This window comes from Acinetobacter puyangensis (assembly GCF_900096995.1).
In the GTDB taxonomy this organism is placed as follows: Bacteria; Pseudomonadota; Gammaproteobacteria; order Pseudomonadales; family Moraxellaceae; genus Acinetobacter; species Acinetobacter puyangensis.
Genome location: NZ_OANT01000001.1, coordinates 1 through 57,671, shown reverse-complemented (window position 1 = coordinate 57,671; position 57,671 = coordinate 1). Strand labels below are relative to the sequence as shown.

50 protein-coding genes, 3 tRNA genes and 1 pseudogene (1 of these 54 running past the window's edge) are annotated in these 57,671 nt (G+C 41.7%); 25 read left to right on the top strand and 29 right to left on the bottom strand.

Translation table 11 applies throughout. The features are described 5' to 3' along the window. From urtD to urtA, 4 genes are all read right to left on the bottom strand, one after another. A protein-coding gene (urtD, locus tag CRO21_RS00270) for an urea ABC transporter ATP-binding protein UrtD (RefSeq protein WP_228150325.1) crosses the window boundary here: on the bottom strand, positions 1-285 show its beginning. Its footprint begins 597 nt before the window's first position; 285 of the gene's 882 nt are visible here — the first part of the coding sequence; its start codon is at positions 283-285; the stop codon falls past the left edge of the window. A gap of 3 nt (positions 286-288) precedes the next feature. Further along, a complete protein-coding gene (gene urtC / locus CRO21_RS00265) occupies positions 289-1,356 on the bottom strand; it encodes an urea ABC transporter permease subunit UrtC (RefSeq protein ID WP_097077364.1) in 1,068 nt (355 codons plus the stop codon). Positions 1,357-1,361: 5 nt separating this feature from the next. Beyond that, entirely contained in the window at positions 1,362-3,059 is a 1,698-nt protein-coding gene (gene urtB, locus CRO21_RS00260) for an urea ABC transporter permease subunit UrtB (protein ID WP_378234914.1), read from the bottom strand. Positions 3,060-3,188: 129 nt separating this feature from the next. Next, complete coding sequence (gene urtA, locus CRO21_RS00255) at positions 3,189-4,475, bottom strand: urea ABC transporter substrate-binding protein (RefSeq protein WP_097077363.1); 1,287 nt, start codon at positions 4,473-4,475, stop codon at positions 3,189-3,191. A gap of 227 nt (positions 4,476-4,702) precedes the next feature. Here urtA and CRO21_RS00250 point away from each other — a divergent pair, with 227 nt between their 5' ends. Both CRO21_RS00250 and CRO21_RS00245 read left to right on the top strand, forming a co-directional pair. Then, positions 4,703-5,440, top strand: coding sequence for a hypothetical protein (locus CRO21_RS00250; RefSeq protein WP_097077362.1), 738 nt, complete (start codon positions 4,703-4,705; stop codon positions 5,438-5,440). A gap of 51 nt (positions 5,441-5,491) precedes the next feature. Next, the gene (locus CRO21_RS00245; protein WP_097077361.1) at positions 5,492-5,704 is read left to right on the top strand and encodes a hypothetical protein; all 213 of its coding nucleotides are present in this window, start codon (positions 5,492-5,494) and stop codon (positions 5,702-5,704) included. 77 nt (positions 5,705-5,781) lie between these two features. Here CRO21_RS00245 and parE read toward each other — a convergent pair whose 3' ends face one another. Further along, complete coding sequence (parE, locus tag CRO21_RS00240) at positions 5,782-7,665, bottom strand: DNA topoisomerase IV subunit B (RefSeq protein ID WP_097077360.1); 1,884 nt, start codon at positions 7,663-7,665, stop codon at positions 5,782-5,784. 465 nt (positions 7,666-8,130) lie between these two features. On the opposite strand from parE, the gene CRO21_RS00235 reads away from it, so the two are divergent. From CRO21_RS00235 to CRO21_RS00200, 8 genes are all read left to right on the top strand, one after another. Next, complete coding sequence (locus CRO21_RS00235) at positions 8,131-9,486, top strand: alpha/beta fold hydrolase (RefSeq protein WP_097077359.1); 1,356 nt, start codon at positions 8,131-8,133, stop codon at positions 9,484-9,486. A gap of 138 nt (positions 9,487-9,624) precedes the next feature. Beyond that, entirely contained in the window at positions 9,625-10,653 is a 1,029-nt protein-coding gene (gene mutY / locus CRO21_RS00230) for an A/G-specific adenine glycosylase (RefSeq protein ID WP_097077358.1), read from the top strand. A gap of 72 nt (positions 10,654-10,725) precedes the next feature. Next, entirely contained in the window at positions 10,726-11,235 is a 510-nt protein-coding gene (locus CRO21_RS00225; protein WP_378234915.1) for a M23 family metallopeptidase, read from the top strand. A 12-nt stretch (positions 11,236-11,247) separates the two neighbouring features. Beyond that, entirely contained in the window at positions 11,248-11,490 is a 243-nt protein-coding gene (locus CRO21_RS00220) for a hypothetical protein (protein ID WP_097077356.1), read from the top strand. Between the two features lie 30 nt (positions 11,491-11,520). Further along, a complete protein-coding gene (locus tag CRO21_RS00215; RefSeq protein ID WP_097077355.1) occupies positions 11,521-12,192 on the top strand; it encodes a DUF1345 domain-containing protein in 672 nt (223 codons plus the stop codon). A 119-nt stretch (positions 12,193-12,311) separates the two neighbouring features. Beyond that, positions 12,312-12,959 (top strand): leucine efflux protein LeuE, encoded by a 648-nt coding sequence (gene leuE / locus CRO21_RS00210; RefSeq protein ID WP_097077354.1) that lies wholly within the window; start codon positions 12,312-12,314, stop codon positions 12,957-12,959. 283 nt (positions 12,960-13,242) lie between these two features. Next, on the top strand, positions 13,243-13,872 hold the full coding sequence (pncA, locus tag CRO21_RS00205; RefSeq protein ID WP_097077353.1) for a bifunctional nicotinamidase/pyrazinamidase: 630 nt from the start codon (positions 13,243-13,245) through the stop codon (positions 13,870-13,872). 5 nt (positions 13,873-13,877) lie between these two features. Continuing rightward, positions 13,878-14,813: a bile acid:sodium symporter family protein gene (locus CRO21_RS00200; protein WP_097077352.1), complete on the top strand. Its 936-nt coding sequence runs from the start codon at positions 13,878-13,880 to the stop codon at positions 14,811-14,813. Positions 14,814-15,214: 401 nt separating this feature from the next. On the opposite strand, the gene CRO21_RS00195 is transcribed toward CRO21_RS00200, so the two are convergent. The 6 genes from CRO21_RS00195 to CRO21_RS00170 all read right to left on the bottom strand — a co-directional run bounded on the left by CRO21_RS00195 (position 15,215) and on the right by CRO21_RS00170 (position 22,331). Then, positions 15,215-16,573: an MFS transporter gene (locus CRO21_RS00195; RefSeq protein WP_097077351.1), complete on the bottom strand. Its 1,359-nt coding sequence runs from the start codon at positions 16,571-16,573 to the stop codon at positions 15,215-15,217. A 199-nt stretch (positions 16,574-16,772) separates the two neighbouring features. After that, positions 16,773-18,032 (bottom strand): DcaP family trimeric outer membrane transporter, encoded by a 1,260-nt coding sequence (locus CRO21_RS00190; RefSeq protein WP_097078085.1) that lies wholly within the window; start codon positions 18,030-18,032, stop codon positions 16,773-16,775. Positions 18,033-18,171: 139 nt separating this feature from the next. After that, positions 18,172-18,849: a class I SAM-dependent methyltransferase gene (locus CRO21_RS00185; RefSeq protein ID WP_097077350.1), complete on the bottom strand. Its 678-nt coding sequence runs from the start codon at positions 18,847-18,849 to the stop codon at positions 18,172-18,174. A gap of 37 nt (positions 18,850-18,886) precedes the next feature. After that, positions 18,887-19,873, bottom strand: a complete 987-nt coding sequence (bioB, locus tag CRO21_RS00180; protein ID WP_378234916.1) for a biotin synthase BioB — start codon at positions 19,871-19,873, stop codon at positions 18,887-18,889. A gap of 54 nt (positions 19,874-19,927) precedes the next feature. Continuing rightward, complete coding sequence (locus tag CRO21_RS00175) at positions 19,928-21,619, bottom strand: AMP-binding protein (protein WP_097077348.1); 1,692 nt, start codon at positions 21,617-21,619, stop codon at positions 19,928-19,930. Positions 21,620-21,683: 64 nt separating this feature from the next. Then, a complete protein-coding gene (locus CRO21_RS00170) occupies positions 21,684-22,331 on the bottom strand; it encodes a TetR/AcrR family transcriptional regulator (protein ID WP_097077347.1) in 648 nt (215 codons plus the stop codon). Between the two features lie 145 nt (positions 22,332-22,476). On the opposite strand from CRO21_RS00170, the gene CRO21_RS00165 reads away from it, so the two are divergent. The 7 genes from CRO21_RS00165 to CRO21_RS00135 are packed head-to-tail and all read left to right on the top strand — an operon-like array spanning position 22,477 to position 30,399. Beyond that, a complete protein-coding gene (locus CRO21_RS00165; RefSeq protein ID WP_097077346.1) occupies positions 22,477-23,649 on the top strand; it encodes an isovaleryl-CoA dehydrogenase in 1,173 nt (390 codons plus the stop codon). Positions 23,650-23,681: 32 nt separating this feature from the next. After that, positions 23,682-25,283, top strand: coding sequence for a carboxyl transferase domain-containing protein (locus CRO21_RS00160; protein WP_097077345.1), 1,602 nt, complete (start codon positions 23,682-23,684; stop codon positions 25,281-25,283). Positions 25,284-25,295: 12 nt separating this feature from the next. Next, the gene (locus tag CRO21_RS00155; protein WP_097077344.1) at positions 25,296-26,093 is read left to right on the top strand and encodes an enoyl-CoA hydratase/isomerase family protein; all 798 of its coding nucleotides are present in this window, start codon (positions 25,296-25,298) and stop codon (positions 26,091-26,093) included. A 15-nt stretch (positions 26,094-26,108) separates the two neighbouring features. Beyond that, complete coding sequence (locus tag CRO21_RS00150) at positions 26,109-28,097, top strand: acetyl/propionyl/methylcrotonyl-CoA carboxylase subunit alpha (protein WP_097077343.1); 1,989 nt, start codon at positions 26,109-26,111, stop codon at positions 28,095-28,097. Between the two features lie 2 nt (positions 28,098-28,099). Next, complete coding sequence (locus CRO21_RS00145) at positions 28,100-28,999, top strand: hydroxymethylglutaryl-CoA lyase (RefSeq protein WP_097077342.1); 900 nt, start codon at positions 28,100-28,102, stop codon at positions 28,997-28,999. Between the two features lie 54 nt (positions 29,000-29,053). Next, positions 29,054-29,767: a CoA transferase subunit A gene (locus CRO21_RS00140; protein WP_097077341.1), complete on the top strand. Its 714-nt coding sequence runs from the start codon at positions 29,054-29,056 to the stop codon at positions 29,765-29,767. Next, positions 29,764-30,399 (top strand): CoA transferase subunit B, encoded by a 636-nt coding sequence (locus CRO21_RS00135; protein ID WP_097077340.1) that lies wholly within the window; start codon positions 29,764-29,766, stop codon positions 30,397-30,399. Before CRO21_RS00140 ends, CRO21_RS00135 begins: the two co-directional genes overlap by 4 nt. A gap of 74 nt (positions 30,400-30,473) precedes the next feature. Here the strand turns inward: CRO21_RS00135 and CRO21_RS00130 are convergent, their stop codons facing one another. Together CRO21_RS00130 and parC are read right to left on the bottom strand one after the other, a co-directional pair. Beyond that, positions 30,474-32,147 (bottom strand): AMP-binding protein, encoded by a 1,674-nt coding sequence (locus tag CRO21_RS00130; protein WP_097077339.1) that lies wholly within the window; start codon positions 32,145-32,147, stop codon positions 30,474-30,476. Positions 32,148-32,336: 189 nt separating this feature from the next. Continuing rightward, positions 32,337-34,556, bottom strand: a complete 2,220-nt coding sequence (gene parC, locus CRO21_RS00125) for a DNA topoisomerase IV subunit A (protein ID WP_097077338.1) — start codon at positions 34,554-34,556, stop codon at positions 32,337-32,339. A gap of 297 nt (positions 34,557-34,853) precedes the next feature. Between parC and CRO21_RS00120 the strand changes: the two genes are divergently transcribed. The 4 genes from CRO21_RS00120 (at position 34,854) to CRO21_RS00105 (ending at position 36,242) form a co-directional block, all read left to right on the top strand. Beyond that, entirely contained in the window at positions 34,854-35,363 is a 510-nt protein-coding gene (locus CRO21_RS00120; RefSeq protein WP_097077337.1) for an acyl-CoA thioesterase, read from the top strand. A 178-nt stretch (positions 35,364-35,541) separates the two neighbouring features. Next, a tRNA-Glu gene (locus CRO21_RS00115) sits at positions 35,542-35,617 on the top strand. A gap of 73 nt (positions 35,618-35,690) precedes the next feature. Further along, a tRNA-Glu gene (locus CRO21_RS00110) sits at positions 35,691-35,766 on the top strand. A 137-nt stretch (positions 35,767-35,903) separates the two neighbouring features. Then, positions 35,904-36,242 carry a zinc-ribbon domain-containing protein gene (locus tag CRO21_RS00105; protein WP_097077336.1) on the top strand — a complete coding sequence of 113 codons (339 nt, stop codon included), beginning with the start codon at positions 35,904-35,906 and terminating at the stop codon, positions 36,240-36,242. 103 nt (positions 36,243-36,345) lie between these two features. Here CRO21_RS00105 and CRO21_RS00100 read toward each other — a convergent pair whose 3' ends face one another. The 4 genes from CRO21_RS00100 to CRO21_RS00085 form a co-directional block, all read right to left on the bottom strand. After that, the gene (locus CRO21_RS00100; RefSeq protein WP_097077335.1) at positions 36,346-37,734 is read right to left on the bottom strand and encodes a sensor histidine kinase; all 1,389 of its coding nucleotides are present in this window, start codon (positions 37,732-37,734) and stop codon (positions 36,346-36,348) included. 78 nt (positions 37,735-37,812) lie between these two features. Continuing rightward, positions 37,813-38,475, bottom strand: coding sequence for a response regulator transcription factor (locus CRO21_RS00095; protein ID WP_097077334.1), 663 nt, complete (start codon positions 38,473-38,475; stop codon positions 37,813-37,815). A gap of 82 nt (positions 38,476-38,557) precedes the next feature. After that, positions 38,558-38,920 (bottom strand): NirD/YgiW/YdeI family stress tolerance protein, encoded by a 363-nt coding sequence (locus CRO21_RS00090; RefSeq protein WP_097077333.1) that lies wholly within the window; start codon positions 38,918-38,920, stop codon positions 38,558-38,560. Positions 38,921-39,071: 151 nt separating this feature from the next. After that, a complete protein-coding gene (locus CRO21_RS00085) occupies positions 39,072-39,722 on the bottom strand; it encodes a hypothetical protein (RefSeq protein WP_097077332.1) in 651 nt (216 codons plus the stop codon). Between the two features lie 110 nt (positions 39,723-39,832). Between CRO21_RS00085 and CRO21_RS00080 the strand changes: the two genes are divergently transcribed. Together CRO21_RS00080 and CRO21_RS00075 are read left to right on the top strand one after the other, a co-directional pair. Then, entirely contained in the window at positions 39,833-40,831 is a 999-nt protein-coding gene (locus CRO21_RS00080) for an AraC family transcriptional regulator (protein ID WP_097077331.1), read from the top strand. Between the two features lie 465 nt (positions 40,832-41,296). Next, positions 41,297-42,538, top strand: a pseudogene (locus tag CRO21_RS00075) (flavin monoamine oxidase family protein). Between the two features lie 74 nt (positions 42,539-42,612). Here the strand turns inward: CRO21_RS00075 and CRO21_RS00070 are convergent. Then, positions 42,613-42,873, bottom strand: coding sequence for a metal/formaldehyde-sensitive transcriptional repressor (locus tag CRO21_RS00070; RefSeq protein WP_097077330.1), 261 nt, complete (start codon positions 42,871-42,873; stop codon positions 42,613-42,615). 54 nt (positions 42,874-42,927) lie between these two features. Here CRO21_RS00070 and dmeF point away from each other — a divergent pair, with 54 nt between their 5' ends. Further along, positions 42,928-43,872, top strand: a complete 945-nt coding sequence (gene dmeF, locus CRO21_RS00065) for a CDF family Co(II)/Ni(II) efflux transporter DmeF (protein ID WP_097077329.1) — start codon at positions 42,928-42,930, stop codon at positions 43,870-43,872. Between the two features lie 222 nt (positions 43,873-44,094). Here dmeF and CRO21_RS00060 read toward each other — a convergent pair whose 3' ends face one another. After that, positions 44,095-44,454, bottom strand: coding sequence for a winged helix-turn-helix transcriptional regulator (locus CRO21_RS00060; protein WP_097077328.1), 360 nt, complete (start codon positions 44,452-44,454; stop codon positions 44,095-44,097). A 124-nt stretch (positions 44,455-44,578) separates the two neighbouring features. On the opposite strand from CRO21_RS00060, the gene CRO21_RS00055 reads away from it, so the two are divergent. Continuing rightward, entirely contained in the window at positions 44,579-45,133 is a 555-nt protein-coding gene (locus tag CRO21_RS00055; RefSeq protein WP_097077327.1) for an NAD(P)H-dependent oxidoreductase, read from the top strand. A 62-nt stretch (positions 45,134-45,195) separates the two neighbouring features. Here the strand turns inward: CRO21_RS00055 and rpoC are convergent, their stop codons facing one another. From rpoC to CRO21_RS00005, 10 genes are all read right to left on the bottom strand, one after another. Further along, positions 45,196-49,389 (bottom strand): DNA-directed RNA polymerase subunit beta', encoded by a 4,194-nt coding sequence (gene rpoC / locus CRO21_RS00050; RefSeq protein ID WP_097077326.1) that lies wholly within the window; start codon positions 49,387-49,389, stop codon positions 45,196-45,198. A 90-nt stretch (positions 49,390-49,479) separates the two neighbouring features. After that, a complete protein-coding gene (rpoB, locus tag CRO21_RS00045; RefSeq protein ID WP_097077325.1) occupies positions 49,480-53,568 on the bottom strand; it encodes a DNA-directed RNA polymerase subunit beta in 4,089 nt (1,362 codons plus the stop codon). Positions 53,569-53,891: 323 nt separating this feature from the next. Beyond that, positions 53,892-54,260, bottom strand: coding sequence for a 50S ribosomal protein L7/L12 (gene rplL, locus CRO21_RS00040; RefSeq protein WP_097077324.1), 369 nt, complete (start codon positions 54,258-54,260; stop codon positions 53,892-53,894). A gap of 51 nt (positions 54,261-54,311) precedes the next feature. After that, the gene (gene rplJ / locus CRO21_RS00035; protein WP_097077323.1) at positions 54,312-54,818 is read right to left on the bottom strand and encodes a 50S ribosomal protein L10; all 507 of its coding nucleotides are present in this window, start codon (positions 54,816-54,818) and stop codon (positions 54,312-54,314) included. 285 nt (positions 54,819-55,103) lie between these two features. After that, positions 55,104-55,799 carry a 50S ribosomal protein L1 gene (gene rplA, locus CRO21_RS00030; protein ID WP_097077322.1) on the bottom strand — a complete coding sequence of 232 codons (696 nt, stop codon included), beginning with the start codon at positions 55,797-55,799 and terminating at the stop codon, positions 55,104-55,106. Between the two features lie 3 nt (positions 55,800-55,802). Then, positions 55,803-56,231, bottom strand: a complete 429-nt coding sequence (rplK, locus tag CRO21_RS00025) for a 50S ribosomal protein L11 (protein WP_097077321.1) — start codon at positions 56,229-56,231, stop codon at positions 55,803-55,805. 136 nt (positions 56,232-56,367) lie between these two features. Then, a complete protein-coding gene (nusG, locus tag CRO21_RS00020; protein ID WP_097077320.1) occupies positions 56,368-56,901 on the bottom strand; it encodes a transcription termination/antitermination protein NusG in 534 nt (177 codons plus the stop codon). Positions 56,902-56,923: 22 nt separating this feature from the next. Further along, positions 56,924-57,364, bottom strand: coding sequence for a preprotein translocase subunit SecE (secE, locus tag CRO21_RS00015; RefSeq protein ID WP_097077319.1), 441 nt, complete (start codon positions 57,362-57,364; stop codon positions 56,924-56,926). A 72-nt stretch (positions 57,365-57,436) separates the two neighbouring features. Then, positions 57,437-57,512: transfer RNA gene (locus CRO21_RS00010), tRNA-Trp, on the bottom strand. A gap of 67 nt (positions 57,513-57,579) precedes the next feature. Then, positions 57,580-57,671: EF-Tu C-terminal domain-related protein (locus CRO21_RS00005; protein WP_019509660.1), on the bottom strand; the 92-nt coding region annotated here is incomplete at its 5' end.

The following is a 57,671-nucleotide window of genomic DNA, read 5'->3' as shown; positions in this document are numbered from 1 at the left end:
CATCAAGGTGGTTTTACCTGCACCATTGGGACCAATAATACAGCGTAATTCGCCTTCATCAATATAGAGTGATAAATCATTCAGGGCACGGAAAGAGTCAAACCAAACACTAACTTTTTCCAGATAAAGGGCGATACCGTGAGTAAAATCTGCACCCTCTTCTTTAGGGCGACCATAACCATCTGCGGCATGACCACCATGTTCTTGCGATGCGTCTTGTTGTGCCAAATGTGCGATAGAATTTTGTTCAGGGCGTGCGGTATGGCTGTGTATAATACTTGTCATTGCTTAGCCCTCCTTTTTAAAACGGTCAAAGATGCCAATAATGCCTTTCGGTAAAAATAAGGTCACCACCACAAATAATGCACCTAAAATCAATAGCCATGCTTCTGGATAAGCCACAGTAAAGTAGGTTTTCACGCCATTAATGACACCTGCGCCAAGGATCGCACCAATCAATGTGCCACGTCCACCCGCTGCAACCCAGACCGCCATTTCAATCGAATTGACAGGGTTCATTTCACTTGGGTTAATAATCCCCACTTGCGGTACATATAATGCACCGGCAATCCCGGCAATCACCGCAGACAATGTCCATGCAGAAAGTTTGTACCACAAGGTACGATAGCCCAAATATTGCAAGCGGTTTTCACTGTCACGAATCGCGCCCAATACCCGTCCATAGGGTTGATTCATCAAATGACGTAACCCCATATAACACAGCAGTAAAATTAAAGCTGTCGCAAAACACAGCACGGCACGAGTCGATGCAGAGGTAATATCAAAACCTAAAATTGTTTTAAAGCCGGTAAAACCATTATTACCACCAAAGCCTGTTTCATTACGGAAGAACAATAATGCTGCGGCAAAAACCATTGCTTGCGTGATAATGGAAAAATACACACCTTTAATTTTGGAACGAAAGGCGAAGAAACCAAAGATAAATGCCACCAGTCCCGGCACCAATACCACCAGAATGATCGCCCACCAAAAATGTTGTGTCCCAGCCCAATACCACGGCATTTCCGTCCAGCTTAAAAAACGCATAAAGTCAGGCAAGCTATCACCTGCACTTTGACGCATCAAATACATGCCGAAGGCGTAGCCACCAAGTGCAAAGTACAAGCCATGGCCCAGACTTAAAATTCCGGCATAGCCCCAGACCAAATCCAGTGCCAAAGCCACCATCGCCAGACACATGATTTTGCCAATCAATGTAACCCAGTAAGCAGACAGATGCATGGCTGAATCGGGTGGTAAAAGATGAAACCACGGTAAGATCAGAAGAATGGCAAAACAAACACCAATTAAAATCGCACTACGTGGCTTATCTGCTAAAAGTTGTATCATACTCATGCTGTCTACTCCACAAAACGACCTTTAATGGCGAATAAACCTTGTGGACGTTTCTGAATAAACAGAATCACAAGAACCAACAGGATAATTTTGGCAAGTACAGCACCCATGCCGATTTCCAGCACAGTACCACTGATGCCCAGACCTAACGCTGCCAATACCGCGCCCCAGACCTGACCGACACCACCGACTACAACCACTAGGAACGCATCAATAATATAACGTTGTCCCAGATCTGGCCCGACATTACCGATTTGTGCCAACGCACAGCCTGCAAGACCTGCAAGGCCAGACCCCAAACCAAAAGCCAGCATATCAATCCGTGCTGAACGAATCCCGACGGCGCGTGCCATTTGACGGTTTTGTGTTACAGTGCGTACAAATAGACCGAAACGGGTTTTATTCAACAAGAAGACCAGAAGTAATAACACCACCACGGTAAAACCAATAATGGCAATACGGTTATAAGGCAGCATCAGACTTGGGGTAATTTCAATTGCCCCACTCAACCAAGAAATATTCGAGACTTCGACATTTTGTGCGCCAAAAATCATTCGCACCAGTTGCATTAGAATCAAACTTACACCGAAAGTGGCAAGTAGAGTTTCAAGCTGACGACCATATAAAGGACGAATCACCAATCGCTCAATGATCATGCCAATAATTGCACTGACCAGAAATGCCGCAGGAATGGCAATCACCAAATACCAGTTGACCATATCACCCAGATAGGTTTTAAACAGGCTTTGCACCACATAGGTGGTATAGGCACCGATCATGATCAACTCACCATGTGCCATATTAATCACACCGAGCAAACCATAGGTAATCGCCAGACCTAAAGCGGCAAGCAATAACACACTGGCCGTACTTAAACCTGAAAAGACATGCCCTGTCCACTCACTGGCTTGAATCCGAGTTTTAATGCTACTTTGTGCATCCTGTAAGGCCGCTTTTAGATCGGGATTAAGATTTTTCTGTTGTGCAGCACTTTGCAGCATTGCCAGTACATCTGGACTATTACTGTCTTTGAGTACCTTCACTGCATTAATCTTGGTTAAGACATCGTCAGACTGAAAATCAATCCGTGCCTTCAACTGCGCCAAAGCAGCCTTCACCTTATTATTTTGTTCTTTTAGATATAAATCATCGATGGTTTTACTGTCCAATTCTGCAATATTAGATTCCAGAATTTTGACCGCTTGCAGGCGTTGTTTTGCATCATCGGACTGTAATTTTGCTTTTGCTTGTCCAAAACCCAACGCCTGACGCAAGGTATTGGCAAGAATCACTTGTGATAAATCATTCGGCCAACGACTTAATTCCTGTTTTGCAGGATAAGAAAATAGTTTTTCATCATTTTCCAGAATGTAGGTATTGCCTGCACCATCCTGATACAGTTCATTTTTATCGATTAATTCAACCAGTTGATCAAACTGCTCAATACTGCCTGGCCATTGATTCAACATGACACGACGAGTATTAAAATCACCTTTAACAAATTGCTGGATTGCATCGCCCTGCGTTGCAGGTAACACGACTTCGGAATTATTTTCTGTGCTTGTAGACAAAACAGCATTCGTACTGATTGAGCTATTGTCTGCCCATGCTGGTTGCATAGAAAATTGCATCAATAAACATAGACTTGCGATACTGTGTAGCAAAGTAGAGAGCTGCATAATAAGCCACTCCTCATAGAGCATATTGGAGTTTTGACATCTTGATCATTCAGGGAAAGAATTTATTTATATCAGGAATGACCAAGATGCTTGAGTTGCAAGGAGAATAAAAAAATCACCTGCCGCAAGAGGGGCAGCAGGTGGGCTACAAAACTATTTAGGAATATATGGACTCCAGTTTTCTGCACGAATCACTTCTGGTGTTTTGTACACAACGTCAAACTGACCGTCAGCACGAATCTGACCAATCATCACAGGTTTCCATAAATGATGATTTTCTTCATCCATTTTCAGGGTATAGCCTGATGGCGCAGCATAAGTCTGACCTTTCATGGCTTCACGTACCTTATCAACCTCAGTAGAACCAGCTTTTTCAACTGCTTGTTTCCACATATGGATACCGACATAAGTCGCTTCCATTGGATCGTTAGTCACCACTTTATCGGCATTTGGAAGTTTATAATCGACAGCAAACTGTTTGTAATCTTTAATAAATTTGGCATTGGTTGGATTTTTTACCGACATGAAGTAGTTCCATGCGGCCAGATGACCCACCAGTGGTTTGGTATCAATACCACGTAACTCTTCTTCACCCACCGAGAATGCCATCACCGGAATATCAGAAGCCTTGATGCCCTGATTACCCAGTTCACGATAGAACGGCACATTAGAGTCACCATTGATGGTGGAAATCACTGCGGTCTTTTTACCCGCAGCAAATTTTTTCACATTGCCAACAATGGTTTGATAGTTACTATGACCAAACGGCGTGTATTCTTCCATGATGTCTTTTTCAGCTACACCTTTGGATTTCAGGAATGCACGTAAAATCTGATTGGTGGTACGTGGGTAAACATAATCTGTGCCAAGCAATACAAAGCGCTCTGCCTTGCCACCTTCATCACTCATTAGATATTCAACCGCAGGAATTGCCTGTTGGTTTGGCGCAGCACCGGTATAGAAAATATTTTTAGACTGTTCCTGTCCTTCGTACTGTACAGGATAGAACAACAAACCGTTTAACTCTTCAACCACGGGTAAAACCGATTTACGCGAAACGGATGTCCAGCAACCAAAAATCACATCGACTTTATTCTGTGTCAATAATTGGCGGGTACGCTCGGCAAATAATGGCCAGTCTGATGCCGGATCCACCACCACAGGTTCTAGTTTTTTACCTAATACACCACCAGCAGCATTGATTTCATTAATAGTCATCAATGCTGTATCTTTCAGTGAGGTTTCTGAAATTGCCATGGTGCCAGATAAGGAATGTAAGATACCCACTTTGATGGTATCGCCACTGGCCGCCGGTGCCGTTGTTTCTGTTGCCGCTTTTTCTTCTGTGGTTGAAGCAGGCTTTGAACACCCAACTAATGTTAAACTTCCCATCATTGCTGCGACTAAAAAAGACAGTGGCATTATACGTTGCTTAATCATGTTTGACTCCGTCAAGGATTTTTGTAGCGATCTAAAACTGTCTGTATAAATTCAATTTCTATGCCAACTTTATTTTTTATATATAATTCATTCTGTTAGTTATAAAATTATCATTTTTTACAAATCCCCATCATTGCATATACAAATATTGATCAATAAAAGTAAAATTTGCGCACAATAATATGAGCTAAAATAGTGCACAATATTTAAGACTTGGGGAGAGAATAATGTTAAGAAAAAAAATACTATGCCTCAGTATTCTTTTATTCAGTTTAGGACTGACTTCTTTAAGCCACGCCAACAGTGAACAGGAAATCATTACAGGCTGTCAAAAGTTATCGCAATATGCCCAGCGAGGTGCAAAATTTTATCAGCAAAAGCATTATCAAAAAGCACGTGACGCATTTTTGGATCAGGCAGCATGGACACATTTCTGCCTCTATCAAACCGATATTATCGGGAAAAAAATTAGTGATGAGCAACTTGCCACGGCCTATAATAATGTAGGTTTAAGCTATGTAAAACTTGGACAACCGCGCTGGGCACGTGCTTGGTTTGAATTAACACCAGACTCGGCAAAAAGTCAGTTTAATTTAAAGAAATTACCGTCAGTGCAAGCCAGTAAATCCAAACAAGGTACTTATGTGCGTTATGCCGGACAGGGACAATGGAACACCGTTGAAATCACCAACAAAGGGAATCTTTACCAACTTGATTTCAATGGTCTAAGAATGGGCATTAATGGTTTAATTTATGGTCCAAATCTGGGCGAATTTAGTATCACCATGCACAAAAATGCGTCTTTAGCTGAATATCGCCATGAAAATTGCATCATTCAGTTAAAATTTCTACCAGCAAATGCACAAGGAGAACGCATTGACGTTATACAAAATAAGGCTGATGCTGAATGTGGTTTTGGTTTTGGGGTTTATGCGGACGGTAGCTATCTAAAAGTCGAAAATTAAACATAGAAAACTGAGCAGAATCCAGAGATTAAAAGCAGAACACTGGAAATTATGGAACAGTTTTATTGCCGGCCCAAACATCTTTATGTGTCGGTACGCTTATTCCCTGAATTAAAATCTGGTTTAATTATCAGCTGGTGTACAGCACATGACTTTTTGCAAATCAATCGCATTGAAAATCATGGCTATCTCGATAACTATGTCTTATATGATCATGAATTACAGCATATTGACAGTTTAGCAAATTTTCTTAGCCAGACATGAATCTGGCAAGTCGAAGATGAATCAATATATTTTTCTGTAGATTAAGAATTGATTAGGCATATAACAGGCGTTTTCGATCAAATCCCAATATCCGCCAGATTACCTTTTTGTTCCAACCATTGCTTACGGTCTGGTGCACGTTTCTTGGCTAGCAATTTATCCAGCAAAATTGCGGTAAACTGCATATCATCCAGATCAAGCTGGACTAGACGACGTGTATTTGGGTCCATAGTGGTTTCACGCAACTGAATCGCATTCATTTCACCCAATCCTTTAAATCGGGTAATTTGCGGATTTTTATTGCCTTTGACTTTTTTCAAAATACCGTCCAGTTCATCATCATCAAGCGCATAATGTACATCTTTGCCAATATCAATTCGATACAGCGGTGGCATGGCAACGAACAAATGCCCCTCCTCCACCAATGCTGGAAAATGTTTAACAAATAAGGCACAAAGCAAAGTGGCAATATGCAGACCATCAGAATCGGCATCGGCAAGAATACAGATTTTGCCATAACGCAATTCTGATAAATCATCACTGCCAGGATCTACCCCGATGGCAATGGCAATATTATGTACTTCCTCTGAAGCCAAAACTTCATCGGAGGCAACTTCCCAAGTATTTAAAATTTTCCCTCGAATGGGCATGATGGCCTGAAAATTCTTATCCCGAGCCTGCTTGGCACTTCCCCCTGCGGAATCTCCTTCGACAATAAATAGTTCGGAATCTTCACGTGTTAATCCTGAGCAATCAGCCAGTTTTCCGGGTAAAGCCGGACCAGAGGTAATTTTTTTACGCTCAACTTTTTTAGCTGCTTTTAAGCGACGACCAGCTTTGGTAATGGCAAGCTCAGCCAGTTGTGTGGCAACTTCCGGATATTGATTGAGCCAAAGGGCAAAGGCATCTTTGGCAATATTTTGTACGACACCCGATGCTTCACGACTGGATAACCGCTCTTTGGTTTGTCCGGAAAACTGTGGTTCCTGAAACTTGAGTGACAAAATATAATTCACGCCATCCCAGACATCTTCGGGAGACAGTTTTAAATTGCGTGGTAATAAACTACGTAACTCACAAAATTCCCGCAATGCGTCGGTAATTCCTGCACGTAAACCATTGACGTGGGTACCGCCCTGTGCAGTCGGAATTAAATTGACATAGCTTTCCTGAACCTGCTCGCCACCGTCGACATTCCAGCAGATGGCAAACTCGCAACTGGACTTATCCACCTTGCCTTGAGAAATAAAAGGAATCTCTGGCAAAATGTCGCGATCCTGAACTTCATCCTTCAAATAATCCAGGAGGCCATTTTCAAATTGCCATGCCAGTTTTTCGTGGTTAATTTCGTCGATATATTCAATATGCAAACCTGCGGCAAGTACCGCCTTAGCTTTTAAATTATGCTTGAGTGCCTTTAAAGCAAATTTAGCACTGTCAAAATATTTAGGATTAGGCCAGAAATGTACCACTGTCCCGCTAGTGCGTTTGGGTGCCTTACCTTCAAAAACCTGTAATGGCTGTGTCACTTCACCATCAGCAAAATGCATTTGATAAAGATTGCCATCACGCTGTACCGTCACCTCTACTTTGGTTGATAACGCATTCACCACAGAAATCCCGACACCATGCAAGCCGCCCGAGAATTCGTAGTTTTTATCGCTGAATTTACCGCCGGCATGTAGTTTGGTCAGGATAATTTCAATCCCGCTTTGTCCGTATTCCGGATGAATATCAACCGGCATGCCTCGGCCATTGTCTTCAACCGATAATGAACCATCAGCATAGACCACCACTTTAATTTTATTGGCATGTCCTGCCAGTGCTTCATCGACTGCATTATCAATCACTTCCTGTGCCAGATGGTTTGGTCGAGTGGTATCGGTGTACATACCTGGACGACGACGTACAGGATCTAAACCGGATAAAACTTCGAGTGATTGTGCAGTATATTGCGACACGTGTTGAGGTTCCCTTTATCTAACAAGCAAGAATTTAATGAGATTGCGCCTGTACAGTATAATATTTTTTGGTAAAAAAACATGCCTAGATGCATAAATTGCAAAACACACGACAAGTTATGACATTATTCTAGGTAAATTTTCATTGATCTTGTCAATTTATCTGTGCGAAAAATCTCATTTCATTGTAATTTCACAAACAAAGTATTTATTTTCATTAGCTACTTTACCAAACCCTGTTTTTGGTTTAAAACAATCATTAGGGTCATAAAGTGCAGGGACAGACAGCATGACATTTAGATACATTGTCAGACAAAAACTTGATGACGTAGACGACTGATGCGTTATTTTAAAACCATATCAGCATTTTAAAACGATAGCTGCGGAAAATGTAAAAAGTTAAGTTGCCCTATTTTGAATGATTAAAATAGCCAGGGTAAAATTGTATAGGCGAGGATCGCAACGATGCCAAGGTTAACACCATTACACGAAACCTATTGCCGCTGGGATTCCACTCCACCCAATCAAGCGGATGTGATTGAAGGTTTAGCACAGCTGGTTACAGTCAATTTACTCGGTGTACATGATGTTATTCAAATGATTCATCGAGAAATTTTATTAAAAACACTGGGTTTTACTCAGGAACAATCTAACCGGATTCTAGCTCGTCCATTTGTACAAAAACTCTTTCGTCAAGGCTATCGGTTTGCCCAAGGCTATGGACAGCATATTATTGCACCGGCTTTACGTCACTTGAATTTCCGCTTTCCAAATTTACAACAAAAACCGCTCAATCCAGCATTGCATTACTTTATTGGCGCATTAAATGGTGTATTGGGAAATTACCTGTTTCAACATCAGAATCCGCTGGCACTGCCGATGGTGTTTTACGATCATTACGGTCAACGGCAAAGTGGTGAAATTGCGGGTCGCGTGGTGATTATGGTGCATGGTCTGTGTATGAGCCATTTGTCCTGGTCGCACGGCAATTATGGCGGTGTGGGCGAGAAACTCTTGGCACAACGTGATAATAACATCATGCTTTATCTCAATTACAATACAGGACGACGTATTTCTGCCAATGGCAAAACCTTTGCATGGTTAATTGAAGATTTAATCCAGCGCAATCCTCGCATCACCAGTATTGATTTGATTGGGCACAGTATGGGTGGTCTGGTGACGCGTAGTGCTTTGTTTTATGGCAAACAGAATGTCCACCACTGGATCAACAAAGTCGGCAATCTGGTCTGTATCGGTTCACCGCATCATGGTGCCGTACTGGAACGACTTGGCTTTATGCTTCAGGATAATCTGGGGCGCTTACCGATTCTGGATCGTATTGGTCGCCTTACCCAGGTTCGTAGTGATGGCATTATGGATTTGCGTTATGGCAGTGTACGTGATGATGACTGGGAATATTTGGAGGGTCGCTCAGGTACGCTGCAAGATGTGCGTAAACCGGCCCCAATCCCGAGCCGAATTAATACCTTTTTGGTTGCTGGCAGTATCGAACTCAAACCAAACCATTCCAAAACACTGGAAATGATCGGAGATTATTTGGTTAGTGTCAGCAGTGCCTTGGGTGAACATCCCAATATCAAATATCAGCTCAAGGTTCCGGAGTCACATAAAGCCATTTTCTATGGTTTAAATCACATGGAGATTCAATATCATTCCAGTGTGGCAGAGCAAATCACACGCTGGTTATATCCTGAACGAGATAATATACAGGACTGCAAAATCGAGGAAATTATTGAAGAAGCGCATGAGCATTTACACGATGCCGATATGTACACCTTAAAAGGCATTGTCGAAACCTAATCGCCCCCATCTGATATGATCTTACTGGTGTAGTATGCTCATATCAGCCCGCTAAAAAACCCACATATTTTGATTAGGCAAGCATACAAAATACTGCTATGCTCTGCACTTTCTGCATATACCTATCACGATTCATTGATGTCTGATCACAGCTCTTTTGCCGGCAAACTTTTACACTGGTTTGATGTTCACGGTCGCCATGATTTACCTTGGCAGATTAAAAATGATCCCTATAAAGTCTGGGTATCTGAAATCATGTTGCAGCAAACCCAAGTCAAAACTGTGCTGCAATATTATGATCGCTTTATCACCCGATTTCCTACAGTCGCGGCATTGGCACAGGCAAGCTGGGACGAGGTCGCCCCCTATTGGGCCGGACTAGGTTACTATGCCCGTGCCAGAAACCTGCATAAAGCCTCACAACAGGTGGTCGAACAAGGTGATTTTCCAAAAGACCTTGAAGGCTGGATCGGCTTATCCGGAATTGGACGTTCTACTGCCGGCGCCATGATGTCTTTGGGCTTAGGACAATTTGGTGTAATCCTTGATGGCAATGTCAAACGTGTACTATCCCGTTATTTTGCAATTTCAGGGGACTTATCCAAACCTGCCAAAGACAAGGAATTATGGCAGCTTGCCACCGAACTTGTGCCGCAGGATCGTCATGCCGACTATACTCAGGCCATCATGGATCTGGGCGCAACCATTTGCACACCGAAAAAACCACTCTGTCTGTATTGTCCGATGCAAGAAGATTGTCAGGCATATCAACAAAATAATGTACTGGCATATCCCGAGAAAAAAGCCAAAAAGACTGTACCGACGCGTCAGGGACATGTCATGATCTTTGAACATGCAGCACAATGGCTATGGCTGAAACGGCCAAATCAAGGCTTATGGGGCGGCTTATATAGCTTGCCGATTATCGAAGATGAACAGGAATTGATACATTTTCTGGACAAGTGGCAGTTACAGGAAAATGGTCAAAGTCAGGTTCAACATCAGTTTACCCACTTTACATGGCAGTTAAAGTGTCATAAATTTTCTGTAGATGCTGCAACGAGCGCCCAATTGGCAGCTTATTTTCAGGCTAGGCCTTATTTGACTGAACAAATTCAACAAGGTGCGATTCCCACAGCCATGCAAAAAGTGATTGCTCAATTTTAATATGTAAAAGGATCGGTTTGGCAACTCATGTTCAATACTATATTTAAAACTCGAAATATTTTTTTTATTTTCATGAGCATGATGTTGTTGCTGATTGCCGGCTGTGTATCAAAGCCCATCAAATCCACGCCATTAAATCAAAACATGATCCGTCAATTACAGCAGCAACCTTTGTCTAGCCGTCTGCCGGTTCCGGTACAGGGCGTATCCCGCAAGCAGCTCAATGATACCTGGGGTGCAGCCCGAAGTCAGGGACGTTCGCATGAAGGTATTGATATTCTGGCAGAAAAAGGCACAAAAGTTTATAGTACAACAGACGGTCTGGTGGCCAGCCTAAAAGGAAATAATCTTGGTGGGACAGTGATCTGGATCATCGGTCCATCCGGCTCATGGCACTATTATGCACATCTGTCCAAGCATAAACGTAGCCTAAATGAAGGTGATTATATTCGCAAAGGCGATTTAATCGGTTATGTCGGCAATACCGGCAATGCTCGCCATACTGCTCCGCATTTACATTATGGTATTTATTTAAGTGGAAAAGGTCGTGGTGCCATCAACCCTTATCCCTATCTCAGATAATCAGGATTTTCCATGGATATTACACAGCGCTTAATCGACTTTGCCGAAGCAGGTAACCAACAAAAAATCATTCTTGCCAATGGTCAAGTGCTTCAAGGCTGGATTATGGAAATCACCGATGAAGCCTTATTAATCAGTACCGGATTTAATGATAAAGTCGGCAAGGATTGCTGGATTAAGCTTGATGATTTAACACAGGCACAGTTAAGCTACTGGGATAATCACAATGATGTCTGGCAAGCCTTTATATTATAAATCTTTTTAGCGTATTTCGGAGGATACTTCATGAATATCAGAATACTCCATCTGATTCAAAGTGGTATCCAGAATCGTCCGACTTTCTTCATTGCTGCCAGTCTTGGCATTGTCATTAGCTTAATCCTGAGCTTGCTTACCCACTGGACATGGTCAACTATCGTCCTACTGGGCTGGAACAGTGTGGTCTGGTTTTATCTGATCATGTTATTTCAGAAAATCTGGCAATCCGAACATCAGGATATCCAGCAACGCGCACAAAAACAGGATGAAAGTAAATGGATCATTATGTTGATTGTATTACTTTCTTTGATCATGTCAATGATTGCCATTATTGCTGGCTTATCGGATTTGCCTGAACAGGGTCCAACCAAAGTCGGGCACATCATCATTGCCATTTTTACCATTGTATCTTCATGGTTGATGATGCATACCATCTTTGCCATCCATTATGCACATGATTTTTATATTGCCAGACTAAAACAACACGATGGTGGATTAACCTTTCCCAATACAGAATATCCAACTTATCCGGATTTTATCTATTTTAGCTATATTATTGGTACATCTGCACAAACTGCCGATGTCTCGATTACCACCCGTAAAATGCGGCTACTGAATATTTTTCACTGTACGCTATCCTTTTGTTTTAATACCTCTTTACTCGCGATTCTCATCAACGTGGTCGCAGGTTTTATTTAATCGATTTTCTGCCGTTGATTTGACTAAAAGCTTATAAAATCATGTCAGATTTAGCGCATGACTGGTATTTTTATCGATAAAGTCTTAATCTTAATTTTTCTTATTTTTGCTACATACACATGTTTGGTATTACAGATTTAACTACCTATTTAATCGGTACAATTTTAATTATTCTCCTGCCCGGTCCAAACTCTTTATATGTCATGTCTGTTGCGTCCCGCAATGGACAAAAAGCAGGTTATCGTGCTGCATGGGGGGTTTTGACGGGCGATACAATTCTAATGTTACTCACCGTGATCGGTGCCGCCTCATTGTTAAAAGCGGTACCAATGTTATTCATTATACTCAAAGTCATTGGTGCAATTTATCTTGGCTGGTTAGGCAGTCAATTATTACGTGCAGCATTACAACGCTGGCGATCCCGTCATTTAGCCGAACAGATTGCCTTTGAGCCGTCCACTGCCTCAAACCAGTATTTTGCTCGGGCAATGAGTATTAGCCTACTCAATCCAAAAGCGATTTTATTTTTTCTATCTTTTTTTATTCAGTTTGTTGATCCAACCTATCCCTATCCAAGTTTAAGTTTTTTGATCCTAGGTATTTTACTCCAGATCTGTAGTTTGACCTATTTAAGCAGCCTGATTTTCGCAGGAGCAAAAATGGCGGATTTCTTTAAATCACATCGAATACTCTCGACATTGGGCATTGCATCGGTAGGAATCTTGTTTTTTGGATTTGCATTAAAACTGGTAGTTTCAAGTATTTAATCTGCAACAAAGCCAAAATTTGGTTAAAAAAAAGCTTATCCGAGGGTGGATAAGCTTATGAAATCAAATTCAAATAAAGAGAGATTACAGACAACTTAATGTCTGAGGGCATAATATAACCAGTTTTTTAAAAAATTCAAGTATTATTTAATTTAATTTTCTTTTTCCTAAAAATCTTTAGATTTTCTTATCAAAGAAAAATCAGCAATTTTTCGTCAATTCAAGCAGTATGATATTGCTTTATGCTAGCATAATAAAATTGTATAACAACAAGATGTCAGCAATGCAAATCAATCAACACAGTGCCTTGATCGTGATCGATGTCCAAAATGGCTTTTGTCCAGGCGGCCATTTAGCAGTTGCCGAAGGTGACCAGATCGTCTCGCTGATCAATCAACTGGCCGAGCATTTTGCCAATATTGTGATCACACAGGATTGGCATCCCGACAATCATATTTCCTTTGCAGAGAATCATCCGGGTAAACACCCCTTTGAAACCATTACACTGGATTATGGCCTACAAGTGCTGTGGCCAAGTCATTGTGTACAGGGTAGCCATGATGCCGAACTGCATCCCGACTTAAAGTTGGCAAGCGCACAACTGATCCTACGCAAGGGTTTTCATGCCCATATTGATAGCTATTCGGCCTTTATTGAAGCTGATCAACAGACCCAGACTGGCTTAAGCAGCTATCTAAAAGAACGCCAGATTGATACGGTTTTTCTTGTGGGACTGGCAACCGATTTTTGCGTCGCATGGAGTGCACTCGATGCCCGAAAATTCGGCTTTGAAACTTACGTGATCGAAGATGCCTGTCGTGGCATTGATTTAAATGGTTCTCTTGCCGAAGCATGGCGTAATGTGCAAAATGCTGGTGTACACCGTATTCACTCATACGATATTTTGAAATAAATTTTATGTCCGCTTTTATTCGATTCAGTCAATTTATCCAGAAAACTTTTGCATTGTGGGTCATTCTTTTTGCCGCGATCGCCATGTACCAGCCGTCACTGTTTACTTGGTTATTGCCTTTTATCCCATTCATTCTCGGCATTATCATGTTCGGTATGGGCATGACCATGACCTTGAATGATTTCAAGGAAGTTTTACGTTATCCAAAAGCCGTGTGGATTGGTGTATTTGCCCATTTTCTGATTATGCCCTTGGTTGCTTATGCACTATGTAAAATTTTTGCCCTGCCACAGGAGATTGCCATTGGTGTCTTGCTGGTAGGTTGTTGTCCAAGTGGAACCGCATCCAATGTCATTACCTATATGGCAAAAGGCAATACACCTTTGTCGGTTGCCTGTAGCTGTGTTTCCACCTGTATTGCACCGATTCTCACCCCGGCGATTTTCTATTTATTGGCAAGTGAATGGATTCAGATTGATGCATTATCCATGTTTAGCTCGATTTTGCAGGTGGTCTTGGTACCGATTGTTTTAGGGCTGATTGTTCGCACGATTTTTAAAAGCAAAATTGACTATTATCTGCAAGTCATGCCAATTATTTCGGTCGTTGCCATTGTGGCGATTGTCGCTGCCATTATTGGTGGCAATAAAGCACAGATATTAAGCTCCGGTGCACTGATTTTATTGGTAGTGATACTGCATAATGGTTTTGGTTATTTATTTGGTTATTGGGCAGGTCGCTTATTTAAACTGTCTTATGCAGATAACAAAGCCATTGCAATCGAAGTGGGTATGCAAAACTCCGGATTAGGTGTTGCGCTGGCCGCAGTGCATTTTGCAGCATCGCCAATTACCGCGGTGCCCAGTGCAATCTTTAGCTTATGGCACAATATTTCAGGCCCTGCCCTTGCAACCTATTGGGCTAGTAAACAGAAAAAATAAAATCTATTGATACGTCATCCATGAATTATATTTTCAGCTAAAATTTCGTCAGATGAGACCTAAAGATTGGCTATTAAGCGATAGTTTTGAATTCATGGGAATATGTTGACATAGAAAAGCACCCTTCAAATGAGACTAGAAATGTCCAATTTGAAAGGTGCTTTTCAATTTTTGCCTTTTTTAATTAAAAAAATATTAAACTTCAATCTTTAGAATGAAAAATGCGAAAAGTAAGCAATTAAACAAAACATTCGATATAACCAATACAATGTATATATTGCCCAATCCATTAACTCTGTCTAAGGCTAATTCAGGCATTTTTCATTTAACCGTGGAATATAGAATGCTGTATTTCCAACTTAAATTTAATACTGTCATTAACGCTCAACACGTGCTCTTTCTTAGCTTTTTTCCAACTTCTGCGATGGAATATTATTCACAGTTGCAATGCTATCATTATCGTGTCTTTTTAAGACGGCGATTGAGATAGCCGCCAATATTGCAGGAATACTGATCATGAGAAAATTGGTCGTATGCGGCAAATTTAACGTCAATAACATTCCGGTCAATACTGGTCCGACAATTGCACCGACCCGTCCTATTGCAGATGCCCAACCAATACCTGTGGACAGTGCAACCAGAGGATAATACTGTGCAACATAACTATATAATAATATCGATGTCCCAATAGTCGTAGCGCCTGCAACGCCAACTAAACTATATAAAATAATCGTGGGGGAATTAAAACCCAGTCCAATCAAAGACAAGGCTGCTAAGACACACATGCTAACAACGACAGGTTTAAGATGAAATTTGTCTGCCAAAACCCCACCCAGAATTGCTCCAATCATTGCACCTACATTTAATGCCAATAAAAATAGAATACTTGCACCCAATGAATAACCAGCGGCAAGCATCAGTTTGGGTAACCAACTACTTAACGCATATACCATGAGTAAACACATAAAAAAAGCTGTCCAAAACATCAAGGTACTAAATGTACGCCCCTCTTTAAACAAGACTTTTACAGAGCCATCTGAGCTGTCTGTCGATTCATTTAAGATGAGCTGTGTATCTTTCGATACGACACCATCAGACGTAATTTTATTGACAATCACACGTGCCGACTCATACTGCTGATCTTTAACCAGATATGTTAACGATTCAGGTAAATATTTCCAGATAAGCGGAAAGCCAAGAAGCGGAATACCTGCAATTAAGAACATGATTTGCCAACCATGATCCTGTACCAGAATTGAGCCGAGTAATGCAGAAATAATGCCACCAATCGCATAACCGCTAAACATCACTGCAACCATCGTTGATCTGATTTTTTTCGGTGCATATTCTGATGTCAAAGCCACCAGATTTGGCATAACACCACCTATACCCAGCCCGGCCAAGAAACGTAAAATCGCAAACTCTACGGGCGTCGAAGCAAATGCACCTAAAAAAGTAAATCCACTAAAACAAGTCACGCAAGCTAAAATAATTTTTTTACGTCCGAATTTGTCAGCTAAAGTACCAAATGCCATTGCACCAAACATCATACCGCACAATGCAGTACTGGCTAACATACCAGCTTGTACTGAGGTTAACGACCACTCTTGCATTAATAATGGTAATGCAACCCCATAAATCACCAAGTCATAGCCATCAAAAATGATAATAAGTAAACACCAGAATAGAACCCCCCAGTGAAATTTACCAAATTTTGCTTCGTCAATTACTGAATTGACATTTAATGTATCCCTAGCCATGTTCTCACCTCCTATGTGAGCATGAAGTTGATCCCTCTTTGCCTTTAATGTCCGTCCTTTAGACATGGTTTAGCACAGCATTCAGAATCTTTCCTCACTATGGTTAATTTCGAATTTTCCATTCAAAAGATTTTTAAACTGTGTTGCCAATGAATCAGGAAACACACTGTGATCAACACCAAGTTTGCTTGCACACCTATTAAAATTGATAGATTGCTGTAAAGTTGAACCGATTATCCTGTCCTTTAATGGCATTAAAGGTTTCGCGTTCACCATAAACATATTCAACGCCAAAACTTATCGGTGTAATCGGCGAATACATCGCATTTACCCATCCCTGCCAAAGGCTTTTATTTTGATTAGAATTATTGTGTTGTAACTGAGCAAATTCATTACTATCTTCTGCACGCATATAGCCGTAACCAATCGTCGAGCGTAGTTTTGTGGTAAATTGATGGATTAATCCCAGACTAAACACATCAAATTCATTCAAATGCATATTGTGCTGATCATCCAGCGCATAGGCACTGTTGGTCCACAGAATAAAGCGGCCATCTCCTTTGACATGATAATAATCTGCTTTAAATTGAGTGTGCTCAGTTAATGGATATGTGCCACCAAGACCAATACCCCAAGCTAATGCATCATCAGCATAGGTTTTTTTCTGAGCCATAAATGTTCGTGCAGATAATTTAGCCCCCTGATTAAATGCGTGGTTTAAGCGCCCAACCAATGCCGGTCCACTTGTTTTATGCACCGGATCTGAGGTTGCAGTATATCTTGGATCTTCTGCACTGAATGCAAAACTGGTGTGATCAGATAAGTGGTGGGTATATTTAACCATTGGGGTACGTTGCAGTGCGCCGCCCACATAAGTCGCTGCATCAATTGTTTCTGGTAAATATTCTGATGCAATAAAGTTCGACCAGGTTTGCCCAACCAGCCAATCACCATAATTTAGATAAGCGTGGCGGATACGGAACTGATCTCTAGTTGCTCCGCCAAAAAAATCTAATTCTAACTTTGCACTGAGGTTCTGATCGTCAATAGGCACTTTAAAATCCATGCCCAAACGCGTTACATTGACAGTTGTTCTAAATTGATCTGCTTGTTGCTGTGCCTCATTACCATGTTGCAATGGTACAGTATTGATTGCGTTGTACATTGTCGATGCTCCCTTCATCTGATAGGAAGCATCAGCACGGATATAGCCATAGAGATTAAATGACATATCCGATTTTAATAAACTTGCTTTCGGTGCAGGTTCTGTTGCTGGATTTATTGTAGAAGGTGAAACGATCTGTGTTTGTTTAAGATTTAATATTTCACGTAACTCTTGAATTTCTGCCCGTAGCTGTGCGATTTCGCTGGAACTATCAGCGACAGCAATTCCGGGTAGGCTTAATGGCAAAAATAATCCAACCAAACCATACAGCTTTTTTTTAAAACAAATATGCATATATGTACTTCCTGTATCATATAACGATGTAATTTTTTGCATAAGTCACCTCCTTAGGTGAAATATGCATTTCCCTAATTACCGTTAATGGCTAATTTTAAACCAGTTGTAAAATAGTTAAACTGGGATTCTCGGGTACCTAATCAAAATTTTTGGCTATAAATCCTTGATAAGTGAGGGCTTGACTAAAGCAGTAAGTCTCATTAAATCCAGCCTGCTGTAAAATGTCACAGTACTCCTGTTCATTTACTAAAAAAAAGTCTTGTGGCAACCGTGTCATCATCGTGTCTGTCTGCTTTTGGCTTAGTCCATTGCTTTGACATAAATAAGGTAAGGCTTGCCACAGTGCAGGTTGCGCCATCTGCATCAGATCGTAAGTCAGCAACATTGCTTGTCGCAAACAATGTTGATTTAAAATCTGAAAAAATGGCAGCTTTGCCGTAAATTCAATAAAATGTGCAACTAAAAGTACTAAAATACTGTGAAATTTGGCTGACGCTGCAAGTACCGATGCATCGCCAAGTACAAACTGCACACGAGAATTTTCATTCAGTGGCGCAATATTTTTCCGCGCTTGATCCAGCATATTTTCAGAAACATCAATTGCGGTAAAATGCCAAGTGTGATTGAGATTGAGCAACTCGTGTAGCTCATGTCCAGTGCCACAACCTATAATCAATATCTGAGCATGGTCTGGCATCGCTGCGTTGAGAATTGCCTTGACCTGTTGATGCATGGTTTCATAACCAGGAATAAGCTGACGAATATGCTGGTCATAACTCGACACGATCTGTGGATGGTTAAAATCTTTACTCATATCAACTTTCTCCGAGAATAATAAGCTTAAAATGCACTTAACCTGCCATGGCATCTATGGCTAATGGTTGTGGTTTTAGCTGTTTAGACTCGGTAATCAATCCCAATTTTTCAAATAAAATTTGATCGGAATTAAGCCCAGCATTCGGCGTCGTTAATAATTTATCGCCAGAAAAAATCGAATTCGCACCTGCCATAAACGCCATGGCTTGATCAGAATGCGTTAATGATTCCCTCCCCGCAGAAAGACGAATATAACTTTCCGGCATAATTATTCTTGCAGTAGCAATCGTCCTGATCCATTCAATCACATCCAGTTTTTCTACATCTGCTAATGGCGTACCCGCAATCGGAACCAGCATATTGATCGGTACCGACTGTGGATGTTGTGGCAATGTCGCCAGTTCAAGCAACAAACCGATCCGATCCTGATTCTTTTCTCCTAAACCAACAATACCGCCACTACAAACCTTTAAACCAGCCTGACGTACCTGTTCGAGGGTATCTAACCGATCATCAAAACTGCGAGTAGAAATGATATGTGAATAATATTCTCGTGAAGTATCTAAATTATGGTTGTAATAATCCAGACCTGCCTGTTTAAGACGCTGTGCTTGTGAACCGCTTAACATCCCCAGCGTCATGCAGGTTTCCAGTCCAAGTGCTTTAACTTGTTTTACCAAATCAAGCACATATGGCATATCACGTTCATGTGGATTACGCCAGGCAGCGCCCATACAAAATCGCATAGAACCCGAGGCTTTCGCCTGTTTGGCTTCCATAATCACCCTATCAATGGCAATACGCTTTTCTGCCTCCAGACCCGAATCATAATGTGCAGATTGCGAACAATATTTACAATCTTCTGGGCATTTTCCTGTTTTTATTGATAACAGCGTACTAATTTGTATGGTGTTGGCTGTAAAGTGCTGGCGATGTACACTTTGTGCTTCAAATAATAGATCCAGCAACGGTTGTTGATAAATATGTTGAATCTGATCTCGTGTCCAATCATTTCTTAACATGTCTGACATCCTACAGTTACTCACCTAAGGTTGAATTGGGCTTTTAATTCTGGTCTAGAACACATCTGCATTGAGATTAAATTCCATGCACATCATTTCTTGCAATTTAAATTTTTGCGCCTTACCAGAAGCAGTCATTGGAAATTCAGTTAAAAATTTGACGTAACGTGGAATTTTATTATGTGAAATTTTGTCCTTACAAAATATACGAATCGCTTCTTCACTACAGCTGCGACCTTCATGCAAAATAATACAGGCACATAATTCTTCACCATATCGTTCATCAGGTAAACCAACCACTTGGACATCTGAAATTTCTGGATGGGTATATAGAAAATCCTCTATTTCTTTTGGAAAGAGATTTTCTCCCCCACGTATTACCATATCTTTCATACGTCCCTTGATTTTGATATAACCCTCTTCATCCATTTGTGCAATATCGCCCGTATGCATCCAGTTATTGAGATCAATTACCTCATGGGTCTTTTCAGGTTCAGCCCAATATCCCGCCATAACAGAATAACCACGTACGCATAATTCTCCTGAAATTCCCAATGGCACAATATTGCCCTCTGGATCAACAATTTTTATTTCCACATGCGGATGAACATGTCCTACAGTACTCACCCGTTTATCTATTGGATCATCGATATAGCTCTGTACACTGACTGGTGAGGTTTCGGTCATACCATAGCAGATGGTAATTTCAGACATATGCATACGCTCCATTACGCGCTGCATAATCTCTTTGGGACAGGGACTCCCCGCCATAATTCCTGTACGTAATGAGGAAAGATCATATTGTTCAAAATCTTCCTGTTCCAGCATCGCAATAAACATGGTGGGAACACCATAAGCTGCTGTACAGTGTTCTTGATGAATGGTATTTAAAGATTCTCTGGCATTGAATACTGCGGCAGGATAAACCATCGTCGCACCATGGCTAATACATGCCAAATTCCCCATCACCATCCCAAAACAATGAAACAGCGGCACTGAAATACAGACTTTATCCTGAGCGGTTAAGCCAATTCCTTCGCCGACAAAAAAACCATTATTTAAAATATTATGGTGCGTCAACATGGTACCTTTCGGATTACCTGTCGTACCTGAAGTGAATTGAATATTGACCGTATCATCAAATTGTAAAGTCCCCGCAATTTTGGCAACCTGCATACGTTGCTGATCTAAAGGTTGCTCAAGTAAATCCTGAAACCGATAAAACATCTCTGGTACGGAGTGATCGATTTTAATTACGACTTCTAATTGCGGCAGTTGTTGTAGCTTAAGCTTTTTATCACTTGTCTGGAGAATTTCTGGGGAAATTTGGGTCAGCACTTGTTGATAATCAGTGCTTTTAAATTTTGAGGCAATCACTAAGCCCTTACAGCCTACTTTATTGAGAACATAATGCAGTTCTTGCGCTTTATAGGCAGGATTTAAATTGACCAGAATCACGCCTATTTTAAAAGCGGCAAACTGAGCAACCGTCCACTCCCAGCAATTTGGTGACCAAATACCCAGCCGATCCCCTTTTTGAAATCCTAATGCGATTAGGCTACACGCAAAAGCTTCTACTTTTACCTGTAACTCTTGATAGGTTAGTCGTTTATTTTGAAAAACGCTGATCAATGCATCTTGATCAGCGTAGTCGTCACAAGCTTTATCAAACAGTTCACCAATCGTCATGCCAATGAGTGGTTGCGAACTCTTCCCTGATAGATAACTTAACTTTACCGGTTCCATTGAATCACGCTCCTTGATTCTTTTTGACTTACTTATTCCTAACTGCTAAGCCAACCTAACTTATTTATACCTCTCTATCTTCACCTAAAAACTTCTTTTCAATTCGTACTGAATTCAAACAGAAATCAGCCACTTGTTTACTAAAATAGTCTTTATGTGCTTGATTAAAATTATTTTTCTGCACTGGATCAAGTGGTTCAATGACAGAAAAAGTCATCGCACCTACCATACAAAGTGCGGTGGTATTCAAATCTTCAAACTCAAACACACCCTTGGTATGACCTTCTTCCAAAATGCGATAAATAGCATCTTTAATCAATTTTTTGCTTTTAAATCGTTCGTATTCGACCTCAGCATCAACAGGTTCCAACATTAACGAATATGAAAGCTGTGGGCTATTTAGGGCACGTTTTACAAATGTTGCCACTGCTTTGTGAAGTTTCTGCTCGATTGGCAACTCTTGCAATGAAATCACATGCAAAATGTCTACCTCGAAGTGAATCGCTTGAGAAAGTACTTCAATTAAGATTTGACTCTTATTATCAAAGTAACGATACACCAAGCCACTTGAAACACCAGCCAGCTCGGCAATGGCTTGCACCTGTGCCTCTTTGAAACCGCCTTGAGCAATGAGCTGCTTTGCAGATTGCAATATCGCTTTACGATTTTGCTCAATACGTTCTTGCATCAAAGATGATCGTTTATAGCTCATAATTTATTCTCACCCATTTAAAATGAATTGTAAATCATTTTTTGAATCAATATTCACTTTTTTAAAAAAAAGGAGTATCGTAAATCTATCAAATAAGTTTACGACAGATAAATGTCGATGGAAAACCAATGGAAGGATACAGCAAATGACGTTTAAAACTTTAAATTTCGGACTAGACGACACCTTATTAGCATTTAGAGACTCTGTAGCAGCATTTTGCCAAAAAGAAATTGCACCTCTTGCCCAACAAATTGATAGAGAAAATAAATTTCCTGCACATCTATGGAAAAAATTTGGAGATATGGGTTTGCTCGGAATGACAGTGAGCGAACAATATGGTGGCAGTAATTTAGGCTATCTTGCACACATTATTGTGATGCAGGAAATCTCAAGAGCCTCCGCTGCGGTTGCCTTATCCTATGGGGCTCACTCCAATTTGTGTGTCAACCAAATCAATCGTAATGCCAACGAACAGCAAAAACAGCGTTTTTTACCTAAGCTGGTATCTGGTGAATATATTGGTGCTCTTGCCATGTCGGAACCGAATGCAGGCTCAGATGTGGTCAGTATGCGATTATATGCCGAAGATAAAGGTGATCACTTTGTATTAAATGGCGCAAAAATGTGGATTACCAATGGCGGTGAAGCTGATGTATTAGTGGTCTATGCAAAAACTGATCTGAAAGGCGGAAATAAAGGAATTACAGCCTTTTTAGTTGAAAAAGACATGGCTGGTTTTAGTCATGGCACACATCTAGATAAGTTAGGGATGCGGGGTTCAAATACCTATCCACTATTTTTTGATAATGTGGTCGTCCCCAAAGAAAACGTATTAGGGGGAATAGGTAATGGTGTCAAAGTATTAATGAGTGGATTGGATTATGAACGTGCAGTCTTAAGCGCAGGTCCACTCGGCATCATGGATGCCTGTATGGATGTGGTAATTCCCTACTTACATGATCGTGAACAGTTTGGACAAGCATTAGGTGAATTTCAGTTGATGCAAGGCAAGCTTGCAGATATGTATTCGACTTGGCTGGCATGTAAAGCTTTAGTCTATGCTGTGGGTCAAGCCTGTGATCAAGTCGATCACGATCGTAGTTTACGTAAAGATGCAGCCAGTGCCATTTTATATGCTGCTGAAAAAGCCACATGGATGGCAGGTGAAGCCATTCAAACCTTAGGTGGCAATGGCTATATCAATGAATATCCGGCAGGCCGATTATGGCGTGATGCCAAACTTTATGAAATTGGTGCAGGTACCTCAGAAATTCGTCGGATGCTGATTGGTCGTGAGTTATTTAACGAAACCAAATAAGAATTATAGGAAAAGAAAAGGATGACATGACCATGAACCAACTCTCCAGCAAAATTAATGTACGTAGTGAAAGTTTTAAAGAAAATCAACTCGCTATGCAAACATTAGTAAACGATCTTAAAAATCTGACTAACCATATCGCACTGGGCGGTGGAGAAATTGCACGCCAAAAACACATTGCACGGGGCAAACTGCCAGTACGGGAACGAATTAATCAATTGATTGATTCAGGTACTGCATTTCTAGAAATTGGTCAACTGGCTGCCTATCATGTCTATGATACTGATATTCCTGCTGCGGGGGTCGTAGCAGGGATTGGTTTAGTGAATGGTATCGCCTGCATGATTGTTGCCAATGATGCGACTGTTAAAGGCGGTACGTATTATCCTCTCACAGTCAAAAAACATTTACGTGCGCAAGAAATCGCCGAACAAAATCATTTGCCATGCATTTATATGGTCGATTCCGGTGGTGCATATTTACCGTTACAAGAACAGGTTTTTCCAGATCGCGATCATTTTGGACGTATCTTTTACAATCAGGCCCGTATGTCAAGCCTAGGCATTGCTCAAATTGCAGTGGTCATGGGCAGTTGTACCGCAGGCGGTGCATATGTGCCTGCTATGTCTGATGAGACAATTATTGTGCGTAACCAAGGTACCATTTTTCTTGGCGGGCCGCCATTGGTCAAAGCGGCAACAGGTGAAGTGGTCAGTAGTGAGGATTTGGGTGGCGGTGACGTACACACACGTTTATCCGGTGTCGCTGATCATCTTGCCGAAAATGATGAACATGCCATAGCCATTGCAAGAACTATCGTTGCCAATTTAAATAAGTCCCCGCAAACCCAAGCAAAGCAAATTGAATCACCACTATTTGATGCCCAAGAACTGTATGGCATTGTTCCGGTTGATAGTCGTCAACCTTTTGATGTACGTGAAGTCATTGCAAGAATTGTCGATGGTTCAAGATTTGACGAGTTTAAGACACGTTTTGGCACAACCTTGGTCACCGGTTTTGCCCAATTATATGGTATGCCTGTGGGAATCATTGCCAATAATGGAATTTTATTTTCAGAATCAGCGCAAAAAGGCGCTCATTTCATCGAACTTTGCTGCCAACGTAGTATTCCGTTGATTTTCATACAGAATATCACCGGCTTTATGGTGGGTCGTCAATATGAAAATGAAGGAATCGCTAAAAATGGTGCCAAACTGGTGATGGCTGTCGCCACGGCCAATGTCCCTAAAATCACATTGATCATCGGCGGTTCATTTGGCGCTGGTAATTATGGTATGTGTGGACGAGCCTATTCACCTCGTTTTTTATGGACTTGGCCAAACTCACGTATTTCAGTCATGGGCGGTGAACAAGCTGCCAGCGTACTCTCCACCCTCAAACGCGAACAAATTGAAAACAATGGTCAGCAATGGTCAACACAAGAGGAAGAACAGTTTAAACAGCCCATTCGTGACCAATTTGAGCAACAGGGTCATCCGTACTATGCCTCTGCCCGGCTTTGGGATGATGGCATAATTGATCCTGCACAAAGTCGTCATGTGCTAGCACTTAGCCTATCTGCTGCACTGAATGCACCAATTCAGAGTACAAAATTTGGCGTATTCAGGATGTAAAGGGAGAACGAAATGTCATATCAATATTTAGAACTAACTTTACAACAACAGGTTGCAACAGTCTGGCTTAATCGCGCAGACCTGCATAATGCTTTTAATACCCAGGTCATTGAGGAGCTTGATCAGTGTCTACATGATTTAAATCAACGTGTTGATATACGTGTTGTCGTATTGGCAGGACGAGGCAAAAGTTTTTCCGCCGGTGCAGATTTAAACTGGATGAAACAGGCAGGTCAGGCCGCTCATATAGACAATCAAGCGGATGCACTAAAACTTGCAAAAATGCTTAATACTTTAGCCACATTAAAACAGCCTACCATTGCCCGAGTACATGGCATTGCCTTTGGTGGTGGTATGGGTCTAGCGGCAGCATGTGATATCTGTATTGCATCAACTCAGGCACAATTTGCGACGTCTGAGGTACGTTTAGGACTTGCCCCGTCTACCATCAGTCCATATGTTATTGCGGCAATCGGCACACGTCAGGCATCACGTTACTTTTTAACCGCAGAACGGATCAGTGCAGAACAAGCAAAACATATTGGCTTAGTGCATGAAATCAGTCATCCAGAACAGTTGGATCAGCAATTGGATCAGATTATTGCCGCTTTATTACAAGGTGCGCCTCAGGCACAGGCAGCTTCAAAACAATTAATCCAAATGGTAAGCCAACATCCCCTTACAGAGTCACTCAGGATCGCCACCGCCAATCACATTGCGGATATACGTCAAGGTCAAGAAGCCAAAGATGGATTAAACGCATTTTTAAATAAACAGACTGCGCCATGGATTGTAGCATCAACAAAATAACAAAGGATCATGACTATGTTTACAAAAATTCTCATTGCAAATCGTGGTGAAATCGCGTGTCGGGTGATTCGCACTGCAAAAAAATTAGGCATTGCCACAGTTGTAGTTTACTCAGATGCAGATGCTCAGGCTCAACATGTCAAACTGGCTGATGAAGCCATCTACATCGGACAATCGCAACCCAATCAAAGCTATTTGCAGATTGACAAAATTATTGCAGCTGCCAATCGTACTGGTAGCCAAGCGATCCATCCAGGTTATGGATTCTTATCAGAAAATGATCAATTTGCGCTTGCTTGTGAACAAAATAATATTTGTTTTATCGGACCTCCAGTGTCTGCAATTTTGGCCATGGGATTAAAAGCGACCTCCAAGGCACTGATGGAAAAAGCTGGCGTCCCCTTGACTCCGGGTTATCACGGTGACAATCAAGATCCAAGCTTTTTAAAGCAACAAGCCGATCAAATTGGTTATCCGGTATTAATTAAAGCCAGTGCTGGCGGTGGTGGAAAAGGTATGAGTCTGGTTGAATCCAGTACAGTTTTTCTCGATGCCCTTGCCTCTTGTAAACGTGAAGCAAAATCTAGTTTTGGTAATGATGATGTATTAATTGAACGCTATGTAATTCAGCCACGTCATATTGAAGTGCAAGTATTTGGCGATTCGCATGGCAATTATGTACATCTATTTGAGCGTGATTGTTCAGTACAACGTCGCCATCAAAAAGTATTAGAAGAAGCGCCCGCACCCGAAATATCACAAGACAAATTGGCAACCATGCGTCAAGCAGCCATTGATGCTGCTAAAGCAGTCAATTACGTTGGTGCAGGTACAGTAGAATTTATCGTCGAACAAGATGGTACTGCCTACTTTATGGAAATGAATACTCGTCTACAGGTTGAGCATCCCGTTACTGAAATGGTGACAGGTGAAGATCTGGTAGAATGGCAGTTACGCATCGCTTATGGCGAACCTTTACCCAAAACGCAACAACAGATCCAGTGTCTAGGTCATGCGATTGAAGCACGGATATATGCTGAAGTTCCCGAACAAGGCTACTTGCCAGCTATTGGCAAAATCAACTATTTACACTATCCCGAACAAAACCAAAATGTTCGTATAGACAGCGGCATTGTACAAGGTGATGAAATCACCACCTATTACGACCCAATGATCGCAAAACTAATTGTATGGGGGAAAAATCGTGATGCAGCTTTGGTACAAATGCATCACGCACTGCAACAATTCCATGTCGATGGCTTAGGTAATAACATTGCCTTTCTCGACCGAATTATTCAATGTGATAGCTTTCAACAAGCTAAATTGGATACTAGCCTCATTGAGCGTGAACACGACCATCTGTTCAATCCAAACATCAGTATTAAAACGCAAGATGTGATCCATGCAGCCTTTATTAAATTTCTATCGGAGACACGTCGTGAGAATGCTACAAACACCTCCGTCTGGCAAGATCAGTGTTTATGGCGTTTAAATATAGAAACCAAACAAAGCATTAAACTCAAATATCAACAGACTGATATTCAACTCAATATTGGTCGAGCAGAAAATACCTATTATATTGATTATTTAGGACAATCCTATTCCATCGATGGAAATTTAATTGATGCACATACGGCTGAAATCAGCAGTGAAGGTATACAGAGTAAAGTTTCTTTTAATCTTAGCCCAACAAGTATCACCCTTTATAAACATGCCAAAACGCTTAATTTTGAATTTATTAAACATTCTTATGATACGGAAGATAGCAGTGATAGCGAAAACCTTTTAAAAGCCCCCATGCCCGGTACCATCACTCAGGTCTTTGTTGATGCAAACCAAAGCGTCAAAAAAAATGATATTTTATTAACGCTTGAAGCAATGAAAATTGAATATACCATTCGTGCACCACAGGACGGCATCGTGCGTGAAGCTTATTTTAAAGCGGGTGATCAGGTCAAAGTTAATGACGAATTAGTAGACTTTGAGCTTGCAGTGGAGACTTAATCATGGATGAAAGTATTAAAATTGTTGAAGTCGGTCCACGTGATGGCCTGCAAAATGAAAAACATCATTTAACAGTTCCTCAGCGAATGGCATTAATTGAAGATTTAATCCAAGCAGGGCTTCGGCATATTGAGGTCGGATCTTGTGTATCCGCCAAGTGGGTACCACAAATGGCAAACAGTACTGAACTATTTCAACAACTTCCTAAACGTAACGGTGTTCAATTTAGTTTATTAACGCCCAATATTAAAGGTTTTCAAGCTGCTCAAGCCGTCAATTGCAAAGAAGTGGCGGTATTTACTGCGGCCTCGCAAAGCTTCACCCACAAAAACATTAATTGCACAATTGAGGAAAGTCTTGAAAATTTTTCCGAACTGATTCAACTCGCCAAGCAACAGCATATCCTGGTTCGGGGCTATGTTTCTTGTATGGTTGATTGCCCTTATGAAGGCGCAATCGAGCCCCAACACGTTGTAAAAGTAGTGAAAGCCCTATTAGACATGGGTTGCTATGAAGTTTCATTGGGCGAAACCATCGGTACTGCGACCCCTGACCGAATTAAAAAAGTCTGGGAAGCATGTTTGGCTGAAGTGCCCACAGATCAGCTCGCTGGGCATTTTCATAATACCTATGGCATGGCCATTGCCAATATTCATCAATCGATTTTACAGGGTATTCGTACCTTTGATTCATCAATTGCAGGTTTGGGTGGCTGCCCTTATGCCAAAGGTGCTTCTGGCAATGTTTCGACTGAAGACTTGTTTTATCTCGTGAGTCAGATGGGCTTTGAAACTGGAATTAATCTCCCAGCGCTGATGCAGGCCAGCAGAAATATTAGTGAATTATTGCATAGAACCAATCAGTCTCATTATGCCAATGCATATTGGCAGCAATGTAGCTAATCCATGCGTCACGTTAATTTTTTCATTCATCATTAAAATATCGTAGAGGGAATTATGCGAAATAAAGTATATCAGGATGCAAATCAAGCTTTAGCAGGCATTATCCAAGATGGACAAACTTTGGCAGTTGGAGGCTTCGGCCTATGTGGAATTCCAGAGGCATTGATACAAGCATTAAAAGATACAGATTGTCGCGATTTGACCTGTATCTCCAATAATGCCGGTGTAGATGATTATGGTTTGGGAATTTTATTACGCAGCAAACAAATTAAAAAAATGATTTCATCTTATGTTGGTGAAAATAAAGAATTTGAACAACAATATCTGAGTGGTGAACTTGAAGTTGAACTTACACCACAAGGCACTTTAGCAGAAAAATTACGTGCAGGTGGTGCTGGCATTCCTGCATTTTATACTCAGGCAGGCGTTGGAACACTGATTGCAGAGGGCAAAGAAACCCGTATTTTTAACGATAAAGAATATATTCTTGAACCCTCTTTGACCGCAGATGTCGCATTAGTGAAAGCCTACAAAGCAGACAAAGCTGGTAATTTAGTTTTCCGTAAAACTGCGCGCAACTTTAACCCTGAATGTGCTACTGCCGCTAAAATTACTGTCGTAGAAGTTGAACATTTGGTGGAGGTCGGCACAATCGATCCCGATGAAATCCATCTAGCAGGAATTTATGTAGATCGAATCATCGTTAATAACGCCATAAAGAAACATATCGAACAAGTGACACTAAAACACAAGGATGAACACTCATGAGCTGGACAAGAAATCAGATGGCACAACGTGCTGCACAAGAGTTACACGATGGATTCTACGTCAATCTAGGCATTGGGCTACCCACTCTCGTCGCAAACTATATCCCTGAAAATATGGATGTTTGGTTACAATCAGAAAATGGCTTATTGGGTATCGGTGAATTTCCTACAGAAGAAACTGTAGATGCCGATCTGATTAATGCTGGTAAACAAACAGTTACCGCTAGACCAGGTGCGGCTTTTTTTTCGAGTAGTGAATCTTTTGCCATGATTCGTGGTGGACATGTTGATATCGCAATTTTGGGTGCGATGGAAGTCTCCGAACAAGGAGATCTTGCCAACTGGATGATTCCGGGTAAAAAAGTTAAGGGGATGGGCGGTGCAATGGATTTGGTTGCCGGTGTCCAAAAAGTCGTTGTACTAATGGAGCATTTTGCAAAAGATGGCAGTGCTAAAATTTTAAAAGAATGTCAACTTCCGCTGACAGGCAAAGCTGTAGTGAATCGTATTATCAGCGAGTTGGGCGTATTTGATATTACTGCTGACGGTATCAAAGTGATTGAATTAGCTGATGAGGTTACCTTTGATCAAGTTCAGGCGCTCACTGGTGTCAACTTACAACAACCCGCATAAATACTTTATGAGTAATGCTTAAACAAAAAAGCTGCATCATTGCATAATGATACAGCTTCTTGAATAAAACTCGATTATTTGCGTAAATCTTTACGCAAGATTTTACCGACATTGGATTTCGGCAATTCATCAAGAAATTCAACATAACGTGGACGTTTATAGCCCGTTAAATTCTCTTTGGCATAAGCCAGAATTTCTTCGGCAGTTAGGCTAGCATCTTTTTTCACAATAAATAATTTTGGTACTTCACCGGATCTCTCATCCGGTACACCAATCGTTGCCACTTCCAATACTTTCGGATGCTTGGCCACAATCTCTTCAATTTCACTTGGATAAACATTAAAGCCGGACACCAGAATCATATCCTTTTTACGGTCTACGATTTTGACATAGCCTTCATCATTCATGATTCCCACATCGCCCGAACGGAAGAAACCGTCGTCAGTCATTACCTTGGCTGTTTCATCCGGACGATTCCAGTAACCTTTCATGACCTGTGGACCACGAATCGAGATTTCACCCTGTTCACCAATGGCAACCTCATTACCATCATCATCCAGAATCGCAATATCGGTATCTGGTGCAGGAATACCAATGGTACCTGTAAATGCGGTATTAATTGGCGGATTCACCGATGCCAATGGTGAAGTTTCCGATAAACCATAGCCTTCAATAATGATGGAACCCGTCACTTTATGCCATGCTTCGGCAGTTGAAGGCAATACCGCCATCCCACCACCAATCGCAATTTTCAAATTGCTGTGGTCGAGCTGTTTAAACTCTTCATTATGCACCAGTGCATTGAACAGCGTGTTTACAGCCGGGAAGAATGCCGGTTTATATTTACGCAGCTCACCTACCACGGCAGGCAAGTCACGTGGATTTGGAATCAGAATATTGGTTGCACCGCGATACATGCCATACAGCGCGCACACCGTAAAGGCAAAAATATGATAGAGCGGTAATGCACAGACAATCCGCTCACCCACCAGACTATCGCCGCCACCAAACTTACTGGCAAAAATCGCATCGACTTGCAGCATATTGGCAATCAGGTTTCTATGCGTTAATTCTGCACCTTTGGAAACACCTGTAGTACCACCCGTATATTGCAATACCGCAGTATCACTTAAAGTCAATTGAGGGCGAGTATATTTTGCCGACGACCCTTTAGATAAAGCAGATTTAAACGAAGTATGTCCGGAAATCGTCCATGCAGGTACCTGTTTACGTACCTTACGCAAAACAAAATTGACAATGGTACCTTTTAATAGGCCAAGCATATCACCAACACCAGTCACAACCACATGTTTTACTGGTGTTTTACCATGAATAGGCTGATATACGTGTGCAAAATTTTCAATGATAATCAAGGCTTCTGCACCGGAATCATTTAACTGATGTTCCAGTTCACGTGTAGTATAAAGTGGGTTAACATTGACCAGAACATATCCTGCCAAAAAAGTTCCCAATGCAGCAATCGGATATTGGAAAACATTCGGCATCATCACTGCAACACGTGATCCTTTTGCCAAACCCAGACTTTGCAGATAAGCAGCAAACTGACGACTATACTGCGCCAAGTCGGAGAAGGTTAAAGTTTTGTCCATAAACAAAAACGCTTCTCGTGATCCATATTTTTTAAAATTATTTTCAAATACATCAACTAAAGATGTATTCTCTGCTGGCAATGAAATATCTTTTTGAATTCCAAATTTTTCATAAGTTTTCAGCCAAACTTTTTCCATAATTGCCACTACTCCCAATCCTGTTTTGTTCGATCATACAGTCCTGTACGTTCTTACTTACCCTACTGCACGAATTGAATTTACACTTTTTATGCAAACCACTTTTGCAGACAGGCTTTTTCAATCACATACTGCCTGCAATCATTTATAAAATCTTACCCAACACTCCGACTATACGGTGAATATAGATCAGAGATCAAGTAATAATCTTTGCGCTTTCTGATAACCCCGTGGCAAAAGTTTGCCTTTGGTCGCTTTTTTGCCGTAGTAGGTCTGTAAATCATTACCTTTAAGGCTTAGAAAACGCGTACCTACTTGTATTTTTAACACATCTTGCTCAAGGTTAAGTGCAATGTGACTGATTAGTTCATCACCCGCTTCCAATTGCATCAATTTGTTTCCTTTGCCCTTACTCAATTCCGGAATATGACTTTGATCAACAATCAATAAGCGCCCCTGTTTACTTAACAGCGCAAGTTGTGCTTTGTCTGTACTGAAAATAATCGGCAAGGCATTAAAGCCATTGGCAACGGATAAAAATGCCTTACCCGCTTTTGCAGTGGTATCCAGTTGTTTCAGCTGGGTTTTAAAACCATAGCCCTGTGAACTAAGACTAATAATCTGTTGCTCGTCCTCACCCATGATAACCTGAATAAACTGCGTTCCCGAAGCTGGATTTAATTTGGAAGTTAAAGGTTCACCCTGCCCCCGGGCAGATGGCAAATGATTCGCTGTCAGCGCATAACTACGCCCTGTTTGATCAAGGATATAGACCCGCTGATTACTCTTGCCAACCACAGAATCCTGATAACTATCCCCCGCCCGATAATTCAACTGGGTCGCATCAATTTCACCTTTAGCCATACGAATCCAGCCTGCTTCAGACAATGCAACCGTCACTGTTTCCGCAGGGGTAAAATCGGATTCTTTCATTTGTACCGCATCGCTACGATGCACAATCGGCGAGCGGCGATCATCACCAAATTTTTTGGCATCGTCATTGAGTTCATTGATCATCAATTTTTTCAGCGATTCCGGATTTTCCAGTTGTTCGCGAATCACTGCTGCGCGTTCTGACAGTTCATCCTGTTCCTTGCGAATTTCCATTTCTTCGAGTCTGGCCAAATGGCGTAGTTTTAACTCCAAAATGGCTTCCGCCTGAATTTCATCAATCGCAAAATGCGCCATTAATACTGGTTTTGGCTGATCTTCTTCACGAATAATTTTGATCACCGTATCAATATCCAGATAAGCAATCAACAAACCCGCCAGAATATGCAGGCGTTTATCAATTTTATTCAGATGATACTTTAAACGGTTGGTAATGATTTCGGTACGGATCTCAATCCATTCCAGCAAAATCTTGCGAATCGATTTCACCTGTGGACGACCATCTGCACCAATCATATTCAGATTGACCCGATAGCTACTTTCCAAATCAGTGGTGGCAAAAAGATGGCTCATAATTGCATCGATATCAACACGATTGGAACGCAGTACAATCACCAGTCGCGTCGGATTTTTATGGTCAGACTCATCACGCAAATCGGTGACAAATGGCAGTTTTTTTGCCTGCATCTGATCGGCAATTTGTGCAATTAGTTTGGAACCAGAGACCTGATAGGGTAAATGCTCAATAATGATTTCATTTTTTTCGACGGTATACACCGCACGCATACGATAGCTGCCACGCCCAGTGCTTTGGATTTTTAGTAATTCTTGCGGCGAAGTAATAATTTCGGCATGCGTGGGTAAATCCGGTGCAGGAATGAATTGTTGCAATTTTTCATCGCTTAATGCTGGATTTTTAATGAGGGCAACGGTGCCCTTAATCACTTCACGTAAATTATGCGGCGGAATATCTGTTGCCATACCCACGGCAATTCCCGTTGTACCATTGAGTAAAATATTCGGCACTCGCGCAGGTAAATTTACCGGCTCCTTTAAACTGCCGTCAAAATTGTCCTGCCACTCACATGTACCCTGCCCCAGTTCACTTAACAACACTTCACTATATAGCGAGAGTTTGGCTTCGGTATAACGCATGGCCGCAAAGGATTTCGGATCATCTGGTGATCCCCAGTTGCCCTGTCCTTCAATAAAAGGATAGCGATAACTAAACGGTTGCGCCATTAAGACCATGGCTTCATAACAGGCACTGTCACCATGTGGATGATACTTACCCAATACATCACCGACCGTACGGGCAGATTTTTTTGGTTTGCCAGAATTTTTTAAACCCAGTTCACTCATCGCATACACAATACGACGTTGTACCGGTTTTAAGCCATCACTAATATGCGGTAAGGCACGATCCATAATGACGTACATGGCATAATTCAAATAAGCCTGTTCGGTAAACTCAGCAACTGAACGATTTTCGGTAGCGTGATGCACAAGGCTGCTCATGCGATTGTTTTATCCTTTAATCTAAGTTCTCTATAAACTGCTATGCTAAGTTGTCCATCTAAAATCAGCAAGAGCCTTTGCAAGGCTAAACGACATAAGTTGTCTGCCTTTATCCATCTTGCACCATAATTCTGGATCATCTTTTAAAGTTATACGTCACTTTAGCAATCATTGTGTTATTTTTTATACAAAAATAGGGCCAAACCATAAGTTTGATAAAAATGATATGCCCCAAAAGTCGTAAAACTTCTTATAATATGTTCACTCTCCACTTCCTTCATATATTTGAGGAATATTATGACTCCTCTAGATCCCTTAACTCAGGCTGAAGAACAAGCCGAGTTATCAATGTCTGTTTTAATGACGCCCGATATGGCAAACTTTTCCGGTAATGTACATGGTGGAACCATTCTAAAGTTACTTGATCAGGTTGCTTTTGCCTGTGCCAGCCGTTATTCGGCCAGCTATGTTGTCACATTGTCTGTAGATAAGGTACTGTTCAAAGAACCAATCCATGTTGGTGAACTGGTGACGTTTCTGGCATGTGTGAACCATGTTGGTACATCGTCAATGGAAATTGGTATTCGGGTAGAAGCGCAAAATATTCAGAAACGTAGTATCCGCCATACCAATAGCTGTTATTTCACCATGGTTGCTGTAGATGAAAATAATAAGCCCAAACGCATACCACCTTTAATTCTAGATAGTGATTTAAAACGCTGCCGTTTTGAAGCCGCAGAACAACGTAAAAAATTACGCTTGCAACAGCAAAACACGCATATTTCCTGTAGCATTTTTAAGGAATAATTTCCTTAGATCATGAACTTGTGGCGAGCAATTCGCCACAATCCATAAAAACAACAATTTAACGTACAAAAAAAATGCGATTAGCATAAATTTCCTTTAAAAATATTTGCATCACCTAAAATATGCCATTACAATGCACCTCGTTCTAAACAAGCGGCATCGCAACTTGTTTCTCTGCGTCCCTATCGTCTAGAGGCCTAGGACATCGCCCTTTCACGGCGGTAACCGGGGTTCGAATCCCCGTAGGGACGCCACTTTAAGTCAGTTCTTTAAAGCGAACTTTATTTAAAGTGTGGTGATCACAATCATTAGAATAGCCTCAAATTTGTCCCTATCGTCTAGAGGCCTAGGACATCGCCCTTTCACGGCGGTAACCGGGGTTCGAATCCCCGTAGGGACGCCAAATTCAAAAAAGCCGTTGCATTGATCAGTCAACGGCTTTTTTATGTCTGAAATTGTACCTAGGTTATTGCTTGATATTTGCCTGAGCAACCCATACATTGAAAAGTAGATTGTTTTTTCTTTTTTGAGATTTTATCTATGAATTATCGTTGTCCCAAATGTCAAAGTACCAAAATTATACCGATGGCATCTGCAACTGGCCCCCGTCCACAAGTTCCCAAGAGTCTGTTAATTTTGGTGCCAAGTATTCTGCTGCTGGCCTTATTACTGGCGATTAGCATTGTATTTCTGATTCTGGATAAAAGTGCTGGCCCGGTATTAAACGGGGCAACCATTCTCGTCGTTTTAAGCTGTATTGTTTCAGGTTTTATGTTCTGGCGTGACTTACCGAATTTTAAAATTTCCATGCAAAGCTTTATGCAATCGCAAAAACAATGGAAATGTCGTGAATGCCAGCATGAATGGCAAAATCAATAATTTAGAAATAGATGCGTATCGCACATGTGGATAGCCAGAAAGTTATCCACAATTTTGTATAGCATTTAACCTACAACCCAGATACACACGACACTCACATGTTTTAATCCATATACCGTGCTAAGGCCATTCGAACACCAAAACCAGTATTGTCTAACCCTTCAATAAAATCTAAATTGCCATGATGTAACGCTACAATATGTTGCACAATCGATAAGCCCAGTCCCGAACCCTGCTGTTCTGTCCCCAATACCCGATAAAAACGCTGTGTTAATCGTGCCAGTTGATCTGGAGCTACGCCCTGTCCATTATCCTGTATTTGAAAAATAATCTGTTCATGTTCAGCAAAAACACTGAACTTAACTTTAGCATTCACATGACTATAGCGAATTGCATTGTCGAGTAAATTGCGTAATGCCGTAAAACATAATTCACGATTGGCGATACAGGTCAGATCGCTTGCTATTTGCCAATCCTGAATCAATTCAATATTTTTCTGTTGCGCTGCTAGCGCAATATTTTGCCAGACCTCTTGTAGTAGCGACATAAGTGGAAATTTTGTCCTAGGTAATGCCTGACTTTGCTGTGGATCCAGCCGAGCCAAAAATAATAAATTCTCAACCACTGCGGTACTGCGCTGTACATCCTGTTTTAATTGTTCCAGTTCCGGTTGTATCGGTTCAAGTAAGGTCTTATGCCGACGTTGCATCAATTGCAATTTCATCTGAATGGCAGATAATGGTGTACGCAGCTCATGGGCAGCATCGGCAGTAAAACGCTGTTCAGCCTGCAAGGCCTGATCCAGACGTAATAACAAAGCATTGATTGCTGCAATCATCGGCTGCAATTCTGTATATATTTCTGTCGGTTGTATTGGCGATAAATTCTGTACATTCTTTTGAGCAATTTGCTCACTAATGCGGGTAAAGGTTTTTAGACCACGTCGAATTGCCAACCAGTTTCCTATAAGCAAAACCATCCATAACAATAGCATCAACCAGCTAAAATGCCCGATAGCAGGTAACAAATGTTCATAACGCTGCTGCCACGGTTGCGCCACCTGAATCTGAACCAGACTATCGGGACGTTTCTTGACATAGACACGCCACCACTTGCGGTCATGATAAATATTATAGAACCGGTCATCTTCGGCATTGGCAATAAATACGGTTTCCGGGGCATCTTCACTTTTTTGCTGAATTTGCCCTTTGGCATCAATCCATTGATAATCCAGATCCAGCTCTTCATTATATTCTCCCAGATAATACTTCATCTGGGCATTCGCGCTATTTTGTTCTTCTAGCCATAATTTGCTATTTTCTTCTAAAATATCATCAAACAATTCATGCATATCATAGCCAACAACACCAATCAAAATCACCAGACTCAGTAATCCGGTCAGAATACTGCTGATCAACGTACTACTCATCAGTCGGTTTTGTAGTGACACAATTTTGCCTGAATAAGATGGTGAGGTCTTTGGCTTTGACATAAGGTGATACTGCTTTAATACGCTAGAAATTTAATTTGTCGGGTTAATTGGATACGGTATTGGTCATTTAGCTCAATGTTATGCCTGTGCAGCCAGTGTATAGCCCTGCCTACGAATAGTACGGATAAAATCATTACCGATTTTTTTCCTTAGATTATAGACATAAACTTCAATGGCATTACTTTCAATTTCTTCACCCCAACCGTAAAGCTCATCTTCCAGTTGTTCTTTCGAAACGATATGTTCGGGATGACGTAATAATTTATACAACACCACATATTCACGGGCAGTCAGGTTAATCAGTTGATCATTTTGTTTCACTGTTTTGGCAACAGGATCAAGGACAATATTTCCGAAGCTCAATTGTGGTTGCGCCTGTGCATTCTGCTTTCGAATCGCCGCACGAATCCGTGCCGATAACTCCTCCAGATCAAAAGGTTTGACCAGATAATCATCTGCACCTAAATCCAGTCCTTCAACACGGTCCTTAATGCTATCGCGGGCTGTGATCATTAAGACCGGAATACCATTATTCTTTTGCCTAATCGCCGTTAAAATCTGATCCCCTGATAATTCCGGCAAACCACGATCCAGCAAAATACATGCATATTCATGACTTTGTAGTGCAGCCTCGGCATAAGACCCTTTTTTCACCCAGTCCACCACATAACCGTCCATTTCCAGCCATGCCTGAATGGTATCGCCCAATGAGGTATCGTCCTCTGCCAATAAAATACGCATAACCGTTTTCCCATACAAAAATACGCAGTTCATCAACTGCGTATCTAATCAATCTATTCTTGGTCAAGTTCATCTAACCAGATTAAAAACGAACTTCGTCAACATCGACTTCAACACGTTTGGTTGGTTTATAGTCTATATCGATTTCACCCAAGAGTGTAACCGTTTGCGTTGGAGAAAGTGCACGGCCACCCCACAATTCATCATCAATCTCGACTTTGATGGTGCCAGTGCTGTCACGGAATTCATATTTTTCATCACCAAGACTTTTCACCACTTGGCCTTTCAATAATACTTTGCTGTCATCTTTGAGTTGATGTGCCTGTTTTACACTGGTGACTGTGGTTGGTGTTAATGCCTGTTGATTTACAGGTGCAGCAGAAACTGTCGCTGTGCCCATCATCAATGCACTTGCGGTAAATAGCGGTAATAACATGTTTTTCATGATTTATCTCCTTCAAGATATTTTTCATCGTTGTTCAATGATGAGCATTAAAACACGTCAAGCTGAAGTGAAACTGAAGAACATGGCAAAGGAATTTATTGTTTTAAGCCAAAATTTTCCGCCCTATACGAGATAAGAGATTTTACATCTTCTACTCACCTGCCAGCGTTTGTATTTTTCTCTCCGGATGCATCTCTGTTTCAATCACCTTGCTTTTTTGTTCTACATATTTTGCCGGAAAATGTTGATTCACCCACTGTGTCAAAGCCTGAGCTACAGCCGCCGGCAAGGCAATGCCAAGCGGATTGTCTTCTTGGAGTTGGTCTGATGAAACCACACGTGTACCCATCACATAATCAAACCAAGGCTTGGTCACACACCAATTGGCGTCCTGATTGGCATTCATTTGATGATCATAATGCCAAGGTATTTTACGTTTTGCCCAATCCGGTTCTAAATGCGCACGACGATGGATAGAGTAATAATTAAATGCACTATACCATGCCGCAGCCACCATGCCTTTGGAAACAGGATAGAAAACCACAGTAGCAGCAACCGCCACTACCGCAAGTGACCCAACTTCATTACGGGTACGCCAGTTAGAAAATCCCTGTACATAGCCATCGTCGGCAAAGTGCTGCTTGCGTACTTCACGGTGATGCTCCCAATGCGACTTCATGCTGCGTGGCACCGGACTATAACGTGGCTGCCCGGGTCGGTGCGTACCATGTAAAATATATTTATGAGCAACCCACTCAAATGCATTGGCAACCGCCAATCCAACAATAAAACCCTTAATCATGACATCGTCCCTTCTATGTCCATACTATTGAATATAGACTGTGTTTTGTGATAAATATTGACTTGAAACACATCATTCATTGACAAAACACGACAAGGGCAATGCAAGGAATGCAAGCTACAACCCAACCTCCCGGTTCTGTATATGGTGGTTTGAGCGATTTGCTCCGAACTTTTTGCCAAGCAAGGCAAATTGTGATGCCGGAAAAACTGCAACAAATCCAAAATCTGGAACGTTTTGATTACAGTTTGTGGCGGGAAATACTGACAGAAATCGATAACCAATTACAGCAACCGGCTTTAGGTCTGGAAATTGCTCACTATGTACAACTCAAACATTTGGGGGTACTGGGTTATCTGGCACAATCCTGCGTAAATCTGGGCGAGGCCCTACAACGCTATCACGATTTCCATCGGCTGGTGTATGACGGTAGCCCGCTGATTATTCAAGCCGAATCCAATTACCTCAGCATACGCTGGGATGTGCCCGAAATCTTCACAACACAAATTACCAATGAAATTGCTATCGCCCTGATGAATCAATTTCTTTTACACTTCTTACATATTGATGATATCGAACTCAGTGAAGTCAGCTTTGTGCATGCCGCACCCAAAAATGCCCATTACTATGCCCAATATTTCCGCTGTCAGGTGAAGTTTTCTCAACCTTTTGCCCAGATTAAAGTGCCGATCAGCTTACTTGGCAAACCAATCCGCCATGCCGATCAAACCTTACAGGAATTACTGACCCATCAAGCTCAAGCATTACTGGCAAAACTACCCAACTCATCAGAACTGGATGAACGATTACAACAAGCAATCTTAAAAGGCTTGCAAAAACATCACTGTCAAATCGAAGACATCGCCACGCAACTCAATATGTCTATCCGTAAGTTGCAACGGCATCTACAACTGCAAAATACCACATTCCAACAGCGTGTTCAGGCATTACGTTTGATGCTTGCCCAGCAATATTTAAAAGACCAGCACCTTAGCCTGCTGGATATTGCGCTATTGTTAGGATATTCCGAACAAAGTGCCTTTCAACGTGCATTTAAACACTGGACCGGTCAAACACCACAAAACTGGCGATCTGAACATTGCCAATAATGCGTCACAGCTTGAATCATATTTTTATATGAAAATAAATTGAAGTTGAAAATAGCCTATGAAAAAAGATGCTGAAAAGAAAAAGCCCCAACATCCTGTCGGGGCTTTTTCAAATACGGTTTTGTATCACGTCCTGTAATACCTGTGTATCCTTACACAATCAAGAAACGTCCTGTTTCGTAATAAACATATCTTAGTAAAAGCTAAGCACATTGATAAGAGGATAATACCATCAGTCTATGTAAGCCAAAACGTACAACACTGCATAAATATCGATCCATAGATCAATTCGCTTGTTCTCGTTCACTGTTTACAGAGCAGGTCTTTATTTTTCCCTTATCATCCATCAATCTTGCTGTTAGTACACAACAATCTAATCCGCTTTTAATTCCAGATGATGATTATGCAAAATAAAAACACTACGCTTCCTATTATCGTGATTGGTGCGGGTATTGCCGGACTCGCTTGTGCCAGAACCTTACACAAGCAGGTAAACAGGTATTGGTTGTCGAAGCGAATACCCGGATTGGCGGACGTATTCATTCGCTTTGTCAGGATGAGGATACTTTTGATTTAGGTGCTTCATGGATTCATGGCATTCATAACAATCCTATTTGGGATATTGCCACCCAACATAACATTTCAACGACTGTTTTTAATTATGATGCTGCAAATTTTTATCATGAAAATGGCAAGCCTTTTTCCGCACAGGAAACCCAGACATTTACCGCTGCAATACAATCGATTGAACAACAGCTTAGACAACTTCCATACAATGATCAGAACACTGCACGAGATGCGATTCTTTATATTTTAGATGATTTTGATCCTGATCAATCTAATTTTAATACATCACAATTAAAAAGCTTATTACTTGCTTATTTTGAACATTTTGCCAATGATCCTTTTGCAACATCACTGGCCAACCTTTCTGCACAATATGAGGGATATTTCTCTGGTGATGAGGTGATCTTTCCGCAAGGTTATCAGCAAATCATTGAGGTCTTAAATCAGAATATTCAGATTCAAACCCAAACCAATATCCAGTCCATCACATTAAACAGCGACCATATTCAACTGCTAGATCAAAACGGACAAAAACATTATGCCAGTAAAGTGATCGTGACCGTGCCTTTGGGCGTTTTAAAACATCAGCAGGTTCGCTTTATTCCACCTTTGCCGGAAAATATACACCAGGCTATCGACAATATTGGCTTTGGTTCATTTAATAAAGTTTTTCTACAATTCGATAAAAGTTTGGCGTTTAGACAAAAGCAATCCCATCACAGTGATTTTTATTTATACTAGAATAAATGGTTTAATCTTCTAGATTTATCGGTAATTTATCAAAAACCGACCTATCTCATGCTATTGGGTGGAGCGCCTTCAGAATATATTGACCATGCCACGGATTCGGACGTCTGGCATTTAATCTATGATAGTTTAAATGCCAATTTTACCGATATTCTAACCCAGCCCAAACATATTCTGGTCACGCGCTGGGGAGCAGATCCTTTTAGCCGGGGTTCATTTAGCTTTCCACAACCGCATCATCAGGTCAAATGGGTACAGGCATTACAACAGTTGATTGACCACCGCTTAGGTTTTGCAGGCGAGCACTGTAATGCACAATATGCCGGTACAGTACATGGCGCCTATTTAAGCGGAATAGAGGCAGCACAAAACATTTTGGCATCTCTAGATTAAACAGCATCAATGCCCAGCTATAAAGCGCTTCGCTGACAGCCCCTATTTGAATAAAATGTAATTTTGCATAGAAACTACTTATATTTTTTTAATAAGAGCAAAAAATCTTCTAGCTCTTTTTCATCATAATCTTCTGGCAAGACATGATTTTTTAAATGTTCCTCCAGTAACTCATTCATTAAGCCCTGTACAGCCCCCCGAATGGCAGCCATTTGCTGTAATACATCGATACACTCAGCTTCACCGTCCAAAACAGTTTTATACATGGCATTCATCTGCCCTTGCATACGACTGATACGGTTTAAAACTTTTCTATTTTTTTGTAAGTGACTCATTGAATTATTTCCAGCAAAGTAAATATACTATATAGAGTATTTTAACATTGTAGTATGCAAATGAATACATCATTAAAACAGCAACATTCACATCATTTCGATGAAGGTAATCCTTTAGCCCAGAAAAAGATTCTGCTGGCAACCCTGTTAACAGCCACCATGATGATTGCTGAAATTTCAGGCGGATTAATCTTTAATTCCATGGCGTTACTTGCCGATGGCTGGCATATGAGTTCGCATATGCTGGCTTTGGGTCTGGCCTATATAGCCTATAGAGCTGCACGCCACTACCGTAATGATCAAAGATTCTGTTTTGGTACATGGAAAATTGAAATACTGGCTGGCTATAGCAGTGCCATTTTATTAATGATGGTTGCGGTGATGATGGGTTACAGTGCCATTGAAAGATTATTTCATCCCGTAGAAATCCATTATAACAAAGCTATTTTCATTGCAATCATTGGTTTGGTGGTAAATTTAATTTGTGCATGGTTATTACATGACGATCACCCTGACCATTCTCATCATGATCATATACATCACAGCCATGCCCAGCATGAGCATCACCATCATCAGGATCTAAATCAAAAAGCTGCTTTTCTACATGTCATTGCCGATGCCACGACGTCGGTTCTTGCAATCATCGCTTTATTTGCTGCCAAATACTTTGGCTGGAATTTTTTGGATGCAGTACTAGGCATTGTCGGTGCCCTACTGGTTTCAAAATGGGCTTGTGGTCTCATCATTCAAACCGGGAAAACACTCTTGGATGCAGAAATGACAGAGCCTGTAGTTGATGAAATACGGGAAGTTATCGCAGATCTGGACCGATCCATCGATATCGTTGATTTACATGTCTGGAAAGTGGGTAGAGGGAAATTTTCATGTATTCTGGCCTTGCAGACAAGCAATACCCGATTAACACCGCTTGTTGTAAAGCAGGCATTGTCGATACATGACGAAATTGTACATGCCAGTATAGAAATCAATCCTGTTTAACCCAATATAAATAACAAAAAGCCCCAACTTCCTGTCGGGGCTTTCTGAAATTCTACTTGCAATATAACGTCCTGTCATACCTGTACGTCCATGTACAGCGTGTATCCTTACACTGAGCTCGAAACGTCCTGTTTCGTTATATGCTTATAATATGCAAAGATAAGTGACTCGATAAGTGGCAAAAGACGCAAGTATTTGTAAGCCAAAGCTTACACGAATGTATTAATTTTCGGCATCCATCGCAACTTTATGCGCCCAGATTGAGAGTGTGTCTAAAACTGGTTTAAAGGATTCACCAAATTCAGTTAATTGATAAACCACCCTGATCGGAGCTTTTTCTCCATATACTGTACGTGAAATAAAACCACTCGTTTCCAGTTGCTTAAGCTGTAAGCTTAACGTCATTTCAGTAATCTCTGGCATATCATGTCTTAATTCACTAAAGCGCTTTTTGCCGTCTTTGAGATAATACAGAATAACACCTTTCCATTTTCCACCAATAAGATCCATGGCCATACTAATTGGACAAGGATATGTCTTGCCATTAACAGTAACACTACACTCATTTTCTCTATAGGCCATCCTATATCGCCTCCGCTATCAAGTTTGATAGTTATTGTACCTGATCATATTTTGAATAAAATAATTATAGTGACTATCTTTTTGATAGCTTAATTTTATCATTCTCTTATCAGGTGAATACACGATGACACTTATGATCCTCTCTCATCCCAATTTCGAGCAATCAATCGCCAATAAAACCATTGTCACTGAATTAATAAAACAACAACATGACCTTGAGGTACGTCATATTTATGAGCTATATCCTGATTATCAAATTGATATTGCAGCAGAACAGGCAGCTTTGCTCAGACATGATTTAATTATTCTGCAATACCCAATGTACTGGTTTAATATGCCTGCAATCCTCAAAATATGGTTTGATCAGGTTTTTAGCTATCAGTTTGCCTATGGTTCAAAGGGAGATAAGCTTAAACACAAAAAACTCTTAGCAAGTTTAACCGTGGGACAACCTGAACAAAATTTCATTGTCGATCAAAAGAATCATTTAATGCAGAGTTTTTTAAAGGCAGTACAAGCATCTGCTCAATATGCACAAATGGATTATGTTGATCCTGTTTTTTTATATGATATTTCGACAGCTATAGGTCATTCAGAAATACAGATCCAAGCAAAAGCCAAGGCACATAGCCAACACTTAAACACCTTGATCAATACTTTACATCAATCAAAAAAATAGAGCCTTATTCAACATAAAAAAAGAGCCCCGAAGGACTCTTTTTAACATCAATCAATTACAGCTTAAAACTGTTCTTCATTAAATGCTTGGCTAAGTGCCTGATCAACTTCGCTAAAATCATTTACTAATTCTTGCTCAGCAGCTTCTGCTTCCTGACGACGACGTTCCAAATGATACGCCAGACCAGTACCCGCAGGAATCAAACGACCCACAACCACGTTTTCTTTTAGACCACGTAGATCATCTTCTTTACCTGTTACAGCCGCTTCAGTTAACACACGTGTGGTTTCCTGGAACGATGCAGCAGAGATGAACGAGTCGGTAGACAATGAGGCTTTGGTAATACCCATCAATTGACGTTCAAATTTCGCAGGGAATTTGTTTTGCGCCAATACTGCCTGATTTTCCTGAACCACACGGATGTAATCCACTTGCTCACCTTTGATAAAGCTAGAATCACCACCGTCGGTAATTTCAACTTTACGCAACATCTGACGAACAATCACTTCGATGTGTTTATCGTTGATTTTTACCCCTTGTAGGCGGTAAACGTCCTGAACTTCATTCACGATATAGTTGGTTAATGCCACTTCGCCTTTTAAGCGCAGGATATCATGCGGGTTTTGTGGACCATCGGCAACCACTTCACCACGCTCAACATGTTCACCTTCAAACATGTTGATTTGACGCCATTTTGGAATCAACTCTTCGTAAATTTCAGAACCATCATCAGGTGTAATCACCAAACGGTTTTTACCTTTAGTTTCCTTACCAAAACTGACCACACCTGACACTTCTGCCAGAATTGCGTATTCTTTTGGCTTACGTGCTTCGAACAAGTCGGCAACACGTGGTAAACCACCGGTAATATCACGGGTACGTGACGATTCTTGTGGTACACGACCAATCACGTCACCGACACCAATGGTTTCACCATCACGCACAGTCACAATGGTATTTTGTGGCAGGAAGTAGAACTGTTCACTACCATCGGCCATGTCCAATACCACAGCTGGACGTAGATCCTTACCAGAAGCAGGACGTGACGTCACCGGTAAAATTTCAACAGTGGTCATCCCTGTTGCATCATCAGTTTTTGATGTTGCAGTTACGCCATCAGCAATTTGTGAGAAGCGTGCTTTACCAGCAACTTCTGTTACCAATGGATGTGTATGCGGATCCCATGTTGCAACGATACCACCGCCTTCTACTGGTTCACCATCCTTAATCAGAATGGAGGCACCATAAGGAACTTTATAGCGTTCACGTTCACGGCCTAGATCATCAGCAATACCGATTTCACCAGAACGGGATGTGGTCACCAAGTGCCCCTTGGTATGTTGTACTGTTTTGATATTGTGGAAACGTACAATACCTTTGTTACGTACTTGAATGCTGTTGGCAGCAGATGTTCGGCTTGCAGCACCACCCACGTGGAAAGTACGCATGGTTAACTGTGTACCCGGCTCACCAATGGATTGTGCCGCCATAACACCAACGGATTCACCTGGATTCACCAAGTGACCACGCGCCAGATCACGACCATAACATTTCGCACAAACACCAAATGTTGATTCACAGTTCACAACTGAACGAACCTTGATTTCGTCGACACCCGCTTCTTCGATTTGTGCAGCAAGGCGTTCATCGATAAATGTATTACGTGGGAAGATCACTTCATCAGTACCCAAACGTTTTACATCTTCAGCAATCACACGACCCAGTACACGATCTTTCAACGGTTCGATAACATCGCCACCTTGAATTAATGGTGTCATTACCAAACCATCGAGTGTGCCACAATCCGGTTCGGTAATCACCAAATCCTGTGCCACATCAACCAGACGACGAGTCAGATAACCTGAGTTCGCAGTTTTTAATGCTGTATCGGCCAAACCTTTACGTGCACCGTGTGTTGAGATGAAGTACTGAAGTACAGTCAAACCTTCACGGAAGTTGGCTTTAATTGGTGTTTCAATGATCGAACCATCCGGTTTTGCCATCAAACCACGCATACCGGCAAGCTGACGAATCTGTGCCGCACTACCACGGGCACCAGAGTCAGACATCATATAGATGCTGTTGAAGGATTTTTGTTTCTCATCTTCACCCTGTTTGTTTTTAACAGTGGTAAAAGACAAGTTATCCATCATCGCTTTGGCAACTTGGTCGTTGGTACGAGCCCAAATATCGACCACTTTGTTATAACGTTCACCTGCGGTCACGAAACCTTGCTCAAACTGATGTTCGATTTCACGAACTTCTGCTTCTGCCTTGTTGATGATTTCTTCTTTGGTTGGTGGAATCAACATGTCTTCCATACCCACCGAAACACCCGAACGGGTTGCTTGACGGAAACCAAGATACATCAACTGATCGGCAAAGATAACAGTATCTTTTAGACCCAGTTTACGATAACAAGTGTTGATCAATTTTGAGATGTTCTTTTTGGTCATCTCAAGGTTAATTGATTCAAAACTTAAACCTGCTGGTACAACTTCCCAAAGCAAACAGCGACCTGGTGTAGTATCCACGATCAATGTTTCTTTAATGCGTTCGCCATCTTCACTGATTACAGTCTGGTGTACACGCACTTTTACACGCGCATGCATATTCACTTGGCCAGTTGCCAAAGCACGGTTGACTTCGTGCGTATCAGCAAACACCATGCCCTCACCTTTGGCATTGATTGCATCACGTGTGATGTAATAAAGGCCTAAGACCACGTCCTGAGAAGGAACGATAATCGGTTCACCATTGGCAGGTGACAGGATGTTGTTGGTTGACATCATTAAGGCACGTGCTTCAAGCTGTGCTTCAAGCGTTAACGGTACGTGTACCGCCATCTGGTCACCATCGAAGTCGGCGTTAAACGCAGCACAGACCAATGGATGCAAACGGATTGCCTTACCTTCAATCAACACAGGTTCAAATGCTTGCAGACCCAAACGGTGAAGTGTTGGTGCACGGTTTAACATCACTGGATGTTGACGAATCACATTGGCCAAAACGTCCCAGACTTCTGGCGTTTCCCGCTCAACCATTTTTTTGGCAGCTTTAATCGTCGTTGCCTGACCAGATGCCTGTAATTTGGCAAAGATAAATGGTTTGAATAATTCAAGCGCCATTTTCTTCGGTAAACCACATTGATGTAAACGCAGTGTAGGACCAACAGTAATCACCGAACGACCTGAATAATCCACACGTTTACCCAGCAAGTTCTGACGGAACCGACCTTGTTTACCTTTGATCATATCGGCCAAAGATTTCAATGGACGTTTGTTTGAACCGGTAATGGCACGACCACGACGACCGTTGTCCAGCAAGGCATCCACAGATTCTTGTAACATACGTTTTTCGTTGCGTACGATAATATCGGGTGCAGCAAGGTCTAAAAGACGTTTTAAACGGTTGTTACGGTTGATCACACGACGATACAAATCGTTTAGATCAGATGTTGCAAAACGGCCACCTTCAAGCGGTACCAATGGACGTAAATCTGGTGGAAGTACCGGCAGTACATTCATCACCATCCATTCTGGCTTGTTGTTTGAGTCTTTAAACGCTTCCATTAATTTCAAGCGTTTAGATGCTTTTTTCAACTTAGTTTCAGAGGTTGTTTGTGGAATTTCTTCACGTAAACGGGAAACTTCTGCTTCCAAGTCGATGTCTTTTAACAAGTCCTGAACGGCTTCTGCACCCATTTTTGCGGCAAATTCATCGCCGTATTCTTCTAGTGCATTGAAGTATTCTTCATCGGTTAAAAGCTGATATTTTTCCAGCGTCGTCATGCCCGGATCGGTCACAACATAAGATTCAAAATACAATACGCGTTCAATATCACGTAATGTCATATCAAGCAATAAACCAATACGGGACGGTAACGATTTCAAGAACCAGATATGTGCAACGGGTGAAGCAAGGTCAATATGCCCCATACGTTCACGACGTACTTTCGCAGTTGTGACCTCAACGCCACATTTTTCACAAATGACGCCTTTGTACTTCATACGCTTGTATTTACCACACAAGCATTCGTAATCTTTGACTGGCCCAAAAATTTTGGCACAGAATAAACCGTCACGTTCCGGTTTAAAGGTACGATAGTTAATCGTTTCAGGTTTTTTTACTTCGCCATGAGACCAGGATTTAATTACTTCTGGTGATGCTAAGCCAATACGGATACGATCGAACTCAAGTGGTGTATGACCATCAGAGTCCGTTTTTTTACGCATGATATCGAGCAAGTCTTTCAATTTTTTTCTCCGTGTGCCGAGAAGCTTTTAGGTTCCCGGCTGGGTCAAAACTGGTTATATCTGAAATAGTAATTGTGTTAGCCCGTAAGCTTATTCACCATTTTTCAGTTCAATGTTGATACCTAAAGAACGGATCTCTTTGGTCAATACGTTAAACGATTCTGGCATGCCAGGATCCATATAGTGATTACCATCTACGATATTCTTATAGATACGGGTACGACCTTCAACATCATCCGATTTCACGGTGAGCATTTCTTGTAGCGTGTAGGCTGCACCATAAGCTTCAAGTGCCCAGACCTCCATCTCACCGAAACGCTGACCACCGAATTGAGCTTTACCACCCAATGGTTGTTGTGTGACCAGAGAGTATGAACCGGTAGAACGCGCATGCATCTTATCATCAACCAAGTGGTTGAGTTTCAGCATGTACATATAACCTACAGTGACAGGACGGTCAAACTTCTCACCAGTACGTCCGTCAAACAAAGTTTGCTGACCCGTACGTGGCAACTCGGCAAGTTCAAGTAACTCTTTGATCTGTGACTCTTCTGCACCATCAAATACTGGGGTTGCCAATGGCACACCACCACGCAAGTTACCCGCAAGCTTCAGAACTTCTTCATCAGATAAACTGTTCAGTTCCTCTTGCTCACCACCTACTTTGTTGTAGATTTTGTCCATGAAGTCACGCAGTTCGGCAATGGTACGTTGTTGTTGCAGCATCTTATCGATCTGCTCACCCAAACCTTTTGCTGCCAAACCTAAATGCGTTTCAAGAATCTGTCCTACGTTCATACGTGATGGTACACCCAGTGGGTTCAACACCACGTCAACCGGCACACCATTGGCATCATGTGGCATATCTTCTACAGGAAGGATGTTGGAGACAACACCTTTGTTCCCGTGACGACCTGCCATTTTATCACCCGGCTGGATACGACGTTTAACTGCCAGATAAACTTTCACAACTTTCAATACGCCATGTGTCAATTCATCGCCAGTTGAAAGTTTGCGTTTTTTCTCGGCAAATTTCTCGTCGATTTCCTGACTTTTCTCTTGCAAGAACACCAGAATCTGCGACAAACGTTCAGCGATAGCTTCATCACTTGGCTGAATTTCTTTCAGGTCAACAAAGTCTAGACCAGCAAGGAAATCCGCAGTTAATTTATCGCCACGTTTTGTGGTACCGCCACCATTAGAGGTTTGACCTGTCAATAAACGGATCATACGTTCACGAGACGCTTCTTCAAAGATTTTGAATTCTTCTTTCAAATCTTTACGATAAGCATCAAGCTGCGCTTTTTCAATCGCTAGAGCACGCTCATCTTTTTCCACGCCATCACGGGTAAACACCTGAACGTCAATCACTGTCCCTTTGGTACCTGATGGTACACGTAAAGAGGAGTCTTTCACGTCTGCTGCTTTTTCACCAAAAATAGCACGTAACAGTTTTTCTTCAGGGGTCAGTTGGGTTTCACCTTTTGGTGTCACTTTACCCACCAAAATATCGCCAGCAGTTACTTCTGCACCGATATACACGATACCGGATTCATCAAGTTTTGATAATGCTGCTTCGCCCACATTCGGGATATCGGCAGTAATCTCTTCCTGACCCAGTTTGGTATCACGCGCAACACATGACAATTCCTGAATATGAATTGAGGTTAAGCGATCTTCCTGAAGGACACGTTCGGATAAAAGAATCGAATCTTCGTAGTTAAAACCGTTCCAGGTCATAAATGCAACACGCATGTTTTGACCCAGTGCCAATTCACCCATATCTGTTGATGGACCATCGGCAAGAATATCACCACACGCAACCACATCACCCTGATTAACGATAATGTTCTGGTTAATACAGGTATTCTGGTTAGAACGGGTGTATTTGATCAGGTTATAGATATCTACACCTGCTTCACCAGCAATCATTTCGTCTTCGTTGACACGAATCACGATACGGGAAGCATCCACATAGTCAATGCGACCACCACGACCCGCAACCACACACACACCAGAGTCACGTGCCACGTGACGTTCCATACCTGTTCCGACCAATGGTTTGTCAGCACGTAAAGTTGGTACAGCCTGACGTTGCATGTTGGAACCCATCAAGGCACGGTTCGCATCATCGTGTTCAAGGAACGGAATCAGCGATGCTGCAACAGAAACCACTTGTTGTGGTGAAACATCCATATGCGTCACTTTTTCCGGTGGCATACGTACAAATTCACCCTGATGACGGACGGAAACCACTTCTTCAGTTAAGTTACCTTCGCTATCTACAGCAGAGTCGGCCTGTGCAATCACAGTACCCACTTCTTCAATCGCAGACAGATATTCGATGTCATCAGTTACACGGCCATCAACCACACGACGATACGGTGTTTCCAAGAAACCAAAGTTATTGGTTTTGGCATACACAGAAAGCGAGTTGATCAAACCAATGTTTGGACCTTCCGGTGTTTCAATTGGACAAACACGGCCATAATGGGTTTGATGTACGTCACGCACCTCAAAGCCGGCACGTTCACGTGTCAAACCACCTGGCCCCAATGCAGATACACGACGTTTATGCGTGATTTCAGACAACGGGTTGTTCTGATCCATAAACTGTGACAACTGGCTAGAACCAAAGAATTCTTTGATTGCCGCTGCAACAGGTTTGGCATTGATCAGATCTTGTGGAGAAAGATTATCTGTTTCTGCCTGACTTAAACGCTCTTTTACAGCACGTTCTACACGAACCAAGCCCACACGGAATTGGTTTTCGGTCATTTCACCAACAGAACGGACACGACGGTTACCCAAGTGATCGATATCGTCGACTTCACCTTTACCGTTACGAATTTCAACTAAAGTACGCAGTACATCAATGATGTCGTCATTGGACAGAATACCTTCAACCTGACGTGTCTTATGATCCGTACCAACTTCATACGGACGACCCAGACGACGGTTGAATTTCATACGACCGACAGGAGACAAGTCATAACGTTCTGGACTAAAGAACAGGTTGTTAAACAGGTTCTCGGCAGCATCTTTGGTTGGCGGCTCACCTGGACGCATCACTTTATAGATTTCAACCAGTGCATCATCACGATCACGAGTTACATCTGCACGAACGGTATCGGCAACATACGAGCCACGGTCGATGTCATTGGTGAACAGAATATTAAACTGTTTAATGCCGGATTCAGCAATTTTCACCAAAATATCATGCGAAACTACCGTGTTGGCAGGTAGAATTTCACCGTCTTTTAAGCTGATATCTTCTGCGGTAATACGTTCATATAAATATTCGTCAGGTACAGGCAGCTTGCTTAAATTTGCAGCTTCCATTTGACGTACGTGACGCGCATTGATACGTTTACCTTGCTCTACGATAACTTTACCTGCACCATCGGTAATATCGAATTGCGCCATTTCGCCACGCAGACGCTCTGGAATCAAATCGATCTGATAAGTACCCATATCAATGTAGACAGGGACTTTTTCATAGAACAAATCTAAAATTTGTACGGTGCTATAGTTCAATGCACGTAAAATAACAGATGCCAATAATTTACGACGACGGTCGATACGGACATAGACCAAATCTTTCGCATCAAATTCAAAATCCAACCATGAACCACGGTAAGGAATGATACGTGCCGAATACAGCACTTTACCGCTAGAATGCGTTTTACCTTTATCATGATCGAAGAATACACCAGGTGAACGGTGTAATTGCGACACAATTACCCGCTCTGTACCATTGATCACGAACGTACCGTTATCTGTCATCAGAGGCATTTCGCCCATATAGACTTCTTGTTCACGTACGTCTTTGATAGCCTTGGTGTCGCGATCACGTAAAATCAGACGAATTTTGACACGCATTGGCGCAGCATAAGTTGAACCACGCAAAATACATTCGCGCACATCAAATTCAGGCTTGCCAAGGGTATACTCAACAAACTCTAAAGCCGCATTACCAGAATAGCTTTCAATTGGAAAAACCGAACGGAATGCTGATTGTAAACCTAAATCTTCCCGGTTTTTTGGAGATTTGCCATCTTGCAAAAATGCTCGATACGAGTCCACCTGAATGGCGAGCAAGTATGGAACATCCATAATAGTGGGCAATTTACCAAAATTTTTGCGGATCCGTTTTTTTTCGGTATAAGAGTATGCCATTTGGATTCCTCGGACAGTAATCTAAGGCCGCCTGCAGAACGACGCTTAGCAAAAGTTATCGTATGGTCGATAATGACCGTCGCTTTTTTCAAAGCTGCAAAGACTAAAAGCAACAATAAAATGTTTAGCAATATTTTTTTACAAGAAAGTTGATAAGAAATTTCCTACAAAAACATTGCTAAACATTCATTTGCACGTCTTCTTGTCGCAGCGCTCAATCTTCGCCAAAAAGCGAGCCGATTATTGTAACGCAAAAAGGCTGATGACCCAAGGGCCACCAGCCATTTTTGGAGCCGATTATTAAAAACCGACTCCCGAATGAATTACTTAAGTGTAACTGTAGCACCAGCTGCTTCAAGTTTTTTCTTAAGTTCTTCACCATCTTCTTTGCTCACGCCTTCTTTCAGAACTTGTGGAGCACCTTCAACTAAATCTTTCGCTTCTTTCAAGCCAAGACCAGTTGCTTCACGAACTGCTTTAATTACAGCAACTTTGTTCGCACCAAAGCTTGTCAATTCAACATTGAATTCTGTTTGCTCTTCAGCGGCAGCTGCGGCAGCAGGACCAGCAGCAACTGCAACAGCAGCAGCAGATACATTGAATTTTTCTTCGAATGCAGAAATTAATTCAACAAGTTCAAGAACAGTTTTTTCAGCAACTGCGTTTAAGATTTCTTCGTTAGTTAAAGCCATGAGAATAACTCCAAATGGATATTGAATGGTGTGTGAATGATGTATTTAAGCTCAAGCAGCTTCTTGCTCGTTTTTCTCTTTGAGTGCTGTAACCAGACGACCCAATTTCGAAATAGGCGCTTGAAGAACACTGGCAAGCATGGTAAGTGCTTTCTCTTGGTTTGGAAGATTAGCAATAACGCTGACTTCTTCACCTTGATACACTTTGCCATCAAATGCGGCAGCTTTTAATTCAAATGCTTTGTTTGTTTTTGCAAAATCTTCAAACAAGCGTGCAGCTGCACCCATGTCATCTTCAGACGTTGAAAAACCGAGAATTGTTGGACCAGTCAAGATATCGTTCAAGATGTCAAACTGAGTACCTTCAAGTGCACGTTTTGCCAAAGTGTTACGAACGATACGTAAGTACACATTATTTTGACGCGCTTGCACACGAAGTTGAGTCAATTGTTCAACAGTTAAACCTTGATAGTCGGCAACAACAGTAGAGAAAGCTTTGCTTGCAGTTTCGCTTACTGCCGCAACGATTTCTTTTTTGTCCTCTAAACGTAGAGCCACTGTAAAACCTCCTAAGGTGATTTATGTACCGTTGTCGATACACTCCCAATTCGTAAGCCTTTCGACTTACACGCGGAGGAGGAACACATCACACCACCGCGTCTACGCAGGCTGATTCTTACAAATCTTTTAAGACAGAGGATCGGAATCCCCTTTCGCCTGAGGTCTTTGACGCTGATAAATTTTCATTTACCAATTCAAAGTAGGGGTTTATTGCATAAACCCTTTTTCGATCTAGCAAAAAAACCAATTCAGGGCGTATACCATACGCCCCTACTCATAAACTTAATTAGATACGTTGCTCACATCAACAGCAAGACCAGGACCCATTGTTGAGCTCAAAGTGATCTTCTTGATATAAACACCTTTAGATGTAGCTGGTTTTAATCTTTTCAAATCAGCAACTAAAGTTTCAACGTTTTGACGAACCGCAGCCGCATCAAAACCAATCTGACCAATCGCAGCATGGATAATACCAGCTTTGTCTACACGGTAACGTGCTTGACCAGCTTTGGCATTTTTAACCGCAGTTGCAACATCAGGCGTCACTGTACCAACTTTCGGGTTTGGCATTAAACCACGAGGACCCAAAATTGTACCCAGCTTACCCACAACACGCATTGCATCCGGTGCAGCAATCACAACGTCGAAATCAAGATTACCTTGTTGAATAGATTCAGCAAGATCGTCAAAACCAACGATATCTGCGCCTTCAGCTTTTGCAGCTTCAGCAGCAGCGCCTTGAGCAAATACTGCAACACGTACAGTTTTACCTGTACCCGCTGGCAATGTGGTTGCACCACGAACTACTTGATCAGATTTACGCGGATCAACACCTAGGTTGATTGCGATATCTAAAGATTCTTTAAACTTCACAGCTGGAAGACTGTTCAGAACTTGAACTGCTTCATCCAAAGTGTAAACTTTGTTTGCTTCAACAGCAGCAGCAATGGCTTTTTGACGTTTCGTTAACTTTGCCATGTCTTATAGCTCCACTTCCAAGCCCATAGAACGTGCAGAACCAGCAATGGTACGCACACGCGCATCTAAATCAGCACCAGTTAAATCTGGTTCTTTAGTAGTTGCGATTTCTTCCAATTGAGCACGAGTCAACTTACCAACTTTAGTTTTGTTTGGTACAGCAGAGCCTTTTTGGATACCCGCAGCTTTCTTAAGTAAAATAGCAGCAGGTGGAGTTTTCATGATAAATGTAAACGATTTATCGTTATACACAGTGATCACGACTGGAATTGGTAAACCAACTTCAAGCTTTTGTGTTGCAGCATTGAATTCTTTACAGAACGCCATGATGTTCACACCACGTTGACCCAATGCAGGACCAATTGGTGGAGATGGATTCGCTTTACCAGCTGGAACTTGCAGCTTGATATAGCCGTCAATCTTCTTCGCCATTTTAATTACCTCTGGGTACAAACGCCGTGAGGCTCCCCAATATTTCTATACATTCAATTTGCATCAAATGTAAAAAACACATAAACCCGAACATATTCCAGAAGAATTAGTCGGGCAACGATTTGCAGATTAAAAATTAGTACGCTTTTTCAACCTGACGGAATTCGAGTTCAACTTGCGTTGGGCGATTAAATACATTAATCGTTAATGTCAAACGAGATTTTTCGTATTGGACTTCTTCCACCACACCTTTAAAGTCGGTAAATGGACCATCAACAACCAATAACTCTTCGCCTGGCTCAAACATTGTTTTAGGACGTGGAGCTTCGCCTTTGTTTGCAACACGTGCCAGAATTGCATCAGCTTCACGCTGTGTAATCGGCGCAGGTTTTTCTGGTGTACCACCAATAAAACCCAATACTTTTGGGCATTCTTTTACGATATGCCAAGTATCATCATTCATTTCCATTTCGACCAATACATAGCCCGGAAAGAATTTACGCTCTGACTTGCGCTTTTTGCCGTCCTTCATTTCTACGACTTCTTCCGTAGGAACAAGAACTTCACCAAAGCTATCGGCAACAGTGCTACGTGCAATACGATCATTCAAAGAACGCATGACTTGTTTTTCATAGCCAGAGTAGGCATGAATAATATACCAACGCTTCATAGCAACTTATCCGATAATTAATTTAACCAATAATCAGCTTAATCAACCAACCCAAAACATAATCAAAACCCCAAAGTACTAATGAGGTAATAATAACGACAACCAACACTTGCCAAGACGTTGTGACCGTTTCTTGCTTGGTTGGCCAAGTGACACGCTTTAACTCTATACGTGAATCTTTGAGTAAGCGAACAAAACCCTTACCTTGGTGGGTGGCGTATAATAAACCTAATGCCACAACAATACAAGTGGCAATCGCACCGATACGCACCCAAACATTCGCTGCTGGTTGCCAATATTGCGGTAGATACTGATTGACCATCGTTGCGCAAATAAGTAAGACTATCGCAACAATCCATAACACAGCATCAAATGGCGAACCATTTTTAACCAGTTCTGCCGGATTGTTTCGTTGTGGGATTGGCGCTTCGCTAGATGCGTCACGCGACTTATCATTCGACATTTTTTTACTCGTCGCTAAATTCGCGCTTTATTATAGAACAATTCAGCCTGCATTAAGCAAGAAATTTTAAATTGGCAGGTCAGGAGGGACTCGAACCCCCAACATTCGGTTTTGGAGACCGACGCTCTACCAATTGAACTACTGACCTATAAGGCAGATCGGGAATAATCTCCCGATCTGAATCAGGGTGCAATCATGCACCCCTACATTTTTGATTATGCAGTTACTTTCGCAACAACACCAGCACCTACAGTACGACCACCTTCACGAATCGCAAAACGCAGACCTGGGTCCATTGCGATTGGGT

Excerpts from the sequence above, each read along its gene's own strand:
- urtC (WP_097077364.1), bottom strand. The coding sequence starts at position 1,356 with ATGAGTATGATACAACTTTTAGCAGATAAGCCACGTAGTGCGATTTTA.
- urtB (WP_378234914.1), bottom strand. The coding sequence starts at position 3,059 with ATGCTCTATGAGGAGTGGCTTATTATGCAGCTCTCTACTTTGCTACAC.
- urtA (WP_097077363.1), bottom strand. The coding sequence starts at position 4,475 with ATGATTAAGCAACGTATAATGCCACTGTCTTTTTTAGTCGCAGCAATG.
- CRO21_RS00250 (WP_097077362.1), top strand. The coding sequence starts at position 4,703 with ATGTTAAGAAAAAAAATACTATGCCTCAGTATTCTTTTATTCAGTTTA.
- CRO21_RS00245 (WP_097077361.1), top strand. The coding sequence starts at position 5,492 with ATGGAACAGTTTTATTGCCGGCCCAAACATCTTTATGTGTCGGTACGC.
- CRO21_RS00235 (WP_097077359.1), top strand. The coding sequence starts at position 8,131 with ATGCCAAGGTTAACACCATTACACGAAACCTATTGCCGCTGGGATTCC.
- mutY (WP_097077358.1), top strand. The coding sequence starts at position 9,625 with ATGTCTGATCACAGCTCTTTTGCCGGCAAACTTTTACACTGGTTTGAT.
- CRO21_RS00225 (WP_378234915.1), top strand. The coding sequence starts at position 10,726 with ATGAGCATGATGTTGTTGCTGATTGCCGGCTGTGTATCAAAGCCCATC.
- CRO21_RS00220 (WP_097077356.1), top strand. The coding sequence starts at position 11,248 with ATGGATATTACACAGCGCTTAATCGACTTTGCCGAAGCAGGTAACCAA.
- CRO21_RS00215 (WP_097077355.1), top strand. The coding sequence starts at position 11,521 with ATGAATATCAGAATACTCCATCTGATTCAAAGTGGTATCCAGAATCGT.
- leuE (WP_097077354.1), top strand. The coding sequence starts at position 12,312 with ATGTTTGGTATTACAGATTTAACTACCTATTTAATCGGTACAATTTTA.
- pncA (WP_097077353.1), top strand. The coding sequence starts at position 13,243 with ATGCAAATCAATCAACACAGTGCCTTGATCGTGATCGATGTCCAAAAT.
- CRO21_RS00200 (WP_097077352.1), top strand. The coding sequence starts at position 13,878 with ATGTCCGCTTTTATTCGATTCAGTCAATTTATCCAGAAAACTTTTGCA.
- CRO21_RS00195 (WP_097077351.1), bottom strand. The coding sequence starts at position 16,573 with ATGGCTAGGGATACATTAAATGTCAATTCAGTAATTGACGAAGCAAAA.
- CRO21_RS00190 (WP_097078085.1), bottom strand. The coding sequence starts at position 18,032 with ATGCATATTTGTTTTAAAAAAAAGCTGTATGGTTTGGTTGGATTATTT.
- CRO21_RS00185 (WP_097077350.1), bottom strand. The coding sequence starts at position 18,849 with ATGAGTAAAGATTTTAACCATCCACAGATCGTGTCGAGTTATGACCAG.
- bioB (WP_378234916.1), bottom strand. The coding sequence starts at position 19,873 with ATGTTAAGAAATGATTGGACACGAGATCAGATTCAACATATTTATCAA.
- CRO21_RS00175 (WP_097077348.1), bottom strand. The coding sequence starts at position 21,619 with ATGGAACCGGTAAAGTTAAGTTATCTATCAGGGAAGAGTTCGCAACCA.
- CRO21_RS00170 (WP_097077347.1), bottom strand. The coding sequence starts at position 22,331 with ATGAGCTATAAACGATCATCTTTGATGCAAGAACGTATTGAGCAAAAT.
- CRO21_RS00165 (WP_097077346.1), top strand. The coding sequence starts at position 22,477 with ATGACGTTTAAAACTTTAAATTTCGGACTAGACGACACCTTATTAGCA.
- CRO21_RS00160 (WP_097077345.1), top strand. The coding sequence starts at position 23,682 with ATGAACCAACTCTCCAGCAAAATTAATGTACGTAGTGAAAGTTTTAAA.
- CRO21_RS00155 (WP_097077344.1), top strand. The coding sequence starts at position 25,296 with ATGTCATATCAATATTTAGAACTAACTTTACAACAACAGGTTGCAACA.
- CRO21_RS00150 (WP_097077343.1), top strand. The coding sequence starts at position 26,109 with ATGTTTACAAAAATTCTCATTGCAAATCGTGGTGAAATCGCGTGTCGG.
- CRO21_RS00145 (WP_097077342.1), top strand. The coding sequence starts at position 28,100 with ATGGATGAAAGTATTAAAATTGTTGAAGTCGGTCCACGTGATGGCCTG.
- CRO21_RS00140 (WP_097077341.1), top strand. The coding sequence starts at position 29,054 with ATGCGAAATAAAGTATATCAGGATGCAAATCAAGCTTTAGCAGGCATT.
- CRO21_RS00135 (WP_097077340.1), top strand. The coding sequence starts at position 29,764 with ATGAGCTGGACAAGAAATCAGATGGCACAACGTGCTGCACAAGAGTTA.
- CRO21_RS00130 (WP_097077339.1), bottom strand. The coding sequence starts at position 32,147 with ATGGAAAAAGTTTGGCTGAAAACTTATGAAAAATTTGGAATTCAAAAA.
- parC (WP_097077338.1), bottom strand. The coding sequence starts at position 34,556 with ATGAGCAGCCTTGTGCATCACGCTACCGAAAATCGTTCAGTTGCTGAG.
- CRO21_RS00120 (WP_097077337.1), top strand. The coding sequence starts at position 34,854 with ATGACTCCTCTAGATCCCTTAACTCAGGCTGAAGAACAAGCCGAGTTA.
- CRO21_RS00105 (WP_097077336.1), top strand. The coding sequence starts at position 35,904 with ATGAATTATCGTTGTCCCAAATGTCAAAGTACCAAAATTATACCGATG.
- CRO21_RS00100 (WP_097077335.1), bottom strand. The coding sequence starts at position 37,734 with ATGTCAAAGCCAAAGACCTCACCATCTTATTCAGGCAAAATTGTGTCA.
- CRO21_RS00095 (WP_097077334.1), bottom strand. The coding sequence starts at position 38,475 with ATGCGTATTTTATTGGCAGAGGACGATACCTCATTGGGCGATACCATT.
- CRO21_RS00090 (WP_097077333.1), bottom strand. The coding sequence starts at position 38,920 with ATGAAAAACATGTTATTACCGCTATTTACCGCAAGTGCATTGATGATG.
- CRO21_RS00085 (WP_097077332.1), bottom strand. The coding sequence starts at position 39,722 with ATGATTAAGGGTTTTATTGTTGGATTGGCGGTTGCCAATGCATTTGAG.
- CRO21_RS00080 (WP_097077331.1), top strand. The coding sequence starts at position 39,833 with ATGCAAGCTACAACCCAACCTCCCGGTTCTGTATATGGTGGTTTGAGC.
- CRO21_RS00070 (WP_097077330.1), bottom strand. The coding sequence starts at position 42,873 with ATGAGTCACTTACAAAAAAATAGAAAAGTTTTAAACCGTATCAGTCGT.
- dmeF (WP_097077329.1), top strand. The coding sequence starts at position 42,928 with ATGCAAATGAATACATCATTAAAACAGCAACATTCACATCATTTCGAT.
- CRO21_RS00060 (WP_097077328.1), bottom strand. The coding sequence starts at position 44,454 with ATGGCCTATAGAGAAAATGAGTGTAGTGTTACTGTTAATGGCAAGACA.
- CRO21_RS00055 (WP_097077327.1), top strand. The coding sequence starts at position 44,579 with ATGACACTTATGATCCTCTCTCATCCCAATTTCGAGCAATCAATCGCC.
- rpoB (WP_097077325.1), bottom strand. The coding sequence starts at position 53,568 with ATGGCATACTCTTATACCGAAAAAAAACGGATCCGCAAAAATTTTGGT.
- rplL (WP_097077324.1), bottom strand. The coding sequence starts at position 54,260 with ATGGCTTTAACTAACGAAGAAATCTTAAACGCAGTTGCTGAAAAAACT.
- rplA (WP_097077322.1), bottom strand. The coding sequence starts at position 55,799 with ATGGCAAAGTTAACGAAACGTCAAAAAGCCATTGCTGCTGCTGTTGAA.
- rplK (WP_097077321.1), bottom strand. The coding sequence starts at position 56,231 with ATGGCGAAGAAGATTGACGGCTATATCAAGCTGCAAGTTCCAGCTGGT.
- nusG (WP_097077320.1), bottom strand. The coding sequence starts at position 56,901 with ATGAAGCGTTGGTATATTATTCATGCCTACTCTGGCTATGAAAAACAA.
- secE (WP_097077319.1), bottom strand. The coding sequence starts at position 57,364 with ATGTCGAATGATAAGTCGCGTGACGCATCTAGCGAAGCGCCAATCCCA.